This is a genomic window from Pseudomonas sp. AKS31 (genome assembly GCF_023634765.1).
GTDB lineage: Bacteria > Pseudomonadota > Gammaproteobacteria > Pseudomonadales > Pseudomonadaceae > Aquipseudomonas.
In genome coordinates this window covers 396,195-453,336 of record NZ_JAMLFX010000001.1, presented here as the reverse complement: position 1 = coordinate 453,336, position 57,142 = coordinate 396,195, and the positions used below count along the sequence as shown (strand labels likewise).

Below are 57,142 nucleotides of genomic sequence, written 5' to 3'. Positions count from 1 at the left end.
CTTGTTGCGGGTAAATGGCTTGTCGGGCGCTGATCTGAAGCAAATTGATTTGCCGGACTGGTTCAATCAGCTCGGCCTTTCGCGGCAGCTATCGCCATCGCGCAGCAATGGCCTCAATGCAGTGCTCCAGCGAATGAATGAGTTGGCTGGTTAATCGCCATCGCTGGCAAGCCAGCGATGAGGGCATAAGCCCCAGCATCAAGCCTGAGGTTTAACTCGGTCAGCCGGACGCCGAACCCCCGCAACAATCTTGTCCACAGCCTTGGTCGCCGCGACCATGCCGAACGTGGCCGTGACCATCATCACCGCGCCAAACCCACCGGCGCAGTCGAGCTTCACGCCATCACCGACAAAACTCTTCTGCAGGCAAATGCTGCCATCCGGTTTCGGATAACGCAGTTGCTCCGTGGAAAACACGCACGGCACGCTGTAATGACGGGTCACGGTACGCGAAAAGCCATAGTCGCGACGCAACGTCGAACGCACTTTCGACGCCAACGGATCGTTGAACGTGCGGTTGAGATCGCACACTTGAATCAGCGTCGGATCAATCTGCCCGCCCGCACCACCAGTGGTGATGATCTGGATCTTGCGCCGCTTGCACCAGGCGATCAGCGCAGCCTTGGCGTTGACCGCGTCGATGCAGTCGATCACGCAGTCGATGTTCGGCGTGATGTATTCGGCCATGGTCTCGCGGGTAACGAAATCCGCCACCGCGTGCACCGTGCAATCCGGATTGATCCCGCGCAGGCGCTCGGCCATCACTTCGACCTTGGGCTTGCCGACGGTGCTGTCCAGCGCGTGCAACTGGCGGTTGGCGTTGCTGACACAGACGTCATCGAGGTCAAACAGCGAAATCTCGCCGACGCCACAGCGGGCCATGGCTTCCGCTGCCCAGGAACCGACGCCACCGACGCCGACGATCGCCACATGGGCCGCGCGCAAACGCTCCATGCCTTCGATGCCATACAAACGGGCGATGCCTGCAAACCGCGGATCTTCTGTACTCATGACCATTACCCCAAAAACCGGCGCGCATTATAGGGCTACACAGCGACAAGTTTTAAGCTTCAAGCTACAAGTGTAAGAACTTAAGTCAAAGTCGGCTGCCCAATGTCGGGCATTTCCCTGTCTGATGTACGACTTGCGAACTGCCGGTGTAGGATGCGCGCCCCTCGGGCGTCTAGCCGACCGATCCTCCGTTCCACAGCCTTTGGAACCCGAAATAGCTATGTCATCGCGTAAATTTGGACTCAACCTGGTGGTGGTTCTGGCAATCGCCGCCCTGTTCACCGGTTTCTGGGCGCTGATCAATCGCCCGGTCTCCGCGCCGAACTGGCCGCAGCAGATCTCCGGTTTCTCCTATTCGCCGTTCCAGCAGGGACAATTCCCGCAGAAGGATCAGTATCCGTCTGACGACGAAATGCGCCGCGACCTGGAGATCATGAGCAAGCTGACGGACAACATCCGCATCTACTCGGTCGACGGCTCCTTGGGAGACATCCCGAAACTGGCTGAGGAGTTCGGTTTGCGGGTCACCCTCGGCATCTGGATCAGTCCGGATCAGGAGCGCAACGAGAGGGAAATCACCCGCGCCATCGAACTGGCCAATACCTCGCGCAGCGTTGTGCGTGTGGTAGTCGGCAACGAGGCGTTGTTTCGCGAAGAGATTACCCCTGAGGCCCTTATCGTTCTGCTGGACCGAGTGCGCGCCGCCGTCAAAGTACCGGTCACCACATCCGAGCAATGGCACATCTGGGAGAAGTACCCGCAACTGGCGAAACACGTCGATCTGATCGCCGCCCACATTCTGCCGTACTGGGAGTTCATTCCGGTCGACAAGGCCGGCCAGTTCGTTTTCGATCGTGCCCGCGATCTGAAAAAGCTGTTTCCGAAAAAACCGCTGCTGCTCTCCGAAGTCGGCTGGCCGAGCAACGGCCGCATGCGCGGTGGCGCCGATGCGTCGCCGGCGGATCAGGCGATCTACCTGCGTAACCTGGTGAACAAGCTCAACCGCCAAGGCTTCAACTACTTCGTGATCGAAGCGTTTGACCAACCGTGGAAGGCCAGCGACGAAGGCTCGGTCGGCGCCTACTGGGGCGTGTTCAACGCCGCGCGCCAACAGAAATTCAACTTCGAAGGCCCGGTGGTGGCGATTCCGCAATGGCGTGTGCTGGCCGTTGGCTCGGTGGTGCTGGCCCTGCTGTCGCTGACCCTGCTGATGATCGACGGCTCGGCGCTGCGCCAGCGTGGGCGGATCTTCCTGACCTTTATCGCGTTCCTCTGCGGCTCGGTGCTGGTGTGGATCGGTTACGACTACAGCCTGCAATACAGCACGTGGTTCAGTTTGACGGTCGGTTTCCTCTTGGCGCTGGGTGCGCTCGGGGTGTTTATCGTCTTGCTGACGGAGGCCCATGAACTGGCCGAAGCGGTGTGGATTCACAAGCGTCGGCGCGAGTTCCTGCCAGTCGAGGGCGACTCCAGCTATCGCCCGAAAGTCTCGATCCACGTACCGTGCTACAACGAGCCGCCAGAGATGGTCAAACAGACCCTCGACGCACTGGCCGCCCTCGATTACCCGGACTACGAAGTCCTGATCATCGACAACAACACCAAGGATCCGGCGGTGTGGGAACCGGTACGCGATTACTGCGAAACCCTCGGCCCGCGCTTCAAGTTCTTCCACGTCTCGCCCCTGGCCGGATTCAAGGGCGGCGCGCTGAACTACCTGATTCCGCACACCGCCAAGGATGCCGAAGTCATCGCGGTGATCGACTCCGATTACTGCGTGCACCCGAACTGGCTCAAGCACATGGTGCCGCACTTCGCCGATCCGAAAATCGCCGTGGTGCAGTCGCCGCAGGATTACCGCGACCAAAACGAAAGCACCTTCAAGAAGCTCTGCTACGCCGAATACAAAGGCTTCTTCCACATCGGCATGGTCACCCGCAACGACCGTGACGCGATCATCCAGCACGGCACCATGACCATGACCAGGCGTTCGGTGCTGGAAGAATTGGGCTGGGCTGACTGGTGCATCTGTGAAGACGCCGAACTCGGCCTGCGCGTGTTCGAAAAAGGCCTGTCGGCGGCGTATTACCACGACAGCTACGGCAAGGGTTTGATGCCGGATACGTTTATCGACTTCAAGAAGCAGCGGTTCCGTTGGGCGTATGGCGCGATCCAGATCATCAAGCGCCACACCCGCAGCCTGCTGCGCGGCAAGGACACCGAGCTGACCCGTGGCCAGCGCTATCACTTCCTCGCGGGCTGGTTGCCGTGGGTCGCGGACGGCATGAACATCTTCTTCACCATCGGCGCGCTGTTGTGGTCGGCGGCGATGATCATCGTTCCGCAACGGGTCGATCCGCCGCTGCTGATCTTCGCGATCCCGCCACTGGCGCTGTTCGTGTTCAAGGTCGGCAAGATCATCTTCCTCTATCGTCGCGCCGTCGGCGTGAACCTGAAAGATGCGTTCTGCGCGGCACTGGCCGGGCTGGCGTTGTCGCACACCATCGCCAAAGCGGTGCTGTACGGCTTCTTCACCAGCAGCATTCCGTTCTTCCGCACGCCGAAAAACGCCGACAACCATGGCTTCTGGGTGGCGATTTCCGAAGCGCGGGAAGAGCTGTTCATCATGCTGCTGTTGTGGGGCGCGGCGCTGGGGATCTTCCTGGTCAACGGCATGCCGAGCAACGACATGCGTTTCTGGGTGGTGATGTTGCTGGTGCAGTCGCTGCCGTATCTGGCGGCGCTGATCATGGCGTTCCTGTCGTCGCTGCCGAAACCGGCGGCGGCACCGGAGCCGGCAGCCGCATAATCGGTAACGGATAACGTCAAACGGCGGCCTTCGGGCCGCCGTTTTGCTTTAGAATGACCGCCTTTTTCAATGCCAACAAACTCGGTAGGAGCTGCCGAAGGCTGCGATCTTTTGATCTTGCTGTTGATTTTAAAAAACAAAATCAAAAGATCGCAGCCTGCGGCAGCTCCTACAGGTTTACCGTGCGCACCCGGAGTTATTTACATGACGGCCCACGCCGACCTTTCGCCGACCCTCCAACTCGCCATCGACCTGATCCGCCGTCCGTCCGTGACGCCGGTCGACGCCGATTGCCAGAAGCAGATGATGCAGCGCCTGGGCGATGCCGGTTTCAACCTCGAGCCGATGCGCATCGAAGATGTGGATAACTTCTGGGCCACCCACGGCAACAACGACGGCCCGGTGTTGTGCTTCGCCGGCCACACCGACGTGGTGCCGACCGGCCCGGTCACGGCGTGGCAGATCGACCCGTTCAACGCCGTGATCGATGAACACGGCATGCTCTGCGGCCGTGGCGCGGCGGACATGAAAGGCAGCCTGGCGTCGATGACCGTCGCCGCTGAGCGTTTCGTCGCCGACTACCCGAACCACAAAGGCAAGGTCGCGTTCCTGATCACCAGCGACGAAGAAGGCCCGGCGCACCACGGCACCAAGGCTGTGGTCGAGCGTCTGGCAGCACGCAACGAGCGTCTGGACTGGTGCATCGTTGGCGAACCGTCGAGCACCACTCTGGTCGGCGACGTCGTGAAAAACGGCCGTCGTGGCTCGCTGGGCGCCAAGCTCACCGTCAAAGGTGTTCAGGGTCACGTGGCCTACCCGCATCTGGCGAAGAACCCGATTCACCTCGCCGCTCCGGCCCTCGCTGAATTGGCCGCCGAGCATTGGGATCACGGCAACAATTTCTTCCCGCCGACCAGTTTCCAGATCTCCAACGTCAATTCCGGCACCGGCGCGACCAACGTGATTCCGGGTGATCTGGTGGCGGTGTTCAACTTCCGGTTCTCCACCGAATCGACCGTCGAAGGCCTGCAGAAACGCGTGGCTGACATCCTCGACAAGCACGATCTGGACTGGCACATCGACTGGGCGCTGTCCGGCCTGCCGTTCCTCACCGAACCGGGCGCGCTGCTCGACGCGGTGTCGGCGAGCATCAAGGACATCACCGGTCGCGAGACCAAGGCGTCCACCAGCGGCGGCACCTCCGATGGCCGTTTCATCGCGACCATGGGCACGCAAGTGGTTGAACTGGGGCCGGTCAACGCGACCATCCACCAGGTCAACGAACGCGTACTGGCGGCGGATCTCGACGTGCTGACCGAGATCTACTACCAGACCCTGATCAAGTTGCTCGCCTGATGCTTGCTTGCCCCATCTGCAGTGAACCGCTGAATGCGGTGGACAACGGCGTGGTCTGTCCTGCCGGCCATCGCTTCGACCGTGCGCGGCAGGGTTACCTGAACCTGTTGCCGGTGCAGCACAAGAACAGCCGCGATCCTGGTGACAACCAGGCCATGGTCGAGGCGCGCCGGGACTTCTTGAACGCCGGGCATTACGCGCCGGTGGCCAAACGTCTGGCCGAACTGGCAGCGAGTTATACGCCCGATCGCTGGGTCGACATCGGTTGTGGCGAGGGTTATTACACCGCGCAAATCGCCGAGGCCTTGCCGAACGCTGACGGCTACGCACTGGACATTTCCCGTGAAGCGGTCAAACGCGCCTGCAAAAGAAATCCGGCGATTACCTGGTTGATCGCCAGCATGGCCCGCGTGCCGTTGGCGTCGGGCAGTTGTCAGTTTCTCGCCAGCGTTTTCAGTCCGTTGGACTGGGACGAAGCCAAGCGTCTGCTCAGTGTCGGCGGCGGCCTGATGAAAGTCGGCCCGACCAGCGGCCACTTGATGGAACTGCGCGAACGCCTGTACGACGAAGTGCGCGAGTACACCGACGACAAGCATCTGGCCCTGGTGCCGGAAGGCATGGCGCTGGCGCACAGCGAAACCCTGGAATTCAAGCTGACGCTAAACAAGCCCGAGGATCGCGCCAACCTGTTGGCGATGACACCCCACGGCTGGCGCGCCAGTGCCGAGCGTCGTGCGGCGGTAATCGAACAGGCCGAGCCGTTCGTGACCACCGTGTCGATGCGCTACGATTATTTCGTTCTTCAATAACTTTTGGTTCCGGGCGAGTGCCCGGGGCCGGCTAAATCCGCGAATGGATTTTTCAGACCCACAGTGAGGACATCCATGCGCCAACCGGACATCGAGATTTACCTGAAAGACGCCGACGTCGACCACAAGGCCATTTCCGCCTGGCTCGGCGAAGCACTGGGCCCGTGCAGCGACTGGGTACAGAAAGGCCAGACTTACAAGTGCACGGCCGGCAACGTGCCGGTGACCTGGCTGCCGAAAGCCGTGGGCAAGTGGAACAGCCTGTACCTGGAAAGCGACCAGACGCCATGGGACGACGACATCGCCTGCGCCCGCGCAGCCTTTGCTGCGCTGAACGTCGAAGTGCGTTGCGCACCGGGCACATGGGTTGAAGAAGAAGGTGAGGAGACAGCGGATCGCTGGATTCGCATCAGCGCAGACGGTGAAGAAGAGATCACCTGGAAAACTGCCTAAAAGCAAAAGATCGCAGCCTTCGGCAGCTCCTACAGGGTCATGTGTACACCCGTAGGAGCTGCCGAAGGCTGCGATCTTTTGATCTTCAAGGTTACAGGCCTACAACATCCTCAGCCTGCAAACCCTTCTCGCCAGTAATCACTGCGTATTCTACCTGCTGGCCTTCGGTCAGCGACCGGTGCCCTTCGCCGCGAATCGCGCGGTAGTGCACGAACACGTCCACCCCGTCTTCGCGCTGGATAAAGCCGTAGCCCTTGGCGTCGTTGAACCACTTCACGTTGCCGGTTTCACGTGTTGCCATCTGTTCATACTCCTTTTTTATTATTGAACAGGCTTTTCGCAGGAAAGCCTTAGAGGAACGTCAGCCTGCGTCCGACGTCCATACAAGGGCCCCGGCGACAGACCGCCGAGTATATGACAGGTGCGAAAAGTCTCAACAGGAGATTACTTCGCCGCTTTTTTGCCGATTTTCGGTGAATACGGCAAACTGTCGACCGCCCGAGCACTTGCTCGGTTTTATTCACTCACGCAGAAGCCGTATGACCCGTTCCCCGTTCCGCCGTCTAGTGTTTGGCACCTTGCGCCGACTGTTGTACCTCTGGGTTCGCTCGGAGACGATCAACCAGTCGTCGCTCACCCTCAACCTCGACCGCAGTCGTCCGGTGTTCTACGTCCTGCAAAACCCTTCGCTGACCGATCTCGCCGTGGTCGACACAGAATGCACCAAGGCCGGCCTGCCGCGCCCGGTGCTGCCGGTGTCAGTGGGTTCGCTGATCGAACCGGCGGCGTTTTTCTACTTGACGCCGGATCCGGACTGGCTCGGTCGCCAGGACAAACGCGGCGCACCGCCGACCCTGACCCGACTGGTCAGCGCCCTGACCCAGAACGCTGCCGAAGACGCGCAGATCATTCCGGTCAGCGTGTTCTGGGGCCAGTCGCCGGACAGCGAAAACAGTCCGTGGAAGCTATTGTTCGCCGACAGCTGGGCCGTTACCGGGCGCCTGCGTCGCCTGCTGAGCATCATCGTCCTCGGCCGCAAGACCCGCGTGCAGTTCTCCGCGCCGATTCATCTGCGCGAGCTGATAGAACACAACAAGGGTCACGAACGCACCGTGCGCATGGCCCAGCGCATCCTGCGGGTGCACTTTCGCAATCTGAAAGCCGCCGTCATCGGCCCGGACATTTCCCACCGCCGTAACCTGGTCAAAGGCCTGCTCAACCAGCCGCTGGTCAAGCAAGCGATCCTCGACGAAGCCGAGCGCGAAAACATCTCCGCGGAAAAAGCCAAGGCCCAGGCCTTGCGCTACGGCAACGAGATCGCCTCGGACTACACCTACACCGCGATCCGCTTCCTCGAAGTGGTGCTGAGCTGGTTCTGGAACAAGATTTACGACGGCATCAAGGTCAACCACATCGAAGGCGTGCAGAAAGTCGCGCAGGGGCACGAAGTGATCTACGTGCCTTGCCATCGCAGCCACATCGACTACCTGCTGCTCTCGTATTTGCTGTTTCGCAACGGTCTGACCCCGCCGCACATCGCCGCCGGGATCAACCTGAACATGCCGGTGATCGGCAGCCTGCTGCGCCGTGGCGGTGCGTTCTTCATGCGCCGCACGTTCAAGGGCAATCCGCTGTACACCTCGGTGTTCAACGAATACCTGCATACCCTGTTCACCAAAGGCTTCCCGGTCGAGTACTTCGTCGAGGGCGGCCGCTCGCGCACCGGGCGCATGCTGCAACCGAAAACCGGCATGCTCGCCATCACCATGCGCAGCTTCCTGCGTTCGTCGCGGATGCCGATCGTATTTGTGCCGGTGTACATCGGTTACGAGCGCGTGCTGGAAGGTCGCACTTATCTCGGCGAATTGCGTGGCGCGAGCAAGAAGAAAGAATCGATCTTCGACATTTTCAAAGTCATCGGCGCGCTCAAGCAGCGTTTCGGTCAGGTTGCGGTGAATTTCGGTGAGCCGATCAAACTGGCGGAATTCCTCGACGCCGAGCAACCGGACTGGCGCCAGCAGGAACTCGGCCCGCAGTACAAACCGGCGTGGCTCAACGAGACCACCAATCGCCTCGGCGAAAAAGTCGCGCAGCATTTGAACGAAGCGGCGGCGATCAACCCGGTCAACCTGGTGGCGCTGGCGCTGCTGTCGACCACGCGTCTGGCGCTGGATGATCGCGCCATGGCGCGGGTGCTGGATCTGTATCTGGCGCTGCTGCGCAAAGTCCCGTACTCGCCGCACACCACGCTGCCGGAAGGCGACGGCCGCGCGCTGATCGAGCATGTGAAAGACATGGACCTGCTCGCCGAGCAGAACGACGCGTTGGGCAAAATTCTTTATCTGGACGAGCAGAACGCCGTCCTGATGACCTACTACCGCAACAACGTCCTGCACATCTTCGCGCTGCCGGCGCTGCTGGCGAGCTTCTTCCAGAGCACCTCGCGCATGAGCCGCGAACAGATCCTGCGCTACACCCGTGCGCTGTATCCGTACCTGCAATCGGAGCTGTTCATTCGCTGGACGCTGGACGAACTGGACAGTGTGGTCGATCAGTGGCTGGACGCGTTCGTCGAACAAGGCCTGCTGCGTTTCGAGAAAGACGTCTATCTGCGCCCGGCACCCAGCTCGCGGCATTTCGTCCTGCTGACGCTGCTGTCGAAGAGCATCGCCCAGACCTTGCAGCGCTTCTACATGACCGTGTCCTTGCTGCTCAACAGCGGCCAGAACAGCATCAGCGCCGAAGAGCTGGAAGACCTCTGCACAGTCATGGCCCAGCGCCTGTCGATCCTCCATGGCCTGAATGCCCCGGAGTTCTTCGACAAGAGCCTGTTCCGCCACTTCATCCAGACGATGCTCGACCTCGACGTGCTGCGTCGCGACGAGGCCGGCAAACTGAGTTATCACGAACTGCTCGGCGAGCTTGCCGAAGGTGCAGCCAAACGCGTGTTGCCGGCAGAGATTCGCTTGTCGATCCGCCAGGTCGCACTGCATCGCAGCGAAGACGCTGCCGATCAGGTCATCACTCAACCCGAGACCTGATGCAAACCTGGTGGGAGCGAGCCTGCTCGCGAAGGCGGAGTGTCAGGCAACTGAAATGTTGAATGCTAAACCGCTTTCGCGAGCAGGCTCGCTCCCACATTGAAAAGGAGATTTTCCATGAAAAAACTGACTCTGCTTGCCGCCGCCACGTTGCTGAGCGCCTGCCAATCGACCACACCTGCCGGCAAGGTCGGCCTCGACGGTGAAGTGTTCTATCTGCAGCGCATCGCCCTGCCACCAAGCGCGACCCTCAGCGTCAGCCTGCAGGACGTTTCGCTGGCCGACGCGCCAGCCGTGGTGCTGGACGAGCAAAAAGGCCCGGTCAAAGGTCAGGTGCCACTGCCCTTCCACTTGAGCTACGATCCGGCGCAGGTCAAACCCGGCCACCGTTATTCGGTCAGCGCGCGCATTGAAGTCAACGGTGAGTTGATGTTCATCACCACCGAAAACCACGCCGTGAAACTAGACGGCAACGACCCGCAGCCGCTGAAAATCCGCGTCGACGCCGTTCGCTGATTCATTGTCCGCAACCCTTTTCCGCAACAAGGAAGCCGCCATGCTCCGCCCTACCCTTCGCTTCGCCGGCCTGTGCGCAGGCCTGATGATCTCCGCCAGCGCCATGGCATTGTCGCTGAGTGACCTGTCGCAAAAAGACGCCACCGGCGGTCTCAAGGATGCCCTGACCCAAGGCGCGCAAATCGCCGTCAAGCAACTGGGCACCCCCGGCGGCTTCAGCAACAACCCGGACGTGAAGATCGAACTGCCGGGCAAACTCGGCAAAGCCGCGAGCAAGATGAAAGCCTTCGGCATGGGCGCCCAGGTTGAAGAACTGGAAACCGCGATGAACAAGGCTGCCGAATCCGCCGTGACCCAGGCCCAGCCAATCCTCGTCGACGCCGTGAAGAAAATGAGCGTGGAAGACGCCAAAGGCATCCTCAGCGGCGGCAAGGACTCCGCCACGCAATACCTCGACAAATCCAGCCGCGAACAGATCCGCGCCAAGTTCCTGCCGATCGTCAAACAGGCGACCGACAAGGTTGGCGTAGCGCAGAAGTACAACTCGTTCGCCGGTCAGGCTGCTGCGTTTGGCGTTGTCGATGTGAAGAGCGCCAACGTTGAAAACTACGTCACCGAGCAAGCGCTGAATGGCCTGTTCGAAATGATCGGCAAACAGGAAGAAACCATCCGCCAGAACCCGGCTGCTGCGGCGACCAGTTTGGCGAAGAAGGTGTTCGGGACTTTGTAATGTGCTGAACGACAAAAAGCCCGCTGACCTTTACCGGTTCAGCGGGCTTTTTTGTGGGCGTCAGTTTTGCGGATCGACTTGATCGAGGACGCGATTCACCGACAGCTCAGCGAGGGAAATCATCTGCTGAATACCCAGAAGCTGACTACACGTCGGGCCATTCAGGGTGAACGCCAGTTCGCTGGCCATGATGTTGGCTGAGGCCAGGGTTTCACAGGCGTGAGCGAGTAATGTTTCGGAATCGACTTCGGGAAGGACGGTAAAAATTGTGCTGGGATGGCTGACGGGTTTGGGGGGATTGGGTGTGGTTTTGAACATGGCGAAATCTCCTGAAGTAGTGGAGCCGCCACCGTTCGCTGCGAAACGAAAGTTAGGTGGCAGCTGTACGCAGGTTCGCAGACCGGGACTTCAGGCACCCGGCATACCCGAAGGTATCCCGCGCACAACCGCCATGACACAGGCATAAAAAAGCGCCCGCTTTCGGATGGTGGACGCTGTGCGTCTGAAGTTTAACCGGGCTGCGAAACCCGGTCGCTGATTTTTGCAGCGACAGACCTAGCCTAGAGATCGCGCTTCCGACGGACAACCTGAAAACCTTGTGGGAAGGTTCTGTATTTTCGCAACACGGTTAAACAATTTTGCCTGTCCGATCGTCATCGCCAGCAGGGTCACTCCTACAGTTAAATGGAGTACACCTGCAAAAAACGGGTCGTCTGTCAGGCCGCCTTCGCGAGCAGGCTCGCTCCCACAGTTGAATTGAGTACACCTGCAGAAAACAGGTCGGCTATCAGGCCGCCTTCGCGAGCAGGCTCGCTCCTACAGTTGGATTGAGTACACCTGCAGAAAACAGGTCGGCTGTCAGGCCGCCATCGCTGGCAAGCCAGCTCCCACAATTAGGTAGAGATTGGGCGGCTGTCAGGGCGTCATCGCGAGCAAGCTCGCTCCCACAGAAAAGCGAGAGCAGATCGCTTCTGCTCCTCACCACTCAACAGGATGAGCGTTAGCTCGGCTGCAGCTTTTGATCTTGATCTGAAGGCCCGTCGGCAGGCTGAGTGGAGGGATTGATCCGGGGGTGGGAGCGCAGCGACCGTTCGACGAAGTCGAACACATCGAGAGGAGGTGCAGCGAAGCAAACCGTAGGCGATGCCCCCCGGATCGATCCCGGAGCGAAGGAACCCCGAGCCTCAGCGAGAGGGCCGAACGTTGCGGCAAGCGTTTTTGGGTACTTTTTCGGCGTCTGGAAAAAGTGCCTCGCCGTAAGGGCGAAACCGCCAGCAGCAACACCCGCAGCAACGGATATTCACCAAAAACCCCAAAAAGCACGGTCGGCCCAAAGGCCGCCGAGCTCAACCTCAGCCAACCTGAACCGTAGGCTTGGGAAACAAATTATTCAGAGTCTCCAACAGCCTGACGTAATAAATCGGCTTGCGAAAAAGATCTACCACCTGCAGTCGCAACAGGTCACTGACATCCTCCATATCCGCATGCCCCGACATCACAATCACCGGCAAATGCTGGCGCGCAGTATGCTCACGCAACCGCTTGATCAACGACATCCCGGACTCTTCAGGCATACGCAAATCAGTAATCACCAACGCGATATCAGGATGGCGAGTCAAATGATGCAACGCCAGCTTCACCGACGTCGCGGTATAACAGTTGAACCCCTCCCCCTCCAGCAACTCCGCCAACTCCAGCAACGCGTCCTCTTCATCGTCAACCAGAAGCAACTGTTGGCGCGGCAGCGAAGGAGCATTCATGGGCAATCCCTGAAAACTGAAAGTAAACCCGAGTGTAGCCCGACATCAGCCGGGCATTAAGCTTCGTTTCAGCTCAAGAGGATGGCGCAGGCGTGGTCGAAACGGCCGTGCCCCCCAGCGCCTCCAGCAAGTTGTTGAACATGACCACCACACGGCCACCCACAGGCGTAACGAAAGCGATGACCACTACCGCGACCATCGCCACCACAATCGCATACTCGATGGCCGATGCAGCGTCATCATCGGCCAGGAAACTGCGGGCACGAATCATCAGGTATTCAAAGAGCATCGCCGTTCTCCTTGATCGTCAGGGTCTGGTCACGGCAGTGCCGCCCAGTCCGGTCAAAATGTTGTTGAAGTAGAACAACACCCGATTACCGAGGGGAGTCACAAATGCCACAACCACCACGGCTACCATCGCCACCACGATCGCGTACTCGATAGCTGATGCAGCCTCCTCGTTTCTGAACAACAGACGCACTCTGACCATCAAGTAATCAAGAATCATCTGGAACATACGTCCACTCCTTCGCGCCTCTGGCGCCGATGTCGCACTACAGCGGCAAGGTTCCACCGTGCCATCTGAGCATTGTCAACAAATCCCCGCCCAACAACTGTAAGAACGGATTAACCGGAAAGTATTAATCCAATCGTGTTTTTGCCATTGCCTGCTGTTAATTGGCCAAGACTCATACTTTCGTAAGTTATTTTCCTGTCAGTAATGGCGTTTTGGCTTGGATCAGCTAGCGTGGAAATAGCGAAATAGTTGCATGTTCATAGCTGCCAGATTGGGAACTTCTCTCGTTAGCAATAGCAGTGGGTAGTGCAGCAGGAAAGGGAGAGCCGTCATGAACAGTCGCGTCACCATGGGCCTTGCAGCCATCCTGTTACTGGGAGCTGTTTTTGTCGGTTACTGGGGACTGGTGCTCAGTCGTCAGCCGGCACACGTCGCCGCCGCCCCTGTCGCACCAGCCGTCACTGTTGAAAATACTGTCGCCATTGCCGAAGACCAGACCCGCCAACCGGTGGTGGTGCTGCTACATGATGTGCCGCCCTTCACTGCGCTGACGGCCGCCGATGTGGCCGTGGAAAAGCTGCGCAGTGCACCGGCCGGTAGCTTGAGCACTATTGATCAGGCCGTCGGCCGCACACCCTGGCGACACCTCAGCGCTGGCACGTGGCTGAACGAGGAAAGCTTTACTGCCGGCGGTTCACTGGCACGCATGATTCACAGCGATGAACGTGCGCTCACCGTGGCCGTTGACGAAGTGATCGGCGCGGCCGGGCAACTGATTCCCGGCGATTACGTCGATGTGCTGCTCTACCTGCGCCAGGACTCCAGCAACCTCGAACAGTCGGCGCAGATCGTTTTGCCGGCCATGCGCGTGCTTGGGGTGGGTGACCAGTACGGCCTGACCAACGATGGCCAACCGGCCTCGCCGGCCCTGAGCGCCGAGGAAAAACTCAAACAGGATCAACGCCGCGTCGCCGCGCGCACCGTGGTGCTGGCGGTACCGGAACAACTGCTCAGTCGCCTGATGCTTGCCACGCAAGCCGGCACCTTGCGCCTGGCCGTACGCAGCAGTGAAGAACAACGCCTGGCCAAATACTGGGCCGGTGAAAAACAGTCCACGGCTCATCTCGACACCGCCAACCGACAACTCTTCCAGTTCACCCAACTGGCCATGGGCACCGCACCGAAAGCACCGTCCAGCGGTGGTTCCGGTGGTGCTGCACGGCCTGCCGTGGAAATCATTCGCGGCAACCAGATCAGCCAACAAAATCCATGACTGCGCAAGGATCCAAGGGCATGCAAAGTCGTTTCAGGCCGACATTCAAACCAATGCTGCGCGCCGTGTTATTGATGGGGCTGTCGATGGACGCTGCATTCGCGGCGGTCGGTAATTGCCCGGCACTGGGGCGCATGCCACCGGTGATCGAAATCGGCGAAGGGTTTCAGCAGGATGTGCAGTCGCCGGTAGCGATCACCCGTCTGGCAATCGGCGATCCGAAAATCGCCGACGTCCACGCCACCGGCAGCTCGTCCTTTCTGCTCACCGGTGTTGCGCCCGGCGCCACCAGCCTGATGGTCTGGACGTCGTGCTCGAGCGAGCCGCGTCAGAGCATGGTGTTCGTGCAGGGCGCCGCCACTGCCGCGCTGAGCACCAGCCTGCCGTCGGATGATCCGAGCCTGCCATCGCAAGTGCAGACCGACATTCGTTTTGTCGAAGTCAGCCGTACCAAACTCAAGGAAGCCACCGCCTCGCTGATCGGCACGCGCGGCAACTTTCTGTTCGGTTCGCCCGGCACCTTGCCGCCGATTGACGGGGTGCCGCAGCCACGCCTACCGGTGGACAACTCGCTGTTCAACTTCTCGTGGGTCGGCGGCAAGACCATGGCGATCATCAATGCGCTGGAAACCAGCGGCTTCGCCTACACCCTCGCACGGCCGAGTCTGGTGGCGCTGAACGGGCAGAGCGCAAGCTTTCTGGCCGGTGGTGAAATCCCGATCCCAGTGCCCAGCTCCGGCAGCGACAGCGTGTCGATCGAATACAAGGAATTTGGCATCCGCCTGACCCTGACACCGACCATCATCGGCCGCGACCGCATCGCTTTGAAGGTCGCCCCGGAAGTCAGCGAACTGGACTTCAGTAACGCCGTACAGATCGCCGGCACCACTGTGCCGGCGCTGACTATCCGCCGCACCGACACCAGCGTGTCGCTGGGCGATGGCGAGAGTTTCGTCATCAGTGGCTTGATCAGCACCACCAACAGCTCGCAAGTGAACAAGTTTCCCGGCCTCGGTGACATCCCGGTACTCGGCGCATTTTTCAAAGGCTCGCAGATCAAGCGCGAAGAGCGCGAACTATTGATGATCGTGACGCCGCATCTAGTGCAGCCATTGGCCGCCGATGCCCAGTTGCCGTCGTTACCCGGGGAAAAACTGCGCAATTACGATCCGAACTTCTATCGCATGTTTTTCCTTGAAAACGGCAACTTCGACAAGCGCAGCGGGTTATCCCAATGAGCCAGAATCTGAGCCAGACCTTTCTCGCCATCACCCGCAACAGCACCGATCTGGAGTGGCTGCAGGGCGCGCTCGCGCCGCTCGGCCAAGTGGTCAGCGCCGGTGGCGGCAGCCTCGACGAACTGCTCGCGCTGGTCGACGTCACTTTCGCCAGCCTGGTGTTCGTCGGCCTTGATCGCGAACACGTGGTCGCCCAGAGCGCGTTGATCGAAGGCGCGCTGGAGGCCAAACCGATGCTGGCGATCGTTGCCCTCGGCGACGGCATGGACAATCAGCTGGTGCTCAATGCGATGCGCGCCGGCGCCCGCGACTTTGTTGCCTACGGTTCGCGCTCCAGCGAAGTCGCCGGCTTGGTGCGGCGTTTGAGCAAACGCCTGCCGCCCGTGGCGCCGAGCACACAACTGGGCGGCCTCACGGTCATGTATGGCGTGCAGAGCAGTTCCGACGGCGCGCTGCTGGCCAACCACATGGCGTTGGTCGTGCAAAAGAGCGGTCAGCAAACCTTGCTGCTCGATCTCGGATTGCCGCGCGGTGACAGCCTCGCCTTGCTCGGGCTGGAGAGTTCGTTTCACTTCGGCGATGCCTTGCGCCATTTGCGCCGGCTCGACGCCACACTGATCGACAGCGCCTTCACCAGCACCGAAGCCGGCCTGCGCATTCTCGCCTACGCCAGCAACGATGAGCCGCTGGAAAACACCAGCGCCGCCGAGCTGTACATGTTGCTCAGCGCCCTGCGCCAGCACTTCCAGCACATCGTCGTGAACCTCACCGGACAGACCGACAGCGAAGCCTTGCGCACCTTTGTCAGCCATTGCGACAAGTTGCTCTGGTACACCGACCAGAACGTACTCAACTGCCGACGCAACCTCGCCGTACTCAATCTGTGGCGTGAAAAAGGCATGAAACTCGACCACGGGCGGCTGTTGATCGACCGTTACTTGAGCAACGTCGCGCCCAATTCGGAAACCCTCGGCAAGACGTTCAATCTGGAAGTGATCGCCACGCTGGCCCTCACTCCCGAAGTGCGCCTGAACGCCAAAAACCAGGGCGTCAGCCTGTTCGAACTGGCCCCGCGAGAAAAACTCACCCAGAGCCTGCGTACACTCGGTGAACGTCTGGCCAAACGTTCCGAGGGTCTGGCCAAGCCTAAAGTGACCTGGTTCGACCGCTTGCGAGGCACCTCATGAGCGCAGAAAAACTCTTCGGCGCGGCGCCCCGCACTGCAGCCGGCAATAGCGATCACGAAGGCCTGAAACTGGTCCTGCATCGCTACATCATCGACGCCCTCGAAGAGTCGGGCAAAAACCTGCTGGAAGGCTCACGCCAGCAACTCGCACAGTTCGTCACCGACAAAGTCGCCGAGTACATCGCCCGTTTGCACCTGGCGATTTCCCGCTATGAAATGGAACGGCTGGCCGAAGAGATCGTCGACGAACTCACCGGTTTCGGCCCGCTGGAAGTATTGCTGCGCGATCAGTCGGTGACCGAAATTCTGGTCAATGGTCCGCACCGGGTGTTCATCGAACGCGACGGTGTGCTGCACCAGAGTGACCTGCGGTTTATCGACGCCCATCACGTCGAACGCGTGATGCAACGCATCCTCGCACCGCTCGGTCGGCGACTCGACGAATCCTCACCGATGGTCGACGCACGCCTGCCGGATGGCAGCCGGGTCAATGCGATCATTCCGCCGATTGCCCTCGACGGCCCGTGCCTGTCGATCCGCAAGTTCCGCAAGGACATGCTTAAAAGCAGCGACCTGATCGCGATGCAAACCGTCGACCTGCAGATCTTCGAGTTTTTCCAGAATGCGGTCGGCAAGCGCTGCAACATCCTCATCAGCGGCGGCACCGGCACCGGCAAGACCACGCTGCTGAACATTCTCAGCCAGTTGATCAACCCGCACGAACGTCTGGTGACCATCGAAGACGTCGCCGAATTGCAGCTCGGCCACCCCCACGTGGTGCGCCTGGAAACCCGTCCGCCGAATGCCGAAGGCCACGGTGAAGTGAAGGCCAGCGACCTGATCCGCAATGCCCTGCGGATGCGCCCCGACCGGATCATCCTCGGCGAGATTCGTGGCGTCGAAGTGGTCGATGTACTCACGGCGATGAACACCGGTCACGACGGCTCGATGAGCACCGTGCACGCCAACAATGCGCAGGATGCCCTGCTGCGTCTGGAAACGCTGGTCGGTCTGACGGGCCGTTCCATCGCCGAACGTACGTTGCGGCAGATGATCTGCGCGGCCCTCGACGTGATCATTCAGTTGACGCGCATGCCCGACGGGCGCCGTTGCGTCAGCGAGGTTGTGGAGGTGGTCGGTATTCGCGAAGACGTTTACGTCACCAACACCCTGTTCCGCCTCGACCGCCGCAGCGGTTTCGGCTTCCTGCGCGAAGCCGTCAATCCGGCCGGCGACAAGCTGCGCCACGAGACACATCCGGGCTGACGGCAAGGAGCACCGAGCATGCTGGTACCGATCATTCTCATTGCTATCTGCCTGACGCTGTTGGGGCTGTCGATTCGTCTGTTCTTGCAGGGACTGCGCAAGACCGCCACGGAAAAAGTCCTCAACCGACTCGCCGCCGGGCAACCGCAACAGGCGCCTGAAAAGCCGGTTTGGGTCGGACTGGAACGGATGTTTCTGCGCGCCGGACTGGGCCGCCCGACCGAGCGTTTCGGCCTGTGGCTGAGTCTGTGGGCACTGGCGATGGCGCTGGGCTTTTTCATTGCCGACTGGATCGGCTTGCTGCTGATGATCTTCATCCCGCCACTGGCATTGCGGCTGTACATCGCCGTGCTCTATCGGCGCCGGATCAAACGCATGATCGAGCAGTTGCCGCAGTTGCTCGATCACACCGTACGCAGTCTGAAGTCCGGGCGTACCCTGAGCGACGCGGTCATGGGCGGTATTGAAGCCAGCGAAGATCCGTTGAAAAAAGCCATGGGCCGAGTCCAGCGCAACGTGCAACTGGGGGTGAACCTGCCCGACGCGGTCAGTGATTTCGCCGAGCTGTATGAACAGGACGAGCTGCGCATGTTCGCCCTCGGCCTGAAGGTCAATCATCGCTACGGCGGCAACGCCAGCGAGCTGCTGGAGAACCTGATCAAACTGATCCGCGAACGCGACCAGGGTGCCCGGCAACTGCGCGCCCTCACCGGCGAAACGCGCATGACCGCGTGGGTGCTCGGCTCATTGCCGCTGCTGCTGGTGAGTTACTTCATGCTGACCAACCCCGGCTACATGCTCGGGATGTGGAACGACGCCAGTGGTCAGCAGATGTTGATCAGCGCCGCCGTGTTGCAAGTGGTCGGCAGCCTCGCGCTGTGGCGCATGTTACGGAGCGTCTGACATGGTCTGGCTCGCGGCTCTCATGTTGCTGCTCGGCGCCTTGATGCTGGTGATCAATCACCTGCTGATGGAGCGCCGCCGGGTGCGTCAGATCACTCAGCGCCTGCAAGGACAACTGGTGCGCGAGAACCGCTTCGGCAGTTGGTTGCGCGCGCTCGGCAGCAGCAAGTTCGGCCAGCGCTCGGTGAGCATCGACAGCGAAACCCAGACCCTGCTCAACCGTATCGGTTGGCGCCGAGCCAATGAACGGGCGTTGTACGCCGCTTGCCAGATCGGCACGCCACTGCTGACATTGGGCGTGGCGATTTTTTTGCAAGAGGTGTTCTTCCCCCAGGCTGAAAACCGTTGGCTGGTGCCGATGCTTGCCACCGGCGGCGGCTACCTGCTGCCCAAACGCTTGCTCGCCTATGCTGCGGCACGGCGCCAGAGAACCATCGCGGTGGAGGTGTCGACGTTCATTCCGCTGCTGCGCATCCTTTTCGAATCCGGCATGGCCGTCGAACAAGCCCTGCGCGTACTCAGCATTGAAGCGCAAAAACTGTTGCCGGAACTGACCAGCGAACTGCGCCTGATCCTCAGCCGTGTCGACTCCGGCCTGGAGCTCGGCCAGGAATTGCACAAAGCGGCGGTGATGCTCGCCGTGGACGAATTCAGCGACACCTGCGTGATCCTCCAGCAACTGATTCAACAAGGCGGCGGCGCGATGAAGTCGCTGCTGGCGCTCAAGCAACTGCTGGATGACCGGCGCCTGACCCGCCTGCAGGAATACATCTCGAAAATGTCCGCGAAGATGTCGGTGGTGATGATGGTGTTTCTGTTTCCGGCACTGCTGATCGTCCTAGCCGGCCCGGGCTTCACCGCCATTGCCCGGGCATTTGCAAACTGACCCTGGCTCATGGAGAGCGTTTGATGAAAGTACTGATAGTCATGGCAAGCCTGTTGCTGCTCGGCGGTTGCGCCACCGACGGCCAGGCACCCTGGACAGCGCTGCTGTCACCGACCAGTTGCAGCAAAATGACTCAGGAGCAGGAACTGGCCCTGAACCTTGCGGATGACCTGGCCAACGACGGCAAACTGCACGCCAGCCTGGCCAACCTGCAAAGCCTGCCGGACAACATCAGCGAAGTGCGCCTGCGCAAAGCCAAGGTCTACCGCCTGCTCGGCCGTAGCGAAGCCGAACCGTTGTACCGCAGCTTGCTCGGCGGCTGCCTGACCGCCGAAGCCGAACACGGCCTCGGTCAGCTCTACGCTGCTCGCGGCGACAACGGCCAGGCCCAGGCCCACCTGCAACGCGCCGCCCGCCTGGCCCCCACCGACGAAAAAATCCGCAACGACCTGGGCGTGGTCTACCTCAACCAACTGCGCCTCAACGACGCGCGCTTCGAGTTCCTCACCGCCATCGAACTCAAGCAGAACAACCAACTGGCAACACTGAATATGGTCACCCTGCTGCTGTACCAGAACGACTGGCCACAAGCCGCCGAAATCGTCAGCCGCGCGAAACTGACCCCGGAACAATTCACCGAAGCCCAGCAACGCGCGGAAAGACTCAAAGCCCCGGTCAAGGCCAAACCCGCCAGCGGCAATCAAGTGGCCGCCGTCGCTGACCCGTTGCCACCATCGATCAAATAAGGAGACAGCCATGAATCCCCGCAAAGGCTTGTGCTACCTGATCCTGCTCAGCCTGCCCCTCAGCGCCGCCGCCATCGACGCCGGCCCCGCCTCGGCGCAACAACAGGAAACCGAAGGCTGGCTGGTCCTGCAAAGCCGCAACAAAGCCGCCTCACCCAAACCCCAAACGGCGACCGCGACCGAACGGGATTTGGCGATGCAGCGCTGGTTGAAGAAGTACAAATATGAGATTCCGGATTTTTATGATCCGGATGCGGGTGGGAAAATCGAGAGCAAGAATTAGTGATGTGGTGACCTTGCGAGCGCTTTCGCGAGCAGGCTCGCTCCCACCTTTTGAAATGCACTCCACCTGTGGGAGCGAGCCTGCTCGCGAAGAACGATGACGCGGTGTGCCTGGCGGATCAGGCCTGCGGATCGACCCGATCCAATGCCCGATTCACCGCCAGCTCAGCCAGCATGACGATCTGCTGAATCGCCAGTGCCGTATTGCGCTCCGGCCGGCCAAGCTGATCGGCAAAGTTACCGGCCAGTGTGTTGGCCGAGGCCAGGGATTCGCAGGCATGGGCGAGCAGGCTTTCGGTATCGATTTCCGGGTGGATGAGGAACATCGTGCTGGGTTGCCGGGGCTTTGCACGTTCGGGGCAGAGGTAGAAATCGAGCGCGCGTTTGATGGCTTCGCGGTTTTTGACGAGGTCGTCGGCGCGGATGGCTTCTTCGAGGGGGGTGATGGGTTCGTGGGGTGGGTCGGGGATCAGTTTGTCCATTGAAACAACTCCAAAGTCTTTGCCGCCACCCACTGCCATTCTCACGGGGCAAAAGGTGGCAGCTGTATGCGGGGTGAGAATACCGGTTATGGACACCCGGCCAGACCGAAGTCTGCCCGCACACAGCCGCCATGACACATTGCAGACGCCAGGCAAGCTGGCGGCGATTATGCGTGCACAAAGACTTGATGACCATAAATTGCCGGGTTCTCACGCCCGATCGCTGAGTGTTCAGCGACAGCCAGAGACTAAAGAGCGCACGTCCGACGGACAACCTGAAAACCATGTGGGAAGGTTCCGGTTGTCCGGCACACATTTAAACAGCCAAAAGCCAACCCTCACCCTAGCCCTCTCCCAGAGGGAGAGGGGACTGACCGAGGTGTTTGGGAGAGCTACGCCGACTTGAAAGACCGAGTCGAACTCAGACTCTGAAACAGATCAAAAGCCCCTCACCCTAGCCCTCTCCCAGAGGGAGAGGGGACTGACCGAGTCGTTTGTGAGAGCTACGCCGACGTGAAATATCGAGTCGAATTCAGACTCTGAAACAGATCAAAAGCCCCTCACCCTAGCCCTCTCCCAGAGGGAGAGGGACTGACCGAGGTGTTTGGGAGAGCTACGCCGACATGAAATATCGAGTCGAATTCAGACTCTGAAACAGATCAAAAGCCCCTCACCCGCTCCTAACCACTCAACAGGATGAGCGTTAGCTCGGCTGCAGCTTTTGATCTGCTGGCCCCTTCGGCAGGCTGAGTGGAGGGATTTATCCGGGGGTGGGAGCGCAGCGACCGTTTGGCGAAGCCAAACACATCGAGAGGAGGTGCAGCGAAGCAAACCGTAGGCGATGCCCCCGGATAGATCCCGGAACGAAGGAACCCCGAGCCCTAGCGAGGGGCCGAACGCCGGGGCCCAGCCTTTTGGTTACTTTTTGGCGTCTGAAAAAGTGACCCGCTGTAAGAGCGGAACCGCCAGCAGCAACACCCGCAGCAACGGATATTCACCCAAAACCCCAAGAGCATGGTCGGCCCAAAGGCCGCCAAGTCAATGCGCCGTAACCCGCTGCCGAGAAGCCGAAGCACTAGGCGACAAAGCCAAAGCCAACTGCGTCCGATTATGCATATGCGTCAACCGCAACACCTGCGAAACATAAAGCTTCACCGTGTTCTCGGTAATCCCCAACTCACAGGCAATCTGATAATTGGTCTGCCCCTTGCCCACCAATCGCGCCACATCCAATTGCCGCGGCGACAACTGATTGAAAATCTCTGGCATCTCCTGCGACTCAGCCTCAGCAGGCTCACCACCCAACACATCGCGAACCACCGCCGAAGGACTACGCCGCACCTTGTCCAGGTCCTGATAAAGGTCATCAATCGACTCAGACAGAAACTGCAACTTCTGATTCAAATGCCCCAATTGCAGATTCTTCTGCCGCTCTTGCAATGCCGCTTCCTGACGCCGCACCCCGTCGAGCAATTCATCCAGATCAATCGGCTTCTGATAATAATCGGCAATCCCCGCACGCAATGCCTTGATCACATCCTGCTTCTCGGCACGCCCAGTGAGCATGATCGCCTCGAATGCCCGATGCTTGCCCGCCAGCCGCTGCAATGCCTGAATCAACTGAATGCCATCCATGTCCGGCATGTGCAGATCACTCAGCACCAGACCGATTTCCGCGTCCTCACTGAAACGCTCGATCGCCTGCAGACTGGATTCGCACGGCACACAGCGATAACCGTTGCTTTCAAGAAACTCGCACAGCTCCTCCACGATCAACGGCTGATCGTCGACCACGAGTACTTTTACCGCAGACGTAAGCTTGTTCACGTGCTACTCCATGTCCCAGGCCAAAGCTGACCATTCCTGTACTGCCAGCCTTTGGATGTATAACCAGTTCATTTGAAAGTAGACGTACTTTCGGACTATGTACATAGAACTAGTGGCGTTTAGCGACTAATGAAACCAAAGCATGACGAACACTGCGCCCACCAACACGAACGGTGCAAATGGCAACTTTTTTGACATATCTGGCGCCAGATATCGCAGACGTTCTCTAAGCCCTTGACTCATATGGAGCCAGACTCTTGGCGCAAGCAGCAGCCAGATCACGCTCGCGATTCCCGCTCCAATAAACACGCCGAGAATGAACAGACCGTCCGTCGCAAGCCCCAGAGCTGTCATTAATTTCACATCGCCGGCGCCCATACGGCCGATGAAAAAACCGGGCAATGTCAGCGCCAGCGCGATCAGGCAGGCCCAACCGCCCTGCCCCGCCTCAGCGCCCAGCCAAGTGTTGCCGGTCCACAACAGATAAATCAGCGCCAGTGCCGCCGCACCGAGGGTCAGCCCATTGGCAATGCGTCGCTGGCTGGCGTCTTGCGCCGCGCATAGCCCCAGCCAGATCAGGAGAAGAAAACTGTGCATCCGGTAAAAACCGTCCATTTTTGCGGAATGATTCTATGCTGATACTACGCAGTGACAGTCAGGGTAGACGCACTCATGAAAAACGGCTTTCGCAAGTCGCAAAAAGGTGCGGTGGCGATCGAGTTCGCCTTGGTGTTCATCATCTTTTTTGCCGTGTTTTATGGCCTGGTCAGTTACAGCCTGCCCATGGTGATGATGCAATCGTTCAACCAGGCCACGTCCGAAGCGGTGCGCCGCAGTGTCGCGGTCGATCCCAACACGCCCAACTATTCCACGGTCGTGCTCAACACCGCGAACGCCATGCTGACCCAGCAATTGTCCTGGATTCCGCCGGTCTTCAATCTGGTGATCGGCGTTGATACCAGCACCCAATACAGCGCATCAGGCCTGCTGACGGTGCGAGTGGATTATCCGGTCAGCAAGTTGAATCAGGTCATGCCGTTTCTGGTGCTTCCGGTCGTTGGTACAGTGCCCAATCTGCCTGCCTACCTGACCGCCACGTCGAGCCTGCAATTTTGACGTCGGGAGACAAACTGTTCGGGCGCTTGCTCAAACGCACACCGCCCGCCGCCCATGAGCTGCCCGACCCACTCGGCTCACCCGCAACAGGCCTGCACCTGTATCTGAACGATGCCGGTGGCGTGCTGCAAATGGCCGGGCCGCTGCGGCATCTGCTGGCGCAGTTCAAACCGCAGGGTCAGCCCTTGCCACTCAGCACTTATCTGCTGCCCCACAGCACGCTGGCCATCGAAGGTCGGCCGAGAGAGTGGCAGGGACTTTTGCTTGATCTCGACTTCTTCGGTCTGGGCGAGCAAACCGTACACTTGCGTGGCTGGGTTCAGCCACTGGGCGACGGCTGGCTGATGCAGTTGATCGATATTGCGGACTTGCTGCTCGAACGCCAACAAGCGCGCCAGCGCGATGCCTGCCAATTGCTGGCCGGGCAGATCAGCGAACAGTTGCGCGCGTGCAGCCAGGCGCGTTTGCCGGCGATCGTCAGCGAACAATTGCAAATGATCGCCCAGCGCTGGCACATCCCCTGTGTGGCGCTGGCCTTGCTCGATGATGAGCAACAGGGCTGGCAAATCTATCGCCAGTATCGCGCCCACACTGCGCCAGATTTGTGGCACGACCTACAACGTCTGGGCACACCGCTGGACAGCCTGAACGGGGCCGCGCCGCAGCGTGTCGGCGCGCATCAGGGGCTGGATGAACACTCACGAGTGCAGGTTCTGTTTGGCAGTGCCGAAGGTTTCGCAGTGCCGTATAGCGATGAACGGGGGGTGGTCGCCTGGCTGCTCTGCGGGTTTTATCCCGTGGACAGCGCCGCGCCGTACCTGACCGAGCGTGACTGGATGGCACTGCTCGGCGCGCTGGCCGGGCCACTGCTCGGACGACTGCGTGAACAGCAGCATCACCTGCAACTGGAACGCATCGAATCGCTGCAAACCCTGCTCGGTAGCGGCTGGTGGGAGATCCTCGCCGGCCACAACGACATTCAACTGGCGCCCGCGCTGGCCGTCGCCCTGAATGTGAGCCCTGGCGAATTAGCGCTGGAAGACTGGCTGAGGCAAATCCACCCCGCCGACCGTGACGAGTTGCGCAGCCGTTTGCAGGCCCTGCAACAACACGGTGAAGCCCTGACGCTGTCGGTGCGTCTGCGCGACGGCAACAGCGAGCAGACGCCCACCTGGTATCGCGTGCAAGGCCAACTGATTGGCAGCGGCGAGCACCGCCGGCTGGTCGGGTTCATGCTCGACATCAGCGACATCCAGAACCAGCAACAACGGGCTGCCGCCGCACATGCACGGCTGGACAACCTGATCGCCAGTTCGCCGGCGGTGATTTACGTCCAGCAGTACCACGAAGGCGCGCTGATCCCGGCGTTCTTCAGTGCCAGCCTGCAACCCTTGCTCGGCTGGAGCCTTGACGATTGCGGCGACGGCGCACTGATCGAGATGATTCACCCTGACGATCGCGACCTGTATTTCGCCCGCAGCCGTCAGCTGTTACGCGAAGGTTCAGTGCGCGCGCGTTATCGGCTGCGCGACCATCACGGCGAATACCACTGGCTGCTTGATGAAGCCAAACTGCTGCGCAATGACCTCGGCCTGCCAGTGGAAGCCGTCGGTTTGTGGCTGGACGTCACCGAGGCGACCCAGGCAGCCGAACAGGTGAAAACGAGTGAAGAGCGCTACCGGATTCTGGTGGAGGACTCGCCGGCAATGATCTGTCGCTATCGCCCGGATCTGATTCTGACCTTTGGCAACCGGCCGCTGGCGAAGTATCTGGAATGCACGCCGGAGGAACTGCCGGGGGTCGATCTGGGCAGCTGGATGTCTGAGGAACAACGTACTGCGTTCGTCCAGCGCCTCGCTGCACTGACCGTGGAGCAACCGGTAAGCACCGCGGAAATCAGCCTGCAACTGCCCGGCAGAGAACATGCCTGGTGGGTGTGGTCCGATCGCGGGGTGTTCGATGAGCACGGCCAGTTGCTCGAAGTGCAAGCGGTGGGCCGCGACAACACCGAGGTGCGCCGCTCGCAGCAGCAACTCACGCAAAGCGCGAAAATGGCCACCCTTGGCGAAATGGCCACCGGCCTCGCCCATGAAATCAATCAGCCGCTGAACGTGATGCGCATGGCCATCGTCAACGTGCTCAAGCGCCTGGACAACGGCGATGTGCAGGTCGATTACCTGACCGACAAGCTCAAGCGCATCGATGCGCAGGTCCAGCGTGCGGCGAAAGTAGTCGATCACATGCGCGTATTCGGCCGCCGTTCGGAGATTGAGCAGCAACTGTTCAACCCCGCCTCGGCCATTGAAGGCACGCTGTCGCTGCTGGCCGAAGGCATGCGCGGCAAAGGAGTGGACTTGCGCATCAGCGAGACCGGGTTCGAGGTGCAAGTGCGTGGCTACGTCGATCAGCTTGAGCAGGTGTTGATCAATCTGATGGTCAACGCGCGGGATGCGTTGCTGAGCAAACGCGAGGCGGACTCGTCCTTCAAGCCGTGGATTGCGATCTATGCCGAACGCGATGAACAGAGCGTGCGGCTGTGGGTCGAGGATAACGGTGGCGGCATCGATCCGCGTTTGCTGGAGCGGATCTTCGAGCCGTTTTTCACCACCAAGCCGATCGGGGTCGGCACCGGGCTGGGGCTGTCCGTGAGCTACGGCATCATCGACAACATGGGCGGCGAGTTGAGCGTGCGCAACTCGCCGGAGGGCGCACGGTTCTGCATTGAGTTGCCGGTTGCCGTGGACGCCTAGATCACCAGATAGGCCTTGCCGGTCTGGCCGCAGGTCATGTTGGCGCCGACGTCGACATCCATCAGGTTGATGCCCAGACCTTTAAGCAGGTTGTTCAGCAGCGGATCGAGCAACGGACTGACCAGGCTGGTCACCACCGGCAGCAATTTGCTGGTGACATCGCTGATCAACGAGGCGACGCCGGTAACGATGGCCCCCAATGGATTGCTGCCCTGCGGTTTGTAGACGATCAGGTTGATCCCCGCGAGGGTGTTCGACAGGCTGCCGACGATGTTGTTGGTCGGCACAGCGGGCAGCACGCTCGGGGGCAATTTGAGGTTGGCCGGGGTGGCGAACGGTGTGCCGCTGGAAAACACCAGATCCTGAGTGTTTTGCGCAACGCTGGTGTCGAGTTTGATCGCAATGCCGCCTGCGCCGTATTGCACATGGGTGTCAGGGTCGCAACTGCCGATGCCGAGAATCTTGCGGCAGGTGACGATGCCGAGATCGACCAGCGGCAACGGCGTGACCGTGGGTTCGGCGGAAGAGGAGAATGCGTTGGTCGCGTCGATCTTGCCCAATTTGAGGTCGGCGATGGAGGTGATGGTGTGCGCCGTCAGGCTTTTGCTGCCTGTGCTCCCGGTCGGGCAACTGTAATCGGTGACATAACTCTTGGCGCCACCGGCATCCAGCGCGATGTCGATTTGCGGCGACGGCAACAGTTTCGGATCAAGCTGCTCGCACCCAGCCCCCAACAAACAGCCAACCGAGTTGAGTGTGTCGACCAGATTCAGACTGAGCAGCGCATTGAGGGTCGGGGTCAATGTACCGACCAGCCCCAGCACGGCATTGGTCAGGCCGGTCACCCCTGACAACACCGGCAGACTCACCGACAACATCGTACGCACCTGCGCCGTACGCACATAAATCCGGTCCGGCCCGGTCGGGTTGATCTTGGCTCGCGCCGGGTCGCCAATGGCAGAAAACTGCGGCGGCTCGATCACTTTCACCCGCACCGTGACATTCGCCAGCCCCAGCACGCTGACTGGCAAGGTCGCCGCCACCGCACTTTTGCTGTTGGCCAGTTGCACCACGCCCTGAATCAGTTGCAGCAGTTGCAGATTGGCGTCCAGCCCTGCTGCCGTGGTCCCGGTCTGCAATTGCAGGATGTCACCCAGTTTGACCGGCGCCGCGTTGATCGCGGCCACCTGCAATTGGCCCAGCGCAGTGATCACCTGGGCGGTCGCACCATTGAGTTGCACCACCGTCGCGGCGGCCTGAATCAGTTGCGTCACCGTGGCCTGGGTATTGAGCAACTGCGTGTAGTTGCCGGCCGCGACGTTGAGATTGATCGCCAGCTGATCAAGGTATTTCAGTAAGTTGATATCAGTGTTCAGCAGGCCGTCCCAGCCTAGAGCGGTGAGATTGACGTTACCGCCGAGCAACCCGGAAAACAGCGGATTGAGAATGTTCGAACGGGCGGTGTCGATGCTCGTCAAGGCGCTGCGGATATTCAGCTGCGCTACTGTCGGCTGCGGTTTGGCGGCAACCGCCGTAGCATTGAGGGTGGTATTGAGGCTGACCGGTGTACCGCTGAACAAGGCTTGTACGCCGCTGGCAAAACTGGTGATCACCGTGCGGCTGGCAACGACTTTGACCGCAGCCATTTGCGTGGTGTCCACGGCGAATGTGCGCAAACCGCTGGCGGCGGTCACCAGGGTGCCGCACGTGGTGGCGAGCGTGTTGCTGGCGTCGACAACATAGCCGTTACGCACGGCGCTTTGCCCGGCGTAACTGGCGGCGCTCAGGCCCGGCAGGCAATCGCCGCCACGACTGACGGCCTCGAGGGCGGCGTTGTCCACCACCCGCTGCAATTTGCGTTGTTCCATGTACAAGCGGCCGGTGTCGACCACCAACAACAGCATCACCACCGCCAGACTGAGGGTGGCCGCCGCCATCAAGCCAATCGCCCCGCGCTGCCGGGCCGGGCTGTTGAATCGCGAACGAGGCGACATGGCGCACTCCTTTGCCGCTAGCTCCATTGATGCAACTGAGTGTAGACGCGCAATCCCCCGTAGGAGCTGCCGAAGGCTGCGATCTTTTGATCTTGGCCTCGAAAAAGCAAAATCAAAAGATCGCAGCCTTCGGCAGCGCCTACAGGGGGGCGTGGCAGGGCCAAAAAATGGGAGCTCAAGGGCTCCCGTTTTTCCTGAACAGATTCAGCGCGGTGGATAGTTGGCCAGAATCCGCCCGACGGTTTCGCGGATGGCGTTACTGCGATCCTGCGGATTCGGCCTGTTGGCGAGCATTTGCTCATCGCTGCCGCGCCACACCAGTTTGCCGTCCTTGCCGTCGAGCAAATCGACCTGAATGGTCGCGACTTTGTAGGTGATGTTGCGCGTCTCGTTGTACATCGGTGCGCCCCAGTAACCATTCCACGGGCCACCCCAACCACCGCCGTAATTGGTCGTCACTTGTTGCTGACGATCTTCGACAATCAGATAGGTCTGCACACTCAAATCACCCTTGGCCCCCGCCGCTGCCGGGCGCAAACCGCGCTGGTCGAGTTGATCGGCGACGGCCTGGCGGATGCGCTGCTCGGTCAGGTCGCTTTTGATTCGTGGATCATCGGGGCGATATTGCAGGGCGGGGTCTTTCCAGCTCCAGCTGCGATAGGCGGCAAAGTCGCGGCTGGCATCGAAGTCGTGATTGACCTGGTTGGCGGCGCAGGCGCTGAGCAGCGCGGCCATGGCCAGTAAAGCGAGACGGCGGAACATGGTTTTTCTCCGGTTGAAGACATGAACCTGCGGCAGCTTCCCCGTTGGCAGAAAGCTAACTCGGAGGATACGCCGACATGGCCTTTTCCACAGCTTCGCGGATGGAATCGGTGCGATCGATTTCGCTGCCCTTGTTCGCGGTTTCGGCACTGGCACTCCAGACCGGTTGCCCGCTGCCGGCGTCGAACAGATTGACCTGCACTACCACGACCTGCTCCGAATACGTGCGCACGATCGGCACCGTGTTGTACATGCCGTAACCGCGGCCGTAGCGATCATAGCCGCCGTATCCGCCGCCGTAATAACCGTAGTCGTCCTGGACCTGCCGCAAACGCGTTTCCAGCCGCAGATCGGCGCTGACCAACAGGTCGGCCGGGCGGTTGTCGTGCAACGGTCGCAAACCGCGCTGATCGAGGGCATTGCTCACCGCTTCGGCCACTTGCGCCGAGTCCGCCCACGCCGTACCCGGCGGCAACTGCCCGTTGAGCCAGGCCCAACTGCGATAGCGTCCGTAGTCACGCGGTGGCGCCGGGTAAGCGCTACGGTCGAAGGTGGTGGCGGCTTGCGCTGGCGCCGGCGGCAGGGGCCGCGACTGCGCCACGTAGGGGTTGCTGCCCTGGCAGGCAGCCAACCCCAGACAGATCAGCAATAACCCGGATTGAGCTTTCATGTCGCGCTCCGATCAGATCGGCCGGCAGATCCAGTGCAAGTAGCGCCCAAGCCCGGCGAAGCTTGGGTGACGGCGGTGAGCGAGCTCCATCTCGAGCAAATCCGCAAGTTCGGCGCGTGCCTGGAACTCCACCGGCATGTAGTCGTGGAAAACCCGGATCCCGCTCTGGCTTTCGACCTGCCACAGCCCTTCGAGTTGCGTAGCCAATTCCCGTGGATCGAGGGGCTGTTGCGGGGTCAGGCTCTGCTTTTCCCCGGCCAGGCTGTTCTTGCGCATCTTCTTGAAATGGCCCTTGAGCAGGTTGCGGTAGATCAGCGCGTCGCGATTGTAGAACGCCAGCGACAACCAGCCGTCGGGCTTGGTGAGTTGATGCAGCACCGGCAGGATCGCGTGGGGTTCGGCGAGCCATTCGAGTACAGCGTGGCAGATCACCAGATCGTACGGTTCAGTGAGTTGGCCGGGCAGTTCCTGCCACGGCGCCTGGATGAATGTTGCGGTTTGCCCGGCGTCGGCGAAGCGCTGGCGCGCGCCGTCGAGCATCGGTGCGGCGGGCTCGGTGAAGGTTACGTCATGGCCGCGCTCGGCCAGCCACAGCGACATGTGGCCAAGGCCGCCACCGATGTCGAGAACGCGCAACGGACGATCCGGCAGCGCCTCGATAAGGTCGGCCTGCAACACCGCGAGGCGAATCGCGCCTTTGGCACCGCCGTAGATTTTTTCGGCGAAGCGCGTCGCCAACTGATCGAAATGCCGGTCGCTCATCAGCTGAACCGCCGTTCGCTGTCGGCGAGCTTGGCGCGCACCACTTCATTCATGTCCAGCCCCAACTCGCTGCACAGCAGCAACAAGTACAGGACGATATCGCCGACTTCCTGCCCGGCATGGGCGAGCTTCTCCGCCGGCAACTGGCGCGACTGGTCTTCCGTCAGCCACTGGAAGATTTCCACCAGTTCGGACATCTCGACGCTGGCCGCCATGGCGAGGTTTTTCGGGCTGTGAAATTGCCGCCAGTCATTGCGGTCGCGAATGGCGTGCAGGCGTTCGGTCAGTTCAACAAGGTTCATCGGGCTCTCCTGAAGGCGTATAGCTTCGGGGGGATACCCACCAAAGGCAAGCGGCGCAGGTGATCTAATGTGGGAGCGAGCCTGCTCGCGAAAGCGGTGTGTCACTCAGCCCATCAGTTATCTGATCCACCGTATTCGCGAGCAGGCTCGCTCCCACACAGAATGAGTGCAAACCTTCTATCATGCAGGGAACTCGGCCACCCGCGTTGTGGCCCAAGGCTCAGCTCTTTCATCAGGATGCACACATGCAGGTAGAAAGCTTTTTCGAATGGCTAGGGCAGGCGCTCGGTTCGGTCATCCGTTTTATCGTCGATGGCCTCAGTGGCTTGTTCAACATTCTGAGCAATGCCGGTGGCAACTTTGTCGACGGGCTGGCCAAGACACTGGGGATGGACACCTCGATCATCAGCATCATCGCCCTGATTGTCGGGCTGATGCTGTTGTGGTCGGCGATTCGGGCGTTCATGAATGCGTCGATCATTGCCGGGATCATCTGGTTGTTGCTGGGGTTGTGGTTGTTGAGCTGGATTATTCATTGACCGCTTGAAGAGCCCCTCACCCTAGCCCTCTCCCGGAGGGAGAGGGGACTGACCGCGGTGTTTTCTAGAAGTACACCGACTTGCGATACCGCGCCGAACACAGGTTTGAAAACGACAGCGATCAGCTCCCTCTCCCTCCGGGAGAGGGCTGGGCGGGCGGCGTTCCGATGAGGGTAGCTTCTACCGCTACAATACCGCTCCCAAGGAGCCCGCATGTCCACTCTGATCGCCGACTGGCGCGACCGCCCGACGCACCGCAAGGTCTGGGCACTCGCCGCGCCCATGATTCTGTCCAATATATCCGTGCCGCTGGTGGCGCTGGTCGACAGCACCGTCATCGGCCACTTGCCCCACGCCCATCAATTGGGCGCGGTGGCGGTCGGCGCCAGCCTGTACACCTTTCTCGCCTGGGCCATGGGTTTTCTGCGCATGGGCACCACCGGGTTTGCTGCACAGGCGGCCGGCCGCAGCGACGGTGCAGCGCTGCGTCAGATTCTGTTGCAGGGCTTGCTGCTGGCGATGGGGCTCGCCCTCGTTCTCGGCACGTTGGGTGTGCCGTTGAGCGGGATCGCATTGCACTTCATGCAACCGTCGGCGGAGCTGGATCAGCTCACCCGGGACTTCTTCCACACGCGACTGTTCGGCCTGCCAGCGGCGCTGGCCAGTTATGCACTGGTCGGCTGGTTCCTCGGCACACAGAACGCGCGAGCGCCGCTGGCGATTCTGCTGAGCACCAACCTGATCAACATCGTCCTCAATCTGTGGTTCGTCATTGGCCTGGACTGGGGCGTGGTCGGTTCGGCGCGGGCCTCGGTGATTGCCGAATGGAGCGGCGCTCTGCTCGGTCTGCTGCTGACCCGCAAGGCGTTGCGGGCGTACCCGGGGCACATTGTCTGGGCAGCACTGAGCATCTGGCAGAGTTGGCGCCCGTTGCTGGCAGTCAATCGCGATATCTTCATCCGCAGCCTGGCGTTGCAATCGGTGTTTTTCCTGATCACCGTGCAAGGCGCGCGGTTGGGCGATTCGACGGTAGCCGCCAACGCGCTGCTGCTCAATGGCTTGCTGCTCACCGCGCATGCGCTGGACGGTCTGGCCCATGCCGTCGAAGCCTTGTGCGGACACGCCATCGGCGCCCGTGATCGTCTGGCCCTGCGCCGTTCGCTGGTGGTCGCGGGCGGCTGGTCACTGATCGCCAGCCTCGGCTTTGCCCTGTTGTTTCTGCTGGCCGGGCACCTGTTCATCGAGATGCAGACCGACATCCAGAGCGTGCGCGACACCGCGTTCGTCTATCTGCCCTACCTCGCCGTGTTGCCGCTGATTGCGGTCTGGAGCTATCTGCTCGACGGTTTGTTCATCGGCGCCACCCGCGCGCGGGAAATGCGCAACGGCATGCTGATCACCGTGGTGCTGTTATTGCCGTTCGCCTGGGCGCTGCAGGGTCTGGGCAATCACGGGTTGTGGATAACTTTTCTGCTGTTCATGGTGGTGCGCAGCCTGACCCTGGGTGCGCAAGCCTGGTGGCTCAAGCGCAACGGTGGCTGGTTCACTGGCGGCGTTCACTGAGTCGGCGTGCGCGCGATAAATCCGACCACTTGGTCGAGCACTGGCGCCAGTTGCCGCAATGGCCGCGACAGTGTGGCAACCAGGGTTATGTGGCTGGGCCGCGCGTAATACAAGTCCTGTGTCGGCACACCGGCCTCACGCAGCTTGCTCGCAAGGCCTCCCGTGTTGCGCGTCGGGTTGACCAGATCATCCCGGCTGGCCGCAATCAACAGCGCAGGCGGTGCGCCGCGACTGACATGGTTGATTGGCTGCGATTGCGGCGGCGAGTCCGGCCAGAAGAACACCGGGCGTACCTCGGGATTCTTGATCGGCAGAAAATCATAGGGGCCGGCCAGACCGATCCAGCCCTGTACATCCGTGGGCGACATGCCCACCGCCGCCAACCATTGGCTGTCCAGCGCGAGCATCGCCGCGTTGTATCCGCCAGAGCTGTGGCCCATCAGATACAAACGCTGCGGGTTGCCGGAAAACGCGTGGATATGCGCTTTGGTCCACGCCACCGCACGCGCGCCGTCTTGCAGGAACAGCGGATAGCGCACCTGTGGATACAAGCGGTAATCCGCCACCACCGTGACAATCCCCTTGGACGCCAGCGCTTCGCCGACAAAACGGTAGTCGACGCGTGAACCGCTGTTCCAGCTGCCGCCATAGAAAAACACCACCACCGGCGCACCGGGCATCGGCTGATGCGGCACATACACGTCGAGCTTCTGCCGAGGGTCGTCGCCATAGGCGATGCCCACGGTCTTGTCGTACGTGCTGTCCGGAGTCAGCGCATTGAGCACCTGCACCGGCGAACAACCGCTCAGCACCAGCAGCAATACGATGCCCACCCCTTGCCGGAAGAAACCTGCCATACGCGCCGAACCTCGCCTCAGGATTGATCGCCGCGCCACTGGCGCCGCACGTGGTCAAGCCGCTGCTGTTGGGTGAGCCCCACCGGTGGTGGCACCAGAACGGCTCGCGGATGCAGCAAGCGTAGCCATAACCAGCCATCGAGCACGGTGCGGTCGCTGAATCCCAGCGCCAGGCCTTGTTGGACATGGGAGGCCATCGTCGCGTAATCGGTTCCCAGCGATTGGCACCAACGCCAGATATGCTGCTCCAGCAGGCAGGTTTGCAGGCGTTCGCGCTGGCGCCGCGTCAGGCTTTGTTCAATGCTCAGCGGCTCGACGGCGAGCCCCGGATTGCGCAACTGCTGCCAGCCCAGACTGCCAATGGCCCGGTCGGCCCAAGTGCCACCGAACCAGCGCAACTGACGGATCGGCCCAAGCCAGCGGCTCAGCTCAGCAGCATCGCAGGCATCGAAAAAATAGCTCGCGGTCTGCCGGTTGTAATAGCTGAGCAAAGCCCGATGATTCAATCCGAACGACACCGTCAGCATGCGCTGCAAGTGACTCAGCAGTCGTTGCGCCGAAACCTCACTGCCCAGCAACAGCCCGCGCCAGGTATTCGGATCGCTGTGACACAACGCAGCCAATGCCGGGCAGTCACGCAGCTCGATCAACACCGGGCCGTGCTCGCTGACCGGTTCGAACTCCGTGCCTTCGAACAGGCTGAAGCACTGCACATCGGCAAAAGCCCGGTGCAGGGTCAACAAGGCCTGCGGTGCATCCGGGCCATCGAGCAACAGCCACTGCGCCGTGGGCTCAAGCGCCGCGCCATTCATGTTGCGCCGCTCTGTTCAAGCGCGGTGACCAGTCGACAACTGCACACCGATTGAGCGCAATGGTTGAAACTGCCGCCACCGGGGATCAGGCACAACAGCAGCAACGGTTCACCGCACGTCAGCAGTTGCTGCAAGCCGTCACTGACCAGGCTGTCTGGCAGAGGCAACGGCAGGGCATCATCGGTGTCGGCAACGGCGGATGGCGGCTGCAGCACACCGCTGATCATCGGCTGATCCGGATCCCCCTCGAAGAAACTCACCACCACCTCGACACCCTCACTCAGCGCCGCCATGGACACCTGTGCCAGGGACGGCGCAAGCGGTAGCCAACAATGACTCGGAGCAGCCCCTTCGCCCTGATAGAGCCAGTCGAATTGCACCGCCACCGGGCGCATCCGATCAGGCTGCGGCTCATCGACCGCCACCACCCAGGCCCGTTGCAGGCTGTGCATGCGCAGGCGCGAGGGTGCTGCACACGGCAACTGCAGCGCAGCGAAAAGGCGATTGACGTACGAAGGTTCATGGGAGAGATCGGCACGATGTTCAATGCGTGTCAGCAACCATGGCCGATTGCATGCGGCGAAGGGATGACCGGCCAATCGCAGCCAGTGACCGCTGCGCAACGCGACCAGATCACTCTGGCCTTGAGCCCGTTGCACTCCCGACAAACCGGGTTCAATTGCACTTTGCAATTGCCATTGCCGTAACGCGGGAGAGGCATCTTGCCCGTCCTCCCCGCACTGATAGCGTGCGGCACCGGCCAAGGGCAACTGCGCCGGATCATCGGCGAACACCAGGCAGTGCCGGTCGCGGTCGTGTTCGAAGTAATAGTGAATCCGCGCCTGCGCGCACAAGCGCTGGAGCAGTTGCAGATCGGACTCGCGGTATTGCGTGCAGAACGTCCGGGCCGGGTATTCAGCGGACAGATCGAAGCGGCGCTGGGCACCGACAATGCCATGCTCCCTGAGCACTTGCTCAATGATCTGCGGCACCGAACGGCCACTGAAGATGCGCTGGCTGAAGCGCAGCGCGAGGCAATCGAGTTTCGGCCGCAGACGGATCCGGCTCAGTCTCGAACCCTCTACGTGTTCATGCTGGACAAGGCTCTGCAATTGGCCGTGCACGCCCTCCCCCGACGGCCCGAAACAGAGGAACGCCGAACGGTATAGCAGGCCGGCGAGATCCAGGTGCGGATCGTCGATCAGCACATCGATCTCGAACGCAAAGGATTCGCTGAGGGCTTCGCTACCGGTAAAGGCCAGGACTTCGAAGGGGTCGGACAGGCCCGCTACATCGAGACGAAAGGACGACTCGTTGACTGGATCGAACATGGGCGGATCTCTACAGGAGGGGCGGCCGGGGATTCTCGCCGAGAGCCATGGCCGAGTAGAGAGCTGAAGTACAACTTAGGAAATGACCTACGCGAAAAGCAGACCGGATGACTTTGCTGGCCGGGAATGCCAAGCATTTCGCGAAGATTTTGGGAGATATCCCACCGGATCATCCGAATTTTCCGCAACGCTCAGGAAAAATTCAGACAACCCGGCAAGATCGCCACCTGACCTCAGGAAGACAGGTAGGAGGAGCGGGTCAGGCCCAGACGCAAGGCATCGAGAAATTGCGTGCGCTCGCTGGCGCTGATGCGGGCACTGGCGCACTTGTCGCGGTAGTGAGTCATCAGTTCTTCCGGCGACAAGTGCACGTAACGCAGCATGTCTTCGATGGTGTCGTGAGTCTCGATCCCGGCGTGGTACACGCTGCCATCGGCGTTCTGGTAGATGTTCACCGAGTCGGTGTCACCGAACAGGTTGTGCATGTCGCCAAGGATTTCCTGATAGGCACCGACCAGGAAAACACCCAGCAGGTAGTCTTCGCCTTCATTCAAAGCGTGGACTGGCAGGCTGGTTTCGATGCTCTGCTCGTCGACGTACTGGTTGATCTTGCCGTCGGAGTCGCAGGTCAGATCCTGCAGCACCGCGCGGCGCAGCGGTTCTTCGTCGAGACGGTGCAGCGGGATGATCGGCAGGACCTGATCGATCGCCCAGGTGTCCGGCAGGCTCTGGAATACCGAGAAGTTGCAGATGTACTTGTCGGCCAGCTTGTCGTTGAGTTCGTCGAGCACCTGACGGTGCGAACGCTGACGCGCTTTCAGCGAGTTGTGCAGGCGGCGGCACACGGCGAAGTAGCACTGCTCGGCCAGAGCTTTTTCGGCCAGGGTCAGTTTGCCGTCGGCGTACTGCGCAGCCACGTCGCTCATGTAGTGGGTGGCGCGCCAGTAGGTTTCGGTGACCATTTCGATGTCGGTCGGGCCGAGCAGGTCAACCAGCCACTGCACGGTTTCCGGCAGGTTTTCCTTGTTTTCGATCAGCGGGATTTCGTCGTTGTGCTTCTCGACGTCGGTGACCTGCACCACCAGCATGGCGTGGTGCGCGGTCAGCGAGCGGCCGCTTTCCGAGAAAATGTGCGGATGCGGCAGGCTCTGCGCGTCGCAGAATTCCTTGAGCATGCCGACCACGACACCGGCGTAATCGTCCATGTCGTAGTTGATCGAGCTGGCGTTGCGCGAGTGCGTGCCGTCGTAGTCGACACCCAGACCGCCGCCAACGTCGATGTGATCGACCGGCAGGCCGAGATTGCGCAGCTCGCCGTAGTAACGAATCGCTTCCTTGAAGCCGTGCTGATAGTCAGCGAGGTTGGCGATCTGCGAACCCATATGGAAGTGCAGCAGACGGATGCCCTGATCCAGGCCTGCCGCGCGGAAACGCTCGACCACCGACAGCAGTTGCGCCGCCGACAGACCGAATTTGGATTTTTCACCGCCAGTGTCCGCCCACTTCGACGAGGCCAGCGACGACAGGCGCACGCGCAGGCCGACCTGTGGCTTGACCTTCAGCGAGGCGGCTTCTTCGATCACCAGACCGACTTCGGATTCTTTCTCGATAACGATGAACACATTGTGGCCGAGCTTCTGGCCCATCAGCGCCAAGCGGATGAATTCGCGGTCTTTGTAACCGTTGCAGACGATGGTGCCGCCCTTCGGCGCCAGTGCCAGCACGGCCAGCAGCTCAGGCTTGGAGCCGGCTTCCAGACCGATGGAAACGTCCTGGGTGGCGATGATGTTCTCGATCACCGCTTCTTGCTGGTTGACCTTGATCGGGTACAGCGCGGTGTATTTGCTCTGGTATTCCAGGCGTTCGATGTTCGAGTCGAAGGCACCGGTCAACTGGCGAACACGGTCTTGCAGGATATCGGGGAAGCGAACCAGCAACGGCAAGGACAAACCGCTTTTGCGCAGTTGGTCGACTTGCTCGAACAGGTCGATAGGCGAGCTGCTCGGGCCGTTCGGACGAACTTCGACGCGACCGGCGTCATTGATCGCGAAATACCCGGCCCCCCAATGGCGGATCCCGTAAACACTGCGGCTGTCCGCAACTGTCCATTGGCTGCCATCGTCTTTGCGTGTGCGTCGTACGGACATCGAAGTCCCCTATAAAGAAGTCATAGTGCGTCGCCTGATCTCAGGCCGGCGCAGTCTAAAGAATGAAAATGACGGTTCGTCAGCGCGGCGGTAGACCGCACTGACTGCGTGGAGTTTAGAAACCGGTCATGAACAGGCTCTGTGAAAACCATGGAGACGACGCCGGATCTGAAGTGTTTCAGCGCCGGATCAAGCCGCAGGTGGTTTTCACAGAGGCTGCTAGCCGCCGGACTTCTTCGCCTTGAAACCGTGCTTGATCAGCTCAGCCAAGAGTAGCTCGACATGATCGCCCTGGATTTCGATGATCCCGTCTTTCAACGCCCCGCCAGTGCCGCAACGTTTCTTCAACGTTGTCGCCAGCTCCTTGAGCGCGTCTTCGGCCAGCGGCACGCCGGTGATGGTGGTCACCGTCTTGCCACCACGGCCCTTGCTCTCGCGACGCACACGGGCAATGCCGTCACCGGCCGGGATCACGGTTTGTTTGCAGATACAGGCGTCCACCGGCTTACTGCATTCCGGGCAATGACGACCTGCGTCGGTGGAAAATACCAGGCCGCCCAGGGCGGCGAAGGATGCGGCTTTTTTGGCCACCGGCAATCCTCTCGGGAGGACAAAGACTGATCGCAACCTTGGGCAAGGTCAGCGACCGCGAAGCCCCACTCAGGCAGGGGCAGCGCTACTGCACCGATACAGATTCGTACGGAACTGTCGAACTTCACGACTATTCAATGTAGGAGCTGCCGAAGGCTGCGATCTTTTGATTCTGATCTTGATAAAAGCAAGATCAAAAGATCGCAGCCTTCGGCAGCTCCTACAGGCTCACGTCGTGACGGCCAACAGGCCCACATCAAACCGTACCGGTGCAGCTTGAAAAGGTCGCGCAGTGTAACGGCAAAAATCCCGATTGCTAAGTGCCAATCGGCGCCAATTTATATGTTCTTTGCGACGTCGCTTTGCTGCGCCTTCAGATAGCGCTTCAAAGCGGCCAGAGAGTCCGGGCAATAAGGCTTCTGCTCGATTTCCAGCAACACCTGTTCCACGGGAATGAAGCGTGCCTCCAGGACTTCTTCCGGCTGCAGTTGCAGAGGGCCGTCCCACACGGCAGAAAACGCCGAACACCACAGTCGATTGCCGGTGTCCTCGAAGTAGAAATGGTCATGAGCCGTCAGCTCGACACCGCTGACGCCCAGTTCTTCTTCCAGTTCACGGGCCGCCGACTCGGCGTAGGTCTCGTCGGCCTGCACCATGCCACCCGCCGCAACGTCCCAGTAGCCGGGATAAATCGCCTTGCTCAAGGTGCGCCGATGCACGCAAAGCTCACCGGCGGAATTGAACAACATGATGTAGGTGCCACGCCCGATCAGCCCGCGCTCGCGCAAATCGGCGCGGACGAGCGCGCCGAGCAGGTTGTCCTGCTCGTCGACCCAGGCGATCTGTTCGGCATCCGAGGCGGCGCGGTGGGCCGCCTCTTTGGCGTTCTGACTCATGAATCAGCCCTGATTGAGCAGTTGACGCAAATCGATCACCGCGGCGTTGGCCCGGGAAATATAGTTGGCCATGACCAGCGAGTGGTTGGCCAGCACGCCGAAGCCACTGCCGTTAAGAATCATAGGACTCCAGACCGGTTCCTGCGAGGCTTCCAGTTCACGAATGATCTGACGCACGCTGACCGTGGCGTTTTTCTTCGCCAGCACATCGGCGAAGTCGACTTCGATGGCGCGCAGCAGGTGCGAAAGCGCCCAGGCCTGACCGCGTGCTTCGTAGAACACGTTGTCGATCTGCATCCACGGAGTCTCGACGACTTCCTCGTCAACCTGCGGCACTTCGCCGATGGCTGGCACTTCGGTTTTCAGCGCGGTGTTGAGTTTGACCCGGCCAACGCTGGCCGACAGGCGCTGCGACAGCGAGCCGAGACGGGTACCGACATCGCCGAGCCAGTTGTTCAGGTTGTCGGCACGGGAGTAGAACAGTGCGTTTTTCTGGGTTGGATCGGACAGGCGCGCCTGGTAACGGCTCAGCGAGTTGATACCTTCCTGATATTCCGACTCACTTGATGGCAGGATCCAGCTCTTGTTATCAAAGTTGAAACGCGGCTCGGCCTTGGCCAGATCGGCATCTTCGGCCGACTGCGATTGCGAACGGGCGAAGTCCTTGCGCAAGGCGCGGGTCAGGTCACGTACCTGCACCAGTACGCCGTACTCCCAGCTCGGCGTGTTGTCCATCCACAGGCCCGGCGGGAAACGGTCGTTGGAAATGTAGCCACCCGGTTTGTTGAGCAAGGTGCCGGCAACGGTCTTCAGGGTTTCGACGGTGGTGTAGCCGATCACCATCTGCTTGCCTTCCTTCTCGGCCGCCACTTGAGCGTTTTGCGCGACCGGAAACAGCGCAGGCTCCTGGCTCCAGTACCAGCCAAGGCCAATGGTCACCAACAGGTAGATGCCGATCAGCGTGGCCAATGCACGGCTGAACAGCAATCCGCCGACATAGCTGCGGGTGGCCGACTTGGGCTCGGCGGCACGTTCAGGCGCGCTGCCCGCGCGGTTTTTCCAGTCCAGCATGGCGATATCCTTTCAATCACTTGGGTTCAACGGTTCGACCACAACCATACAACAACGTGCCAAGGCCGGGCACCCGCGCGTAAAGATAAGCCGCAAATCATGTGGGCGAATGACGCTTCGACGATCACTAGGGGATTCCCCGATGCCCGCACCTCAGCCAAACGGATACCAGGCCCATGCCCCCCCTTGGCGAACTCAAGCATCGCGCGGATAAAAGCACGCATCTCGCCCCGCGTATTTTCCGCCCAAATGCCCGACTGACGGGGAGTTGACCGACACCGAGGTCAAAAACAAAACCGCCCGGTCAGAAACTGAATGGTGACGCACTGCAGATTATTGACGTACGACACTCGTGTAAGGGAAAAGAGGTGCTAGCATAGAGCCACCAGTCGATCTCAGCATGCAGCCTAACTAGTAGTCAGGATATGACCGAGCCAGAAGACCCCAGCCGTGAGCGTCTCAAGCACCACTTTGCCCAGCGGGTAATTCATCAGGCACGTCAGATTCTTGAGATATGGCAGCGCCTGCAACGCAGTGAGTGGTCCACTGTCGACCTCGCCGAATTGAGCGAGGCCAACCTGCGCCTGCTGCGTTTTGCCGAGCGTTTCGAACAACCCGAACATACCCAGCTTGCGCGCCATATCGGTCAATCGCTGGAAGCGGTGGACGCCAATCGCGGCCGCCTCAGCAGCGGCCTGATTACCGACCTCAATCGCTTGATGCAGCGGCTGTCGCGCACCGGCCTGCGCCATGGCGATCAGCTCGACCAGACCTTTCTGCCGCCACTGCGCAAACCGATCTATGTGATGCTGCAGGATCACGACCGCGCCGAACGCCTGGCCAAACAATTGGAGTTCTTTGGTCTGAGCGCGCAGGCGCTGGACAGTGTTTCGGCCTTTCGCTCATCGATGGTCGAACGTCTGCCAGCGGCGATCGTCATGGACGTGGACTTCAGCGGTGCGGGTGTCGGCCTCAAGCTCGCCGCTGAAGCCCAGGTCGGTCTGGAAGAGCCGCTGCCCTTGCTGTTCTTCAGCCTGCATGAAACCGACACGCCGACCCGTCTCGCCGCCGTGCGCGCCGGCGGCCAGGAATTCCTCACCGGCACCCTCGAAGCCTCGAGCCTGCTGGAAAAAATCGAAGTCCTCACCTGCGTCGCCCAGTACGAACCTTATAAAGTGCTGATCATCGACGACTCACGCGCGCAGGCCTTGCACACCGAGCGCCTGCTCAACAGCGCCGGGATCGTCACCCGCACCTTGATCGAACCGATTCAGGCGATGGCCGAACTGGCCGATTTCCAGCCCGACCTGATCATCCTCGACATGTACATGCCGGCCTGCACCGGCACCGAACTGGCCAAAGTGATCCGCCACAACGATCGCTATGTCAGCGTGCCGATCATCTATCTGTCGGCCGAGGACGATCTGGACAAGCAGCTCGACGCGATGAGCGAAGGCGGCGATGACTTCCTGACCAAACCGATCAAACCGCGTCACCTGATCACCACCGTGCGCAACCGCGCCGCCCGCGCGCGCAACCTCAAAGCACGGATGGTCCGCGACAGCCTCACCGGTCTGTACAACCACACGCATATTCTGCAATTGCTCGAAGACTGCTCGTTCCGCGCCCGCCGCGAAAACAAGCCGCTGAGCTTTGCCATGCTCGACATCGACCACTTCAAACGCGTCAACGACAGCCATGGCCACCCGATGGGCGACCGGGTGATCAAGAGCCTCGCGCTGTTTCTCAAGCAGCGTTTGCGCAAGACCGATTTCATTGGCCGATACGGCGGCGAAGAGTTCGCCATCGTCATGCCCGACACCGATATAGAAGCCGCGCACAAAGTCCTCGACGAGATCCGCCAGCGCTTCGCCGAGATCCACTACCCGGCGCAGCCGCAGGATTTGTGGTGCACCTTCAGTGCCGGCGTGGTGGAAATGCACGATGACTGCGACAGCCTGATGATGGCCAGTCAGGCCGACGAAGCGCTGTACCGCGCCAAGGGTGCCGGGCGCAATCGCGTGCAGACCGCGCGGGACTCAAAGCAAAGTGCCACTTTTTCATCGGAATCCACTGATTCGGTCATAACCCTGTAACAGAACCGCAATAAATTCAGGCGCTTACCATTTCTGCCGTTGGTAGCCGTCATGCGCCTGAAGTTGCTCACCAATCTCAATACGCTGCTGTTGGTCGCCGTGTGCCTCGCACTCGGCGCCACGCTGTGGTGGTCGCAAAAAGCCCTCGAACGCCCGTACCTGTTGATGGAGCGTTATCTTGGGCTGTCGCAACAATTTCAGAACGAAGTGGCACGCAACGTCGAGGACTACCTTGCCAGCGGCGACGCCTTGCGCCTGAGCAGCGCCAGCCAGGCCATCGACGGTTTGCAGAAAGACCTCGGTGAACTGCCGCCGGCGCTGGCCGAAACACTGCGACCGAGCCTGTCGGACCTTGGCGAGTTCAGCAAAACCGACCTGCTCGCCGCCGGCAAACTGGCCGGTGACCCGCAGGCGCTGCTGTTGCAGGCCGAACGCGAAATGAGCGCCAGCCTTGAACAGCTCAGCACCTACGCCAACGGCAATGCGGCTTATCTGACGCCATTGCTCACCGCATCCCAGCACCTGGGCAAACTCTCGCTGGCGCGGGACAAACTGGTCAGCAGCGGGCGCAGTGAACTGGCCGCGGACGTTGACCGCGAAGTCGGCAACATCCGGGCTCAGGCACAGGTGATCGATGCCCTGCCCCTGCTCGGTGTCGTCGCCAAAAACGAATCGGGCAACGACGACTTCGCGGCGATGATGGGCATCGAGAACACCGAAAAAGCCGTCGCTGAAGATGCCGGCGTCGGCCTCAAACGAGAACTCAACAGCCTGCTCGGGCGCTACCCGGCTGAGCTTGAGCGCACCCGTGATCAGATTCAGAAGCGCACGAATTTGAGTGCCGCCACTCACCAGAAAATCACTGCCGTGCAGCAAGCCATCGCTGGCCTGGAACCGGTGGTACGTGCCCAGCACGGTCAGATCCAGGGTGAAGTGCGCTTGATGCAAAGCGTGATGATCGGGTTGATCCTGCTGATTGCCCTGCTGATCGATACCTTGCAACGCCGCCTGGCGCGCACCCTGACCAATCTCGCGCCGGCGTTGTCGACCTGGGCCGAAGGTGACTTCAGTAGCGACATCCATCTGGGCAAGACCAACCGCGAGTTGCACGACATCGAGGCCTCACTGAACCGCTTGCGCGCGTATCTGGTGGACCTGGTCGGCACCATTCGCGGCAATGCCGAACAAGTGGCGGGCAGCAGTCGCACCCTCGCCGAACTGAGCAACGACTTGCACAGCGGCGCCGAACATCAGGCCGGTGATACCGCGCTGATCCGCGATTCCCTCGGCGAGCTGGAGGCGACCATTCAACAGGTGGCCGGCGATGCCCAGCAAGCAGCAGACGCCAGCCGTCACGCCGGATTGGCGGTCGAACATGGCCAGACGGTGATCGGCCAGAGCCTCACCGGCCTGCACGCGCTGGTCGGTGAGGTTCAGGGCAACGCGCAAATGATCGAGCATCTGGCCGAGGAGTCAGCGACCATCGGTGGCGTGCTGACGGTGATTCGCTCGATCGCCGACCAGACCAACCTGCTGGCCCTGAACGCGGCGATTGAAGCGGCGCGCGCCGGGGAAATGGGGCGCGGGTTTGCCGTGGTGGCGGAAGAAGTACGCTCACTGGCACAACGCACAGCTGGCGCAACCGCTGAGATCCAGACGCTGATCGCCGGCCTGCAAACCGCCGCCCGCCAATCGGTCGAAGGCATGCGCGCACAAGTCGAACACGCCGAAGCCACGGCCAATCAGGCGCAAGCGGCGGATGGCGCGCTGGATAAAATCGTCGGCGCGATCCAGACCATCTCCGATACGGCGATCCGCATTGCCGACATCACGGCGCAGCAAAGCGGCGCGGTCAGCGAGATTCGCGATCACAGTGAGCGGATACATCAGTTGGGTGGGGATAATCTGGTGCGTATCGGCCGTGGCCGCGAACAGGGCGAGAACTTGCTGGTATTGGGGGGGCAATTGCATACCGCCGTTCAAGCCTTTCGTGTCTGACGAAAATCCCTGTAGGAGCTGCCGAAGGCTGCGATCTTTTGATCTTGCTCTTGAAAATCAAAAGATCGCAGCCTTCGGCAGCTCCTACAGGGGGTTCACCACAAGTGACCGGATTAGGACACTTGGTCACATATTTCGCGCAAACATCGGCCATCGTGCTGGCTATTGCATAGAACTGGACAGTCACAAAGTCTTTGCGGCATAGTCGCCGGGTTCTGACGACTGCTCATTCATAACAAGGACTACGCAGATGGCGACCCTACTGGTGCTGCACGGCCCCAACCTGAACCTGCTCGGCACCCGCGAACCCGGCACTTACGGTTCAACGACCCTGGCGCAGATCAATCAGGATCTGGAGCGTCGCGCCCGTGAAGCCGGCCATCATCTGCTGTATCTGCAAAGCAATGCCGAGTACGAATTGATCGACCGCATCCACGCCGCGCGCGGCGAAGGTGTCGATTTCATTCTGATCAATCCAGCAGCTTTTACGCACACAAGTGTCGCATTACGTGACGCGTTGCTGGGAGTGAGCATCCCATTCATCGAAGTGCACTTGTCCAACGTGCACAAACGCGAACCTTTCCGCCATCACTCTTACTTCTCCGACGTAGCGGTGGGAGTGATCTGCGGCCTTGGCGCCAGCGGTTACCGACTGGCCCTGGAGGCTGCGCTAGAACAGCTTGAAACACAGGCAACGGCTTGAACTACAAGCGTTAAACGCCCCTGACCGACCCTTGGGAGTTGATGATTCATGGATATCCGTAAAGTTAAGAAACTGATCGAATTGCTGGAAGAGTCCGGCATCGACGAGCTCGAGATCAAGGAAGGCGAAGAGTCCGTACGCATCAGCCGTCACAGCAAGACCCCGGCTCAGCAGTACTACGCGCCGGCTCCGATGCAAGCACCGGCCGCTGCACCTGCCGCCGCTGCTGCTCCGGTTGCTGCCGCAGCCCCGGCTGCCGCTGCTGCGCCAGCGCTGAACGGCACTGTGGCCCGTTCGCCGATGGTCGGCACCTTCTACCGCAAATCTTCGCCAACCTCGCCGTCCTTCGTTGAAGTCGGCCAGACCGTGAAGAAAGGCGACACTCTGTGCATCGTCGAAGCCATGAAGATGATGAACCACATCGAAGCTGAAACCAGCGGTGTGATCGAGTCCATCCTCGTCGAAGACGGCCAGCCGGTTGAGTACGACCAACCGCTGTTCACCATCGTTTGAACTGCGGAGAGCCTTTGATGACTGCGAAGTTGGAAAAAGTTCTGATCGCTAACCGCGGTGAGATCGCCCTGCGGATTCTGCGTGCCTGCAAAGAGATGGGCATCAAGACCGTCGCCGTTTACTCCAAGGCCGACAAAGAGCTGATGCACCTGGGTCTGGCAGACGAATCCGTCTGCATTGGTCCGGCGTCTGCCGCTCAGTCCTACCTGCACATCCCGGCCATCATCGCTGCCGCTGAAGTGACGGGCGCCACCGCCATTCACCCAGGCTACGGCTTCCTCGCGGAAAACGCCGATTTTGCCGAGCAGGTCGAGAACTCCGGCTTCGCCTTCATCGGCCCGAAAGCCGACACCATTCGCCTGATGGGCGACAAGGTCTCGGCCAAGCACGCGATGATCGAAGCAGGCGTGCCAACCGTTCCAGGCTCTGACGGCCCACTGCCGGAAGACGAAGAAACGGCGCTGCGCATTGGTCGTGAAGTCGGCTACCCGGTGATCATCAAAGCCGCTGGCGGCGGCGGTGGTCGCGGCATGCGCGTGGTGCACAAGGAAGAAGACCTGATCGCCTCGGCGAAACTGACCCGCTCCGAAGCAGGTGCGGCGTTCGGTAACCCGATGGTCTATCTGGAAAAATTCCTGACCAACCCGCGCCACGTCGAAGTGCAAGTGCTCTCCGACGGCCAGGGTCACGCCATCCATCTGGGCGACCGCGATTGCTCGCTGCAACGTCGTCACCAGAAGGTTCTCGAAGAAGCGCCGGCACCGGGCATCGACGAGCAGGCGCGCCAGGAAGTACTGGCTCGCTGCGTCAAGGCGTGCATCGACATCGGTTACCGCGGTGCGGGTACTTTCGAGTTCCTGTACGAGAACGGTCGTTTCTACTTCATCGAAATGAACACCCGTGTTCAGGTGGAGCACCCGGTTTCGGAAATGGTCACCGGTATCGACATCGTCAAGGAGATGCTCAGCATCGCCGCTGGCAACAAGCTGTCGTTTACCCAGGATGACGTGGTTATTCGTGGCCACTCGCTGGAATGCCGGATCAACGCTGAAGACCCGAAAACCTTCATGCCGAGCCCGGGTACGGTCAAGCATTTCCACGCTCCAGGCGGCAACGGCGTTCGCGTCGATTCGCACCTGTACAGCGGTTATGCCGTTCCGCCGAACTACGACTCGCTGATCGGCAAGCTGATCACTTACGGCGCGACCCGCGACGAAGCCATGGCACGCATGCGCAATGCCCTGGACGAAATCGTGGTTGACGGGATCAAGACCAACATCCCGCTGCACCGTGATCTGGTTCGTGACGAAGGCTTCTGCAAAGGGGGCGTGAACATTCACTACCTCGAGCACAAGCTGGCTGGCGAGAAGCACTAAGCTTCAGCCCGCACCAGACAAAGCCGCCTTCGGGCGGCTTTGTTGTTTATGCAGCAAAGTCAAAAGATCGCAGCCTGCGGCAGCTCCTACATTTCGAATGCATTCCCCTGCAGGAGCTGCCGCAGGCTGCGATCTTTTGATCTTCAACCATGGTCGTGTTCTGCCGCGCGCTCGCGTAAACTTGCGCGCTTCTCGCCGGCCGCTAGGCTGCAATCAATATTTTTTCAAAGGTGCCCGCCATGCCTTGGCTGCAAGTACGTCTCGCCATCAGCCCGGAACAAGCCGAAACCTACGAAGACGCTTTCCTTGAGGTCGGCGCCGTGTCGGTGACCTTCATGGACGCCGAAGATCAGCCGATCTTCGAGCCGGAACTCAACACCACCCCGTTGTGGGCGCACACCCACCTGCTCGCGCTGTTCGAGGGCGGCACCGAACCGGCACCGGTTCTCGCCCATCTGGAACTGCTGACCGGCAGCCCGCTGCCCGAACACCACAGCGAAGTCATTGAAGACCAGGACTGGGAACGCAGCTGGATGGACGGTTTCCAGCCGATGCGTTTCGGCCAGCGCCTGTGGATCGTGCCGAGCTGGCACGCCGCACCGGAACCTGATGCGGTCAACCTGCTGCTCGATCCGGGCCTGGCATTCGGCACTGGCACCCACCCGACCACCGCGCTGTGCCTGGAATGGCTGGACGGTCAGGACCTCAAAGACTGTAACGTGCTCGATTTCGGTTGCGGCTCGGGGATTCTCGCGATCGCCGCCCTGCTGCTCGGCGCGAAAGAAGCCGTCGGTACCGACATCGACGTGCAGGCGCTGGAAGCCTCGCGCGACAACGCCGGTCGCAACAATATTGCTGACGAACTGTTCCCGCTGTACCTGCCGGAAGATCTGCCGCAGGTTCAAGCCGATGTGCTGGTCGCCAACATTCTCGCCGGGCCGCTGGTTTCGCTGGCGCCGCAACTGTCCGGGCTGGTCAAGTCCGGCGGCCGTCTGGCGCTGTCGGGGATCCTCGCCGAACAGGGTGATGAGGTGGCTGCCGCTTATGCGCAGGACTTCGATCTCGACCCGATCGCCAATCGCGATGGCTGGGTGCGCATCACCGGCCGTCGGCGCTAATATGTCCGCCTGCATAATCCGGATCGCCGCATGACTGACAGCTTCGTCACCCAGTGCCCGCATTGCCAAACCAGTTTCCGTGTCAGCCATGCTCAATTGAGCGTGGCCCGCGGGGTGGTTCGCTGCGGCTCCTGCCTGCAAGTGTTCAACGCCGCCAAACAGCTGCTGGAACAACACGCTGGCAAGGACGCGGTGACGCCGGTCGCGCCTTCGCTTGCCGAGCCACCGCCGATTGTCGAGTCGACGCCAGCCGTCGAACCCGTAGCCATCGTCGAGCCGCCGGCACCGCGCGCCATCAGCCAAAAGCAGTGGAGCGCCTCGGAGCTGGATCTCGACAGCCTCGATCTGGACCAGGAACTTGCCCGCCTCGAGCAACGGGAAATCCAGCCGACCACCGAATTCGGTCGTCCCCGCGAAGATTCCCTGAGCGCCCGGCGCGACATGCCTGAGCCGGACGAAACCGTCTGGCGCGACAGCCTGTTCAGCGAACATGCCGATGAGCACACGATCGAGCCCGACGACGAGGCAGAAGTCTCGGAGATCGAACCGGCCAAAGCCGCGCGCACTGAGCCTTCGCTGACTTTGGAACCGGTAGATCTCGACGACGAGCCGGCGATCCCGCAACTGCGCCTTCACGACCCGATCGACCCGAATGCCCGCCGCGAACGCTTGTCGACCAGCGACGAAGTCGATGAGGACGACTTGCCATCGATCGAGCCGCTGCGCAAAAAACGCGAGCGTGCCGAACCCGGTGTACGCGCTGAAGTCCTGCAAGACCTGACCGACGACCCGCTGCAACTGGACTGGCAGAAACGCCGCTCGCCGTGGGGACGCCGCATGCTCTGGCTACTGTTGGTGCTGCTGGCGGCAGGCGGACTGGCTGCGCAGTACATCGCCTATCATTTCGATGAACTGGCCCGCCAGGATCAATACCGTCCATGGTTCCAGCAAATCTGCCCGCAGGTCGGCTGCACGGTGCCGTCCAAGGTCGACATCGCCCGGATCAAGAGCAGCAACCTGGTGGTGCGTAGCCACCCGGAGTTCAACGGTGCACTGGTGGTCGACGCGATCATTTACAACCGCGCGACGTTTTCTCAGCCCTTTCCATTACTGGAACTGCGCTTTGCCGACCTCAACGGTCACCTGATCGCCAGTCGTCGCTTCAAACCCGGCGAATACCTTAGAGGGGATCTCGAAGGCCTGGCGGAAATGCCGCCGCAAACGCCGATCCACATTGCGCTGGATATCCTCGATCCAGGCACGAAAGCGGTGAATTACAGCCTGAGCTTCCACTCCCCCGAGTGATCCCCGCGCCGATTTGCAATTGACGGCGGTTTTCTGACTTTGCCACCCACAACCAAACCTGTGGCGATAACAGAATAACTGTTCAGATTTTGTTCAATTCAGCCTTTATCCAGTCATCGAGAGCGGGTATCATGCCAACCCTTTTTCGAACTCTCATGATCCGGCCCCACCTCAGGGAAGTCCTATGTCGGCGGTACGCATCGGCCCATACACATTGCAGAACGGTTTGATTCTCGCCCCGATGGCGGGGGTCACCGACCAGCCCTTTCGTCAGCTGTGCAAGCGTTTGGGCGCAGGGCTTGTAGTCTCGGAAATGGTCACCAGTGACATGAGCCTGTGGAACACCCGCAAGTCGCGCATGCGCATGATCCACGAAGGCGATCCCGAGCCACGCTCGGTGCAGATCGCCGGTGGTGACGCGCAGATGCTGGCGTACGCGGCACGGGCCAACGTCGAACTGGGCGCACAGATTATTGATATCAACATGGGGTGTCCGGCAAAGAAGGTCTGCAACAAGGCCGCCGGTTCCGCGTTGTTGAAGGACGAAGCACTGGTGACCGAGATCCTGCAGGCCGTTGTGGCTGCGGTTGATGTGCCGGTCACCTTGAAGATCCGCACCGGATGGGATCGCGACAACAAGAACGGCCTGACCGTGGCGAAGATCGCCGAACAGGCAGGGATCACCGCGCTGGCCGTGCATGGCCGCACGCGCGCCGATCTGTACACCGGTGAAGCCGAATACGACACGATTGCCGCGATCAAGCAGGCGGTGTCGATGCCGGTGTTTGCCAATGGCGATATCGATTCGCCGGAAAAGGCCCGTTACGTGCTCGACGCGACCGGTGCCGATGGCCTGTTGATAGGCCGCGCCGCCCAAGGGCGGCCATGGATTTTTCGCGAGATCGAACACTTCCTGCGTACCGGCGAGAAATTGCCGGCACCGGAGCTGAACGAAGTGGAACACATTCTGCTGGAGCATCTGGCCGCCCTTCACGCTTTCTATGGGGATGTGATGGGCGTGCGCATTGCGCGCAAGCATGTGGGCTGGTATCTCGCAACCTTGCCGGGCGCCAGGGAGTTTCGCGCCCACTTCAATCGTTTGGATGGTACGGAAACACAATGCGCCAACGTTCGGGAGTTCTTCGCCGAGCGTTACAAGAGCCTGACAGGGGACGAAGAAGGGGTGGCCGCATGACGATGATGACCGAGACTTTAGTGAGTGGAACAGCACCCGTGAGCGACAACGTGAATTTGAAACAGCACCTCAATACCCCGAGCGAAGAAGGTCAGACCCTTCGCGGGAGTGTCGAGAAGGCGCTGCACAATTATTTCGCCCACCTTGAGGGCGCGTCCGTCACGGATGTGTACAACCTGGTGCTCTCCGAAGTCGAGGCTCCCCTGCTCGAAAGCGTGATGAACTACGTCAAGGGCAACCAGACCAAGGCCAGTGAGCTGCTGGGACTTAACCGCGGCACGCTGCGCAAGAAACTCAAGCAGTACGATCTGCTGTAAGCATTCAATCAAACCAGAAAGGCGCCCGCGTAAAAAACGGTCGCCTTTTTTGCTGACTTCCTTTGCTTTTGATGGAAATTGAGATGACCGACCAGACTACCCGCCTGCCGATCCGCCGCGCCTTGATCAGCGTTTCCGACAAGACCGGGATCCTCGAATTCGCCAAGGAGCTCGAAGCCCTGGGCGTCGAGATCCTCTCCACCGGCGGGACGTTCAAGCTGCTGCAGGACAACGGTGTTGCCGCAGTGGAAGTCGCGGATTACACCGGTTTCGCCGAGATGATGGACGGTCGGGTGAAAACCCTGCACCCGAAAATCCACGGTGGCATCCTCGGTCGTCGCGGTATCGACGACGCAATCATGAGCGAGCACGGCATCAAGCCGATCGACCTGGTTGCGGTCAACCTGTACCCGTTCGAAGCCACCATCAACAAGCCAGGCTGCGACCTGCCGACCGCCATCGAGAACATCGACATCGGCGGCCCGACCATGGTCCGTTCGGCAGCGAAAAACCATAAAGACGTTGCGATCGTGGTGAATGCCAGCGATTACGCCAGTGTGCTCGAAGGCCTGAAGGCCGGTGGCCTGACTTACGCTCAGCGTTTCGACCTGATGCTCAAGGCCTTTGAACATACCGCTGCCTACGACGGCATGATCGCCAACTACATGGGCACCGTGAATCAGGCCGCTGAAACCCTGAGCACCGAAGGTCGCAGCGAATTCCCGCGCACCTTCAACAGCCAGTTCATCAAGGCCCAGGAAATGCGCTACGGCGAGAACCCGCACCAGAGCGCGGCGTTCTACGTAGAAGCCAAGCCTGCCGAAGTCGGCATCGCCACCGCAACCCAACTGCAAGGCAAAGAGCTGTCGTACAACAACGTGGCCGACACCGACGCCGCGCTGGAATGCGTGAAGAGTTTCGTCAAGCCAGCCTGCGTGATCGTCAAGCACGCCAACCCTTGCGGCGTGGCGGTCAGCCCGGACGCCGAAGGCGGCATCCGTCAGGCTTACGAACTGGCTTACGCAACTGACACCGAATCGGCTTTCGGCGGCATCATCGCGTTCAACCGTGAACTGGATGCCGAAACCGCCAAAGCGATCGTCGACCGTCAGTTCGTTGAAGTGATCATCGCCCCAAGCGTCAGCGAAGAAGCCCGCGCCATCGTTGCAGCCAAAGCCAACGTGCGCCTGCTGGCCTGCGGCGAGTGGTCGGCAGACCGCGCAGCCGCGTGGGACTACAAGCGCGTCAACGGTGGCCTGCTGGTACAGAGCCGCGACATCGGCATGATCAGCGCCGATGACCTGAAAGTCGTGACCAAACGCGCTCCGACCGAACAGGAAATCCATGACCTGATCTTCGCCTGGAAAGTCGCCAAGTACGTTAAATCCAACGCCATCGTCTACGCCAAGAACCGTCAGACCATCGGTGTCGGCGCTGGCCAGATGAGCCGCGTAAACTCGGCACGTATCGCCGCAATCAAGGCTGAGCACGCCGGTCTGCAAGTAGCGGGTTCGGTGATGGCATCGGACGCGTTCTTCCCGTTCCGCGACGGTCTGGACAACGCGGCCAAGGTCGGCATCACTGCAGTGATCCAGCCGGGCGGCTCGATGCGTGACGCTGAAGTGATTGCTGCAGCCGATGAGGCTGGCATCGCGATGGTCTTTACGGGCATGCGCCACTTCCGTCACTGATTCCCCGCTCCCTCTGCACGCAGGAGCCATGTAGGAGCTGACGAGTAAAACGAGGCTGCGATCTTTTGATCTTGTTTTTGAAAAGCAAGATCAAAAGATCGCAGCCTTCGGCAGCTCCTACAGGGTTTGAATGCTGAGGTTTGGTAGCGCCCACAGAATTTTGAGGTTTTTGAAATGAATGTTTTGATCATTGGCAGCGGTGGCCGTGAACACGCCCTGGCCTGGAAAGTGGCTCAGGATCCGCGCGTGCAGAAGGTTTTTGTTGCGCCGGGCAACGCTGGTACGGCAATTGAAGCCAAGTGCGAGAACGTCGCCATCGACGTGCTGGCCCTTGAGCAACTGGCTGACTTCGCCGAGAAAAACGTTTCCCTGACCATCGTCGGCCCGGAAGTGCCGCTGGTTGCTGGCGTCGTTGACCTGTTCCGCTCCCGTGGTCTGGACTGCTTCGGTCCGACCGCCGGTGCCGCGCAACTGGAAGGTTCGAAAGCCTTCACCAAGGATTTCCTCGCGCGCCACAAGATCCCGACCGCCGACTACCAGAACTTCACCGAGATCGAGCCAGCCCTGGCTTATCTGCGTGAAAAAGGCGCACCGATCGTGATCAAGGCCGACGGCCTGGCCGCCGGTAAAGGCGTGATCGTTGCCATGACCCTGGCCGAAGCCGAAGACGCCGTGCGCGATATGCTCGCCGGCAATGCGTTCGGCGATGCTGGTTCGCGCGTGGTGATCGAAGAATTCCTCGACGGCGAAGAAGCCTCGTTCATCGTCATGGTCGATGGCAAAAACGTCCTGCCGATGGCCACCAGCCAGGACCACAAACGTGTTGGCGACGGCGACAGCGGCCCGAACACGGGTGGCATGGGTGCCTACTCCCCTGCCCCGGTAGTGACCGCCGACGTGCACAAGCGCGTGATGGATCTGGTGATCTGGCCGACCGTGCGCGGCATGGCTGAAGAAGGCAACGTCTACACCGGTTTCCTCTACGCCGGCCTGATGATCGACAAGGCTGGTAACCCGAAGGTGATCGAGTTCAACTGCCGCTTCGGCGATCCGGAAACCCAACCGGTGATGCTGCGTCTGCAGTCGAGCCTGGTGCTGTTGGTTGAAGCCGCTCTGGCGCAAGCGCTGGACAAGGTTGAAGCACAGTGGGATCCGCGTCCGAGCGTCGGCATCGTGCTGGCCGCTGGCGGCTACCCGGGCGATTACGCCAAAGGTGCGGCGATCAACGGTCTGGACGCAGCGGCCAGCCTGGAAGGCAAAGTCTTCCACGCCGGTACCGCATTGAAAGACGGCAACGTCGTCACCGCCGGCGGTCGCGTACTGTGCGCCACCGCGATGGGCGCAAGCGTCGGTGAAGCTCAGCAGCAAGCTTACAAGCTGGCGGCGGCCATCGACTGGGAAGGCTGCTTCTACCGCAAGGACATTGGCTACCGCGCCATTGCCCGTGAACGTGGCGAAACCCAGGAATAAGCTGTTCATCAAGTCCGGCGAGGGATACCGTTCCTCGCCGGACTGTTCCGCCGCCGCGCATCGTTATATTCTGGCATCAACCTACGAAGGGATTTCGCCGTGCGCTGGCTCAGGATTGCCATAAGCTTCACCGTCACGTTGCTGACCTTGCTCTGCATGCTCCCGGCTCAGGCCGCGCAAGGCAGTGGCTGGTCGGTATTGCTTGACGATCAGGGCAATCTGCAACTGAGCGATATCCGCTCCGCTCGCTACACCAATCAATTCAGCCCCATCGACCTTGACCGCCTCACCGCGTCAGAACCCGATGGCGCCCTGTGGCTGCGCTTCAAACTGGCGCCGGGCAAGCACGAACAAGTGCTGCGCATCTTTGCCCCCGACCTGTCACAGCTCAATCTCTACGTGCTCGACGGCGACAAGCTGATCGAGCAACGCAACACCGGCACCGACCAGCCGCAGGCCGAACGGCCGTTGCCGAGCAGCGACTTCATGTTGCCGTTGCCGCAGAGCGACAAACCCCTCGATGTCTATCTGCGCCTGGTCTCCGACCACCAGTTGCGCCCGCACGTCACCCTGCAATCGGCGGTGATGAGCGCAGCCAACCACAATCAGACGCTGATCTTCGGCTTGCTGTTCGGCTGTCTTGGCATGCTGCTGCTGCACAACCTTGTGCGCTACGCCTACTCCCGCTCGCGCAGCAGCCTGTGGCTGGCGGTCTGCGAGGGCCTTCTGGGCCTCAGTCTGTTACTGCTGCTCAATCTCGCCGGCCCGTGGCTGCCGAACTGGCATGCCGTGCAGACGCCGGGCGCCTATCTGGCGCTGCTGCTGACGGCCCCGGCCGGGCTGATGTTTGCCTATCGCTTCTTCGCCCCGCTCGGCCCGCACCCGCTGAACAAACTGTTGATTGGCGACATTTTGTTTATCGTGACCTGCAGCCTGTTGTTGCTGTTCGTCAACACCCTGCCGCTGAACATCATCACCTATGCCCTGGTGGCCCTGGCTGGCCTGAGCATGTTGTTTGTTGGGTTCTATCACTGGCAGAAGGGTTACCGCCCGGCACGCCTGTTCGTCGCCGCAATGGTGGTGTTCAACATCGGCACCTTGATCATTCTTCCCGCGTTGCTGGGGCTGACACTGGTGTCGCCGCAAGGTCTGATCATGACCTTGATGGCATTCATCTGTATCAGCGGTCTGCTGATGAGCATCGCCCTCGGTGAGCGGCAGCGCAGCATCACCGAAAGCCGTTTCAGCGTCAGCCGCGATCTCGCCGCGAGCAATGCCGAGATCAACGCCAAAGCCGAGTTCCTCGCCAAGATCAGCCACGAAATCCGCACACCGATGAACGGCGTGCTGGGCATGACCGAGCTGCTGCTGGGCACGCCGTTGTCGGTCAAACAACGTGATTACGTACAGACCATCCACAGTGCCGGTAACGAACTGCTGACATTGATCAACGAGATTCTCGACATCTCAAAGCTCGAGTCCGGGCAGATCGAACTCGATGATGTGCAGTTCGACCTCAATGCCTTGATCGACGACTGCCTGAGTATCTATCGCGCCAAGGCCGAACAACAGAACGTCGAACTGATCAGCTTCATCCAGCCGCAAGTACCGCGAGTGATCAGCGGTGACCCGACCCGCCTGCGCCAGACGCTGCTGAGCCTGCTGGAAAACGCCCTGAAGAAAACCGATGAAGGGGAAGTGCTGATCGTCGTTGCACTCGACGAACGCAGCAGCAAACCGCGTCTGCGCATTGCCGTGCAGGACAGCGGTGAACCGATGGAGCAGGAAGAGCGCGACGCGCTGATGCACGCCGAACTGCACAGCAAGCACTTCCTCTCGGCCAACCGGTTGGGCGGTAACCTCGGTCTGGTCATCGCCCGCCAACTGATCCGCTTGATGCACGGCGAATTCGGTATCAAGAGCGGCGCCAATCAGGGCAGCACCTTGTGGTTGACCTTGCCACTGGACCCCGACCGCCTCGAACACCCGACTTCCGATCTCGACAGTCCGCTGCAGGGTGCGCGGGTGCTGGTGGTCGACGATAACGACACCTGTCGTAAAGTGCTGGTCCAGCAGTGCAGTGCGTGGGGGCTGAATGTCAGCGCG

Annotated in this window: 53 protein-coding genes (2 of these 53 only partly in view); 32 read left to right on the top strand and 21 right to left on the bottom strand. The window is 60.6% G+C overall.

Annotated features, from left to right (window positions below):
- Positions 1-154: the 3' end of a SufE family protein gene (locus M9827_RS01920; protein WP_250603039.1), read on the top strand. The gene continues 251 nt to the left of window position 1, outside the view; the window shows 154 of its 405 coding nt (coding positions 252-405); the start codon falls outside the window, past its left edge; the stop codon is at positions 152-154.
- 44 nt (positions 155-198) lie between these two features.
- Here the strand turns inward: M9827_RS01920 and tcdA are convergent, their stop codons facing one another.
- Positions 199-1,017 (bottom strand): tRNA cyclic N6-threonylcarbamoyladenosine(37) synthase TcdA, encoded by an 819-nt coding sequence (gene tcdA, locus M9827_RS01915; protein WP_250603038.1) that lies wholly within the window; start codon positions 1,015-1,017, stop codon positions 199-201.
- A gap of 214 nt (positions 1,018-1,231) precedes the next feature.
- On the opposite strand from tcdA, the gene M9827_RS01910 reads away from it, so the two are divergent.
- The 4 genes from M9827_RS01910 to M9827_RS01895 all read left to right on the top strand — a co-directional run bounded on the left by M9827_RS01910 (position 1,232) and on the right by M9827_RS01895 (position 6,438).
- Positions 1,232-3,820, top strand: coding sequence for a glycosyltransferase (locus M9827_RS01910; RefSeq protein ID WP_250603037.1), 2,589 nt, complete (start codon positions 1,232-1,234; stop codon positions 3,818-3,820).
- A 204-nt stretch (positions 3,821-4,024) separates the two neighbouring features.
- On the top strand, positions 4,025-5,176 hold the full coding sequence (gene dapE, locus M9827_RS01905; RefSeq protein ID WP_250603036.1) for a succinyl-diaminopimelate desuccinylase: 1,152 nt from the start codon (positions 4,025-4,027) through the stop codon (positions 5,174-5,176).
- Complete coding sequence (locus M9827_RS01900; protein WP_250603035.1) at positions 5,176-5,985, top strand: putative RNA methyltransferase; 810 nt, start codon at positions 5,176-5,178, stop codon at positions 5,983-5,985. The genes dapE and M9827_RS01900 overlap by 1 nt, the downstream gene beginning before the upstream one ends.
- A 75-nt stretch (positions 5,986-6,060) precedes the next feature.
- A complete protein-coding gene (locus M9827_RS01895; protein WP_250603034.1) occupies positions 6,061-6,438 on the top strand; it encodes a hypothetical protein in 378 nt (125 codons plus the stop codon).
- A gap of 91 nt (positions 6,439-6,529) precedes the next feature.
- Here M9827_RS01895 and M9827_RS01890 read toward each other — a convergent pair whose 3' ends face one another.
- On the bottom strand, positions 6,530-6,739 hold the full coding sequence (locus M9827_RS01890) for a cold-shock protein (RefSeq protein ID WP_007908870.1): 210 nt from the start codon (positions 6,737-6,739) through the stop codon (positions 6,530-6,532).
- A 238-nt stretch (positions 6,740-6,977) separates the two neighbouring features.
- Between M9827_RS01890 and plsB the strand changes: the two genes are divergently transcribed.
- From plsB to M9827_RS01875, 3 genes are all read left to right on the top strand, one after another.
- Complete coding sequence (gene plsB / locus M9827_RS01885) at positions 6,978-9,479, top strand: glycerol-3-phosphate 1-O-acyltransferase PlsB (protein WP_250603033.1); 2,502 nt, start codon at positions 6,978-6,980, stop codon at positions 9,477-9,479.
- 117 nt (positions 9,480-9,596) lie between these two features.
- The gene (locus M9827_RS01880; RefSeq protein ID WP_250603031.1) at positions 9,597-9,995 is read left to right on the top strand and encodes a YbaY family lipoprotein; all 399 of its coding nucleotides are present in this window, start codon (positions 9,597-9,599) and stop codon (positions 9,993-9,995) included.
- 40 nt (positions 9,996-10,035) lie between these two features.
- Positions 10,036-10,725 carry a DUF4197 domain-containing protein gene (locus tag M9827_RS01875; RefSeq protein ID WP_250603030.1) on the top strand — a complete coding sequence of 230 codons (690 nt, stop codon included), beginning with the start codon at positions 10,036-10,038 and terminating at the stop codon, positions 10,723-10,725.
- A gap of 60 nt (positions 10,726-10,785) precedes the next feature.
- On the opposite strand, the gene M9827_RS01870 is transcribed toward M9827_RS01875, so the two are convergent.
- The 4 genes from M9827_RS01870 to M9827_RS01855 form a co-directional block, all read right to left on the bottom strand.
- The gene (locus M9827_RS01870) at positions 10,786-11,043 is read right to left on the bottom strand and encodes a DUF6124 family protein (RefSeq protein WP_160038485.1); all 258 of its coding nucleotides are present in this window, start codon (positions 11,041-11,043) and stop codon (positions 10,786-10,788) included.
- A 1,034-nt stretch (positions 11,044-12,077) separates the two neighbouring features.
- Positions 12,078-12,485, bottom strand: coding sequence for a response regulator (locus M9827_RS01865; RefSeq protein WP_250603029.1), 408 nt, complete (start codon positions 12,483-12,485; stop codon positions 12,078-12,080).
- A 73-nt stretch (positions 12,486-12,558) separates the two neighbouring features.
- Positions 12,559-12,774 carry a Flp family type IVb pilin gene (locus tag M9827_RS01860; RefSeq protein ID WP_250603028.1) on the bottom strand — a complete coding sequence of 72 codons (216 nt, stop codon included), beginning with the start codon at positions 12,772-12,774 and terminating at the stop codon, positions 12,559-12,561.
- An 18-nt stretch (positions 12,775-12,792) separates the two neighbouring features.
- Complete coding sequence (locus M9827_RS01855; RefSeq protein ID WP_442967431.1) at positions 12,793-13,002, bottom strand: Flp family type IVb pilin; 210 nt, start codon at positions 13,000-13,002, stop codon at positions 12,793-12,795.
- Between the two features lie 331 nt (positions 13,003-13,333).
- On the opposite strand from M9827_RS01855, the gene cpaB reads away from it, so the two are divergent.
- The 8 genes from cpaB to M9827_RS01815 are packed head-to-tail and all read left to right on the top strand — an operon-like array spanning position 13,334 to position 20,783.
- Complete coding sequence (gene cpaB, locus M9827_RS01850; protein ID WP_250603027.1) at positions 13,334-14,275, top strand: Flp pilus assembly protein CpaB; 942 nt, start codon at positions 13,334-13,336, stop codon at positions 14,273-14,275.
- Positions 14,276-14,295: 20 nt separating this feature from the next.
- Positions 14,296-15,513, top strand: coding sequence for a type II and III secretion system protein family protein (locus M9827_RS01845; RefSeq protein ID WP_250603026.1), 1,218 nt, complete (start codon positions 14,296-14,298; stop codon positions 15,511-15,513).
- Positions 15,510-16,700, top strand: a complete 1,191-nt coding sequence (locus M9827_RS01840; RefSeq protein WP_250603025.1) for a CpaE/TadZ family protein — start codon at positions 15,510-15,512, stop codon at positions 16,698-16,700. Before M9827_RS01845 ends, M9827_RS01840 begins: the two co-directional genes overlap by 4 nt.
- Entirely contained in the window at positions 16,697-17,965 is a 1,269-nt protein-coding gene (locus M9827_RS01835) for a TadA family conjugal transfer-associated ATPase (protein ID WP_250603023.1), read from the top strand. The genes M9827_RS01840 and M9827_RS01835 overlap by 4 nt, the downstream gene beginning before the upstream one ends.
- A gap of 18 nt (positions 17,966-17,983) precedes the next feature.
- A complete protein-coding gene (locus M9827_RS01830; RefSeq protein ID WP_250603022.1) occupies positions 17,984-18,868 on the top strand; it encodes a type II secretion system F family protein in 885 nt (294 codons plus the stop codon).
- Between the two features lies 1 nt (position 18,869).
- The gene (locus tag M9827_RS01825) at positions 18,870-19,754 is read left to right on the top strand and encodes a type II secretion system F family protein (protein ID WP_250603021.1); all 885 of its coding nucleotides are present in this window, start codon (positions 18,870-18,872) and stop codon (positions 19,752-19,754) included.
- Between the two features lie 23 nt (positions 19,755-19,777).
- Positions 19,778-20,500, top strand: coding sequence for a tetratricopeptide repeat protein (locus tag M9827_RS01820; protein ID WP_250603020.1), 723 nt, complete (start codon positions 19,778-19,780; stop codon positions 20,498-20,500).
- 10 nt (positions 20,501-20,510) lie between these two features.
- Positions 20,511-20,783 (top strand): DUF3613 domain-containing protein, encoded by a 273-nt coding sequence (locus M9827_RS01815; RefSeq protein WP_250603019.1) that lies wholly within the window; start codon positions 20,511-20,513, stop codon positions 20,781-20,783.
- A 118-nt stretch (positions 20,784-20,901) separates the two neighbouring features.
- On the opposite strand, the gene M9827_RS01810 is transcribed toward M9827_RS01815, so the two are convergent.
- From M9827_RS01810 to M9827_RS01800, 3 genes are all read right to left on the bottom strand, one after another.
- Entirely contained in the window at positions 20,902-21,264 is a 363-nt protein-coding gene (locus M9827_RS01810; RefSeq protein WP_250603018.1) for a DUF6124 family protein, read from the bottom strand.
- 1,038 nt (positions 21,265-22,302) lie between these two features.
- Positions 22,303-23,091: a response regulator gene (locus tag M9827_RS01805; RefSeq protein ID WP_250603017.1), complete on the bottom strand. Its 789-nt coding sequence runs from the start codon at positions 23,089-23,091 to the stop codon at positions 22,303-22,305.
- 126 nt (positions 23,092-23,217) lie between these two features.
- On the bottom strand, positions 23,218-23,688 hold the full coding sequence (locus tag M9827_RS01800; protein WP_250603016.1) for a prepilin peptidase: 471 nt from the start codon (positions 23,686-23,688) through the stop codon (positions 23,218-23,220).
- A 75-nt stretch (positions 23,689-23,763) separates the two neighbouring features.
- Between M9827_RS01800 and M9827_RS01795 the strand changes: the two genes are divergently transcribed.
- Together M9827_RS01795 and M9827_RS01790 are read left to right on the top strand one after the other, a co-directional pair.
- On the top strand, positions 23,764-24,207 hold the full coding sequence (locus tag M9827_RS01795) for a TadE/TadG family type IV pilus assembly protein (protein ID WP_250603015.1): 444 nt from the start codon (positions 23,764-23,766) through the stop codon (positions 24,205-24,207).
- Positions 24,204-26,957, top strand: coding sequence for a PAS domain-containing sensor histidine kinase (locus M9827_RS01790; RefSeq protein ID WP_250603014.1), 2,754 nt, complete (start codon positions 24,204-24,206; stop codon positions 26,955-26,957). The genes M9827_RS01795 and M9827_RS01790 overlap by 4 nt, the downstream gene beginning before the upstream one ends.
- Here the strand turns inward: M9827_RS01790 and M9827_RS01785 are convergent.
- The 5 genes from M9827_RS01785 to M9827_RS01765 form a co-directional block, all read right to left on the bottom strand.
- Positions 26,954-28,951, bottom strand: coding sequence for a pilus assembly protein TadG-related protein (locus M9827_RS01785; RefSeq protein ID WP_250603013.1), 1,998 nt, complete (start codon positions 28,949-28,951; stop codon positions 26,954-26,956). The genes M9827_RS01790 and M9827_RS01785 overlap by 4 nt on opposite strands.
- Before the next feature lie 204 nt (positions 28,952-29,155).
- Positions 29,156-29,713, bottom strand: a complete 558-nt coding sequence (locus M9827_RS01780; RefSeq protein WP_250603012.1) for a DUF4136 domain-containing protein — start codon at positions 29,711-29,713, stop codon at positions 29,156-29,158.
- A 55-nt stretch (positions 29,714-29,768) separates the two neighbouring features.
- Positions 29,769-30,383, bottom strand: a complete 615-nt coding sequence (locus tag M9827_RS01775) for a DUF4136 domain-containing protein (RefSeq protein WP_095047366.1) — start codon at positions 30,381-30,383, stop codon at positions 29,769-29,771.
- A 12-nt stretch (positions 30,384-30,395) separates the two neighbouring features.
- Positions 30,396-31,145 carry a methyltransferase gene (locus M9827_RS01770; RefSeq protein ID WP_250603011.1) on the bottom strand — a complete coding sequence of 250 codons (750 nt, stop codon included), beginning with the start codon at positions 31,143-31,145 and terminating at the stop codon, positions 30,396-30,398.
- Positions 31,145-31,447: a MazG-like family protein gene (locus tag M9827_RS01765; RefSeq protein WP_150706235.1), complete on the bottom strand. Its 303-nt coding sequence runs from the start codon at positions 31,445-31,447 to the stop codon at positions 31,145-31,147. The genes M9827_RS01770 and M9827_RS01765 overlap by 1 nt, the downstream gene beginning before the upstream one ends.
- Before the next feature lie 245 nt (positions 31,448-31,692).
- Here M9827_RS01765 and M9827_RS01760 point away from each other — a divergent pair, with 245 nt between their 5' ends.
- Positions 31,693-31,986, top strand: a complete 294-nt coding sequence (locus M9827_RS01760; RefSeq protein ID WP_007914623.1) for a hypothetical protein — start codon at positions 31,693-31,695, stop codon at positions 31,984-31,986.
- 213 nt (positions 31,987-32,199) lie between these two features.
- Positions 32,200-33,549 carry an MATE family efflux transporter gene (locus M9827_RS01755; protein WP_250603010.1) on the top strand — a complete coding sequence of 450 codons (1,350 nt, stop codon included), beginning with the start codon at positions 32,200-32,202 and terminating at the stop codon, positions 33,547-33,549.
- Here M9827_RS01755 and M9827_RS01750 read toward each other — a convergent pair.
- From M9827_RS01750 to M9827_RS01720, 7 genes are all read right to left on the bottom strand, one after another.
- Entirely contained in the window at positions 33,543-34,406 is an 864-nt protein-coding gene (locus tag M9827_RS01750; protein WP_250603009.1) for an alpha/beta hydrolase, read from the bottom strand. The two genes, M9827_RS01755 and M9827_RS01750, sit on opposite strands and share 7 nt — an antisense overlap.
- A gap of 17 nt (positions 34,407-34,423) precedes the next feature.
- The gene (locus M9827_RS01745; RefSeq protein WP_250603008.1) at positions 34,424-35,218 is read right to left on the bottom strand and encodes a DUF4123 domain-containing protein; all 795 of its coding nucleotides are present in this window, start codon (positions 35,216-35,218) and stop codon (positions 34,424-34,426) included.
- Positions 35,215-36,549, bottom strand: coding sequence for a type VI secretion system Vgr family protein (locus tag M9827_RS01740; protein ID WP_250603007.1), 1,335 nt, complete (start codon positions 36,547-36,549; stop codon positions 35,215-35,217). Before M9827_RS01740 ends, M9827_RS01745 begins: the two co-directional genes overlap by 4 nt.
- A 233-nt stretch (positions 36,550-36,782) precedes the next feature.
- A complete protein-coding gene (gene speA, locus M9827_RS01735; protein ID WP_250603006.1) occupies positions 36,783-38,696 on the bottom strand; it encodes an arginine decarboxylase in 1,914 nt (637 codons plus the stop codon).
- A gap of 219 nt (positions 38,697-38,915) precedes the next feature.
- Complete coding sequence (locus M9827_RS01730; RefSeq protein WP_007914613.1) at positions 38,916-39,287, bottom strand: translation initiation factor Sui1; 372 nt, start codon at positions 39,285-39,287, stop codon at positions 38,916-38,918.
- A 338-nt stretch (positions 39,288-39,625) separates the two neighbouring features.
- Positions 39,626-40,183, bottom strand: coding sequence for an NUDIX hydrolase (locus M9827_RS01725; RefSeq protein ID WP_250603005.1), 558 nt, complete (start codon positions 40,181-40,183; stop codon positions 39,626-39,628).
- A gap of 3 nt (positions 40,184-40,186) precedes the next feature.
- A complete protein-coding gene (locus tag M9827_RS01720; RefSeq protein WP_250603004.1) occupies positions 40,187-41,254 on the bottom strand; it encodes a DUF2333 family protein in 1,068 nt (355 codons plus the stop codon).
- A 425-nt stretch (positions 41,255-41,679) separates the two neighbouring features.
- Between M9827_RS01720 and gcbA the strand changes: the two genes are divergently transcribed.
- The 12 genes from gcbA to M9827_RS01660 form a co-directional block, all read left to right on the top strand.
- Positions 41,680-43,350, top strand: a complete 1,671-nt coding sequence (gene gcbA / locus M9827_RS01715) for a diguanylate cyclase GcbA (protein WP_250603003.1) — start codon at positions 41,680-41,682, stop codon at positions 43,348-43,350.
- Between the two features lie 51 nt (positions 43,351-43,401).
- Positions 43,402-45,348, top strand: a complete 1,947-nt coding sequence (locus M9827_RS01710) for a methyl-accepting chemotaxis protein (RefSeq protein ID WP_250603002.1) — start codon at positions 43,402-43,404, stop codon at positions 45,346-45,348.
- 250 nt (positions 45,349-45,598) lie between these two features.
- Positions 45,599-46,051, top strand: a complete 453-nt coding sequence (gene aroQ, locus M9827_RS01705) for a type II 3-dehydroquinate dehydratase (protein WP_093430249.1) — start codon at positions 45,599-45,601, stop codon at positions 46,049-46,051.
- A gap of 48 nt (positions 46,052-46,099) precedes the next feature.
- Complete coding sequence (accB, locus tag M9827_RS01700; RefSeq protein WP_103306135.1) at positions 46,100-46,564, top strand: acetyl-CoA carboxylase biotin carboxyl carrier protein; 465 nt, start codon at positions 46,100-46,102, stop codon at positions 46,562-46,564.
- A 17-nt stretch (positions 46,565-46,581) separates the two neighbouring features.
- On the top strand, positions 46,582-47,940 hold the full coding sequence (accC, locus tag M9827_RS01695; RefSeq protein ID WP_100846379.1) for an acetyl-CoA carboxylase biotin carboxylase subunit: 1,359 nt from the start codon (positions 46,582-46,584) through the stop codon (positions 47,938-47,940).
- 239 nt (positions 47,941-48,179) lie between these two features.
- Complete coding sequence (gene prmA, locus M9827_RS01690) at positions 48,180-49,058, top strand: 50S ribosomal protein L11 methyltransferase (protein WP_016984923.1); 879 nt, start codon at positions 48,180-48,182, stop codon at positions 49,056-49,058.
- A 30-nt stretch (positions 49,059-49,088) separates the two neighbouring features.
- Positions 49,089-50,363, top strand: a complete 1,275-nt coding sequence (locus M9827_RS01685; RefSeq protein WP_250603001.1) for a DUF3426 domain-containing protein — start codon at positions 49,089-49,091, stop codon at positions 50,361-50,363.
- A gap of 184 nt (positions 50,364-50,547) precedes the next feature.
- Positions 50,548-51,558: a tRNA dihydrouridine synthase DusB gene (gene dusB / locus M9827_RS01680; RefSeq protein WP_250603000.1), complete on the top strand. Its 1,011-nt coding sequence runs from the start codon at positions 50,548-50,550 to the stop codon at positions 51,556-51,558.
- Positions 51,555-51,875 carry a DNA-binding transcriptional regulator Fis gene (gene fis, locus M9827_RS01675; protein WP_003221275.1) on the top strand — a complete coding sequence of 107 codons (321 nt, stop codon included), beginning with the start codon at positions 51,555-51,557 and terminating at the stop codon, positions 51,873-51,875. The genes dusB and fis overlap by 4 nt, the downstream gene beginning before the upstream one ends.
- An 83-nt stretch (positions 51,876-51,958) precedes the next feature.
- A complete protein-coding gene (gene purH, locus M9827_RS01670) occupies positions 51,959-53,566 on the top strand; it encodes a bifunctional phosphoribosylaminoimidazolecarboxamide formyltransferase/IMP cyclohydrolase (RefSeq protein ID WP_250602999.1) in 1,608 nt (535 codons plus the stop codon).
- A 174-nt stretch (positions 53,567-53,740) separates the two neighbouring features.
- A complete protein-coding gene (gene purD / locus M9827_RS01665; RefSeq protein ID WP_122599660.1) occupies positions 53,741-55,036 on the top strand; it encodes a phosphoribosylamine--glycine ligase in 1,296 nt (431 codons plus the stop codon).
- 99 nt (positions 55,037-55,135) lie between these two features.
- Positions 55,136-57,142, top strand: the 5' portion of a protein-coding gene (locus tag M9827_RS01660; protein WP_250602998.1) for a hybrid sensor histidine kinase/response regulator. 771 nt of this gene lie beyond the right edge of the window; the window shows 2,007 of its 2,778 coding nt (coding positions 1-2,007); its start codon is at positions 55,136-55,138; the stop codon falls past the right edge of the window.

Coding starts and splice junctions, on each gene's coding strand:
- M9827_RS01785 (WP_250603013.1), bottom strand. CDS start 28,951: ATGTCGCCTCGTTCGCGATTCAACAGCCCGGCCCGGCAGCGCGGGGCG.
- M9827_RS01855 (WP_442967431.1), bottom strand. CDS start 13,002: ATGTTCCAGATGATTCTTGATTACTTGATGGTCAGAGTGCGTCTGTTG.
- M9827_RS01760 (WP_007914623.1), top strand. CDS start 31,693: ATGCAGGTAGAAAGCTTTTTCGAATGGCTAGGGCAGGCGCTCGGTTCG.
- M9827_RS01860 (WP_250603028.1), bottom strand. CDS start 12,774: ATGCTCTTTGAATACCTGATGATTCGTGCCCGCAGTTTCCTGGCCGAT.
- M9827_RS01765 (WP_150706235.1), bottom strand. CDS start 31,447: ATGAACCTTGTTGAACTGACCGAACGCCTGCACGCCATTCGCGACCGC.
- M9827_RS01890 (WP_007908870.1), bottom strand. CDS start 6,739: ATGGCAACACGTGAAACCGGCAACGTGAAGTGGTTCAACGACGCCAAG.
- M9827_RS01795 (WP_250603015.1), top strand. CDS start 23,764: ATGAAAAACGGCTTTCGCAAGTCGCAAAAAGGTGCGGTGGCGATCGAG.
- gcbA (WP_250603003.1), top strand. CDS start 41,680: ATGACCGAGCCAGAAGACCCCAGCCGTGAGCGTCTCAAGCACCACTTT.
- M9827_RS01845 (WP_250603026.1), top strand. CDS start 14,296: ATGCAAAGTCGTTTCAGGCCGACATTCAAACCAATGCTGCGCGCCGTG.
- M9827_RS01830 (WP_250603022.1), top strand. CDS start 17,984: ATGCTGGTACCGATCATTCTCATTGCTATCTGCCTGACGCTGTTGGGG.
- accB (WP_103306135.1), top strand. CDS start 46,100: ATGGATATCCGTAAAGTTAAGAAACTGATCGAATTGCTGGAAGAGTCC.
- M9827_RS01815 (WP_250603019.1), top strand. CDS start 20,511: ATGAATCCCCGCAAAGGCTTGTGCTACCTGATCCTGCTCAGCCTGCCC.
- M9827_RS01710 (WP_250603002.1), top strand. CDS start 43,402: ATGCGCCTGAAGTTGCTCACCAATCTCAATACGCTGCTGTTGGTCGCC.
- fis (WP_003221275.1), top strand. CDS start 51,555: ATGACGATGATGACCGAGACTTTAGTGAGTGGAACAGCACCCGTGAGC.
- dapE (WP_250603036.1), top strand. CDS start 4,025: ATGACGGCCCACGCCGACCTTTCGCCGACCCTCCAACTCGCCATCGAC.
- M9827_RS01875 (WP_250603030.1), top strand. CDS start 10,036: ATGCTCCGCCCTACCCTTCGCTTCGCCGGCCTGTGCGCAGGCCTGATG.
- cpaB (WP_250603027.1), top strand. CDS start 13,334: ATGAACAGTCGCGTCACCATGGGCCTTGCAGCCATCCTGTTACTGGGA.
- M9827_RS01685 (WP_250603001.1), top strand. CDS start 49,089: ATGACTGACAGCTTCGTCACCCAGTGCCCGCATTGCCAAACCAGTTTC.
- speA (WP_250603006.1), bottom strand. CDS start 38,696: ATGTCCGTACGACGCACACGCAAAGACGATGGCAGCCAATGGACAGTT.
- M9827_RS01725 (WP_250603005.1), bottom strand. CDS start 40,183: ATGAGTCAGAACGCCAAAGAGGCGGCCCACCGCGCCGCCTCGGATGCC.
- purH (WP_250602999.1), top strand. CDS start 51,959: ATGACCGACCAGACTACCCGCCTGCCGATCCGCCGCGCCTTGATCAGC.
- plsB (WP_250603033.1), top strand. CDS start 6,978: ATGACCCGTTCCCCGTTCCGCCGTCTAGTGTTTGGCACCTTGCGCCGA.
- M9827_RS01775 (WP_095047366.1), bottom strand. CDS start 30,383: ATGAAAGCTCAATCCGGGTTATTGCTGATCTGTCTGGGGTTGGCTGCC.
- M9827_RS01750 (WP_250603009.1), bottom strand. CDS start 34,406: ATGGCAGGTTTCTTCCGGCAAGGGGTGGGCATCGTATTGCTGCTGGTG.
- M9827_RS01910 (WP_250603037.1), top strand. CDS start 1,232: ATGTCATCGCGTAAATTTGGACTCAACCTGGTGGTGGTTCTGGCAATC.
- M9827_RS01900 (WP_250603035.1), top strand. CDS start 5,176: ATGCTTGCTTGCCCCATCTGCAGTGAACCGCTGAATGCGGTGGACAAC.
- M9827_RS01825 (WP_250603021.1), top strand. CDS start 18,870: ATGGTCTGGCTCGCGGCTCTCATGTTGCTGCTCGGCGCCTTGATGCTG.
- dusB (WP_250603000.1), top strand. CDS start 50,548: ATGTCGGCGGTACGCATCGGCCCATACACATTGCAGAACGGTTTGATT.
- M9827_RS01865 (WP_250603029.1), bottom strand. CDS start 12,485: ATGAATGCTCCTTCGCTGCCGCGCCAACAGTTGCTTCTGGTTGACGAT.
- M9827_RS01820 (WP_250603020.1), top strand. CDS start 19,778: ATGAAAGTACTGATAGTCATGGCAAGCCTGTTGCTGCTCGGCGGTTGC.
- M9827_RS01895 (WP_250603034.1), top strand. CDS start 6,061: ATGCGCCAACCGGACATCGAGATTTACCTGAAAGACGCCGACGTCGAC.
- tcdA (WP_250603038.1), bottom strand. CDS start 1,017: ATGGTCATGAGTACAGAAGATCCGCGGTTTGCAGGCATCGCCCGTTTG.
- M9827_RS01835 (WP_250603023.1), top strand. CDS start 16,697: ATGAGCGCAGAAAAACTCTTCGGCGCGGCGCCCCGCACTGCAGCCGGC.
- accC (WP_100846379.1), top strand. CDS start 46,582: ATGACTGCGAAGTTGGAAAAAGTTCTGATCGCTAACCGCGGTGAGATC.
- M9827_RS01720 (WP_250603004.1), bottom strand. CDS start 41,254: ATGCTGGACTGGAAAAACCGCGCGGGCAGCGCGCCTGAACGTGCCGCC.
- M9827_RS01880 (WP_250603031.1), top strand. CDS start 9,597: ATGAAAAAACTGACTCTGCTTGCCGCCGCCACGTTGCTGAGCGCCTGC.
- M9827_RS01740 (WP_250603007.1), bottom strand. CDS start 36,549: ATGTTCGATCCAGTCAACGAGTCGTCCTTTCGTCTCGATGTAGCGGGC.
- aroQ (WP_093430249.1), top strand. CDS start 45,599: ATGGCGACCCTACTGGTGCTGCACGGCCCCAACCTGAACCTGCTCGGC.
- M9827_RS01745 (WP_250603008.1), bottom strand. CDS start 35,218: ATGAATGGCGCGGCGCTTGAGCCCACGGCGCAGTGGCTGTTGCTCGAT.
- M9827_RS01800 (WP_250603016.1), bottom strand. CDS start 23,688: ATGCACAGTTTTCTTCTCCTGATCTGGCTGGGGCTATGCGCGGCGCAA.
- M9827_RS01840 (WP_250603025.1), top strand. CDS start 15,510: ATGAGCCAGAATCTGAGCCAGACCTTTCTCGCCATCACCCGCAACAGC.
- M9827_RS01870 (WP_160038485.1), bottom strand. CDS start 11,043: ATGTTCAAAACCACACCCAATCCCCCCAAACCCGTCAGCCATCCCAGC.
- purD (WP_122599660.1), top strand. CDS start 53,741: ATGAATGTTTTGATCATTGGCAGCGGTGGCCGTGAACACGCCCTGGCC.
- prmA (WP_016984923.1), top strand. CDS start 48,180: ATGCCTTGGCTGCAAGTACGTCTCGCCATCAGCCCGGAACAAGCCGAA.
- M9827_RS01780 (WP_250603012.1), bottom strand. CDS start 29,713: ATGTTCCGCCGTCTCGCTTTACTGGCCATGGCCGCGCTGCTCAGCGCC.
- M9827_RS01755 (WP_250603010.1), top strand. CDS start 32,200: ATGTCCACTCTGATCGCCGACTGGCGCGACCGCCCGACGCACCGCAAG.
- M9827_RS01770 (WP_250603011.1), bottom strand. CDS start 31,145: ATGAGCGACCGGCATTTCGATCAGTTGGCGACGCGCTTCGCCGAAAAA.
- M9827_RS01810 (WP_250603018.1), bottom strand. CDS start 21,264: ATGGACAAACTGATCCCCGACCCACCCCACGAACCCATCACCCCCCTC.